This window comes from Cognatishimia sp. WU-CL00825, assembly GCF_040364665.1.
Lineage (GTDB): Bacteria > Pseudomonadota > Alphaproteobacteria > Rhodobacterales > Rhodobacteraceae > Cognatishimia.
On sequence record NZ_BAABWX010000002.1, the window covers coordinates 219,622 to 276,936 of the forward strand.

A 57,315-nucleotide genomic window follows, 5' to 3' on the forward strand; every position below is an offset into this window, starting at 1 on the left:
TGATTGCTGGGATATTCCGCACGTTTTTTTTCCAACCGTTTTGGATCCCGTCAGGGTCGATGAAAGACACACTTTTGATTGGTGACTTTCTGTTTGTGAACAAAATGGCCTATGGGTTTTCCTATGCGTCTTGTCCCTCGATCCGCCCCCTGGGCATTGATGCGGGTAAGCTCTGTGGCGTGCTGGATGGTGATAACACCCGAATTTGGGGCGGCGAACCCAAGCAGGGGGATGTTGTTGTATTCCGTCATCCGGTGACCGGCGATGATTTCATCAAACGCTTGGTGGGTCTGCCGGGCGATACTGTGCAAATGAAGAATGGTGTGCTGCATTTGAATGGCACAGCAGTAAAACTGGAACACGGCGGCTTGTTTGAAGAGATTTCTGCACCTCAGGGTCCTGCGGGCAACTTGCCACGTTGTGAAAACGGGCCGGTCGGCAATGGTGGAAAATGTGTCAAAACGCGTTTGATCGAGACATTGCCAAACGGTGTGAAACATTCGATCCTGAACATTGAAAACGGCTATGTCGACAATACCGGCGTGTTCACGGTGCCAAGCGGGCATTACTTCTTTATGGGGGATAACCGCGATAACTCGACTGACAGCCGCGTGGCCCAGCAAAACCGGGGCGTTGGCTTTGTGCCTTATGAAAACCTGATTGGTCGGGCGGACCGCATAATGTTTTCTTCGGCAGGCCGGTCAATGTTTGCCTTTTGGACCTGGCGCAGTGATCGCTTCTTTAAGGGGATCGAGTGAAACTTTCTGCTGAGCTCAAAGCATTAGAACAGCGGCTGGGGCATCAATTTGGTGCCCCTGAACTGTTGGTGCGCGCTGTTACCCATTCATCGATGTCTTCGGCGACGCGGTCCGATAACCAACGGTTGGAGTTTTTGGGCGACCGAGTGCTTGGGCTGGTTATGGCAGAGGCCATTTTGGACCATGATAAGGTTGCAACCGAAGGCCAGTTGGCACCGCGCTTTAATGCGCTGGTGCGCAAAGAGGCCTGTGCGGATGTGGCGCGCGACATCGATTTGGGGGCGGCGCTGAAACTGGGCCGCTCGGAAATGCTGTCAGGTGGGCGCCGCAAGCAGGCCTTGCTGGGCGACGCCATGGAAGCGGTGATTGCCGCAGTCTATCGCGATGCCGGCTTTGACGTGGCCCGCGACCTGATTTTGCGGCTTTGGGGCAAGCGCGTCACCACGGTTGAAGACGATGCGCGCGACCCCAAAACATCCTTACAGGAATGGGCGCAGGCCCGGGGCTTTCAGCCGCCTAAATATGAGCTGGTGAAACGCAGCGGGCCAGATCACGCCCCTGTCTTTACCATTGCAGCTCGCCTGGAAAATGGTGAAGCTGAAGAAGCGACCGCAGGAAGCAAACGGCAGGCGGAACAAGCCGCGGCCAAAACCCTGCTGACCAGATTGGAGAGCGCATGACCCGCGCCGGATTCGTTGCCTTGATTGGCGAGCCTAATGCAGGCAAATCAACCCTGACCAACCGCATGGTGGGCGCCAAAGTATCTATTGTCACCCATAAGGTACAAACCACGCGCACTCGTATTCGTGGCGTTGCCATGCAGGGAGAGGCGCAGATCGTGTTTGTGGACACGCCGGGCCTGTTCAAACCGCGCCGCCGACTGGATCGCGCGATGGTGGCGGCCGCTTGGGGCGGGGCCGCAGATGCGGATGTTGTGGTGTTGATGGTTGAGGCGCATCGCGGCATCACCGAAGGGGTTGAGCGCATTCTTGAGGGTCTCGCAGAGGTTGGCGAGGGGCGTAAAGTGGCGCTGGCGATCAACAAGATCGACAAGGTGGCCACCGAAAAGCTGTTGGGGCTGACCAAGGAGCTGAACGCGCGTTACGGCTTTGTCGAGACCTTTATGATCTCTGCGGAACGCGGCCATGGCACCGATCAATTGCGCAAGTGGTTGGCGGCTGAGCTGCCAGAGGGGCCGTGGCTCTATCCCGAAGATCAAATCGCCGATCTGCCAATGCGCATGATTGCGGCGGAAATGACCCGTGAAAAACTGACGCTGCGCCTGCATCAAGAACTGCCCTATCAGATGACGGTGGAAACTGAAAAATGGGACGAGCGCAAAGACGGCTCCTGTCGCGTGGATCAATTGATCTATGTGATGCGCGATGGGCACAAGGGCATTGTGCTGGGCAAAGGTGGCGAGACCATCAAAGCAGTTGGCAAGGCCGCGCGTGAAGAACTGGAAGAATTTCTGGGCCGCAAGGTGCATCTGTTTTTGCAGGTTAAAGTACGGCCGGGTTGGCTGGAAGAGGCTGAGCGCTATTCTGAAATGGGACTTGATTTCAAAGACGGCAATTGATGGCGCGGCTGACGGCAGAATTCTGGGTGCAGGCCTATCTGGCGCGGCTGCGGTTTCAGGGCATTCCGGCCTTTGTGGTGGCCCATGGCGATGACACGGCGGGGGCTGTTTTGGTCAAGTTAAATACGCTGGATGGCCAGGCCCGCGCGTTTCAGCGCAGCTTTGATCTGATGAGCGGCGCGCGCACCTGGGCGGTGCTGTCTGAAGGCATCGAGGCGGATGTGGATGGTGCAGTGGCCAAACAACGGTCGTTTGATCCAGACCTCTGGGTGATCGAAGTCGAGGATCGCGCCGGGCGCCACCTGCTTGATGAGTCTGGTCTGGCGGATTGAAGACGCAGATTTTGAGTATTTATAGAAAGATGAAGCTTATGGGTTTGTGCTTGATCTAAATACCCATTTGCGCCCTGTCAGCTTTACACCATAGGGTGTTTTTATGGACTGGCGCGACCAAGGCATTGTTGTATCGACACGCAAACACGGCGAAAACTCCGTGATTCTTGAGGTGTTTACCCAGGAACATGGACGCCATGCCGGTGTGGTGCGCGGGGGGACTAGCCGAAAAATGACGCCGATTTTGCAGCCCGGGGCGCAGGTGGATCTGCGCTGGCGCGCGCGGCTTGAGGAGCATATCGGATCCTTTCAGGTGGAACCGCTGCGCAGCCGGGCGGGTGCTTTGGCGGATCGCTTTGCCTTGGCCGGTCTGAATGCGGTCACCAGCTTGTTGGGCTTTTGCCTGCCCGAACGCGTGCCGCATCAGGCGCTGTATCAGCGTACGGTTTTACTGCTGGATTTGCTGGGCCAGAACGAGATTTGGCCCCTAGGGTATCTGCGTTGGGAAATGGCCCTGTTGGAAGACCTGGGGTTTCAGCTGGATCTTTCTGCTTGCGCGGTGACCGGCGCGCGCGACGGCCTGGTCTATGTGTCGCCCAAAACCGGCCGCGCCGTGACAGCGGCGGGGGCGGGTGATTGGGCGGATCGATTGTTGCCTTTGCCGCCGGTGATGCTGGGGCAAGGGGCGGGTGAGGATGCCGAGGTTTATGCCGCGCTGGGCGTGACCGGATATTTTTTGGAAACCAAGCTGGCGCAAAGCCAATCGCTGCGGGCCTTGCCCGAGGCGCGGGCGCGGTTTGTGGATAAGCTTAGCCGTCGTTTGGGGTCATAGATTTGCGAAACACCATGTCTTGGCCGTCCTCATTGCTGAGGATCAGCGTGTCGCCCAAGACTTCGGCAAGGGTCATATCGTTGAGGGCCGCAAAAAATCGCTGCTCTGCTGTCAGGTCGTTGCAGGCGCGTTTGGTAGAGACAATGGCAGACAGGCTAAACCAAGGGTAGGGGGCCGATTGTGTGGCTGAGAACCCATTGCAGGGCGCGTGACCTTTGACCCGGCCGTCTGGCAAAAAGCGGAGCGAGGCCTTGGCCGAGAACGCCGCCCCCTGAAGGCTGGTCAAGTGCCACGTCACATCCGCAGCGCCATAGGCCGTCAGGGTTTCATCCGTTTGGCAGGCCGCACAAAGCGCCAGTAAGGCCGGGCAGAGTTTTTTCATTCGGTTTCATAGAGCGCCAAGATCAAATCGATTAAGGTGCCCATCGCCTCGACATTAGGGGTGGCATCGCGTGTGGTGAGATCTTGCATGCCAATATAAGCCCCGTAAACCAAACGGGATAGGTCGCTGTTGGTTAGGCCGATTTCCGCAAGAATGTCGGCAATATAGCGCATGCGCCGCGCATCCACCCGTTGGATGGCTTGGGCGACGGTACTGTTTTCCCGGGACCAGGCGCGCATGGCGGGCTCGGTGCCATCGCCGCCAAATTCCTTGGGGGTGCCGGCAGCGGCAACATTGCCAAGCGCACGCAGGCGTTTGACTGGGTTGGTCTCGGTCTCTAGCTCTGCTGTGACGTCCTCAAAGGCGCGGGCTTCCCAGAGGGCCAGCATCGCGGCGTGAAAACTCGGCACGTCCGCAAAGTGCCAATAGAACGAGCCTTTGGTGGTGCCAAGGGCCCGCGCAAGGGGTTCGGCCTTGAGCGCTGCGGGGCCATGAGAACTGAGCGCGCGGAAGCCCGCAGCCAGCCAGTCTTCGGAAGAGAGTCGATTCTTTGCCATGCTTATGGCGTAAGGGGCGTTGGGGCACAGAGCAACCTAGGAATTTGCAGTTGCAGCATTCTTGCGCCGAAGTGCGATGTTGCACCACAGGGTGGCTTCGCATTTGGTTACCAGCTGTTGGTCTTAAAAGAGAGGTTGGCCGGCGTGGCGCTGTGTTTGCCTTCTGAAAACTCTGCGACCTTGGCAGCAAAGCTCTTGAAGTAGTCTTGGCTTTGCACGTGTGACAGGGTTTCAGCGCTGTCCCAGCGGCCCCAGTGCAGCCGGGTTTTGCCATCATCAGCGATGGCAACCTGATAGTTGAACTGCTGGGCCTTTGGGTCTGCGTTGAGGGCAGTGATGAATCCCTGGATCGCGGCGCGCCAAGGGGCTTCGTCGCCGTCGTATTCATAGCGAATGGTGATGCTGCGCATGGGGTGCTCCTTTATTTAACGGAATTGTTAAATAATACAGCAGAGCACGTGCATTTCAAGGGGTTTGTGTGAAGCGGGGAGGTGCAAAACCGCAAAAGCCCCGCGTCTGGCGTGCAGGCGCGGGGCTTTGTCGATGGTTTCGGGTCAACCCAACAGGCGTCTTGCGATGACCTGTGCCTGAATTTCCGCGGCGCCTTCAAAGATGTTCAGAATGCGGGCGTCACACAGGATGCGGCTGATTTCATATTCCAGTGCAAAGCCATTTCCTCCGTGGATTTGCAGACCGTTGTCGGCGGCAGACCAGGCCACACGCGCCCCCAAGAGTTTGGCCATGCCAGCCTCGAGGTCACAGCGTTTGTCGCGGTCTTTTTGCGCGGCAGAGAAATAGGTGAGCTGGCGGGTGACCATGATTTCGACGGCCATCATCGCCAGTTTGCCAGAGACACGTGGGAAGTCGATCAGGGATTTTCCAAATTGCTTACGGTCGATGGCGTATTGCATCGACACGTCCAGTGCGGCCTGCGCCACACCCACCGCACGGGCAGCGGTTTGGATACGGGCGCTTTCAAAGGTCTGCATCAGCTGTTTGAAGCCATTGTTTTCCTCGCCACCCAGCAGGTTTTCTTCTTTGACTTTAAAGCCATCAAAGGACAGTTCGTATTCTTTCATGCCGCGATAGCCGAGCACTTCGATTTCGGTGCCGGTCATGCCCTCTGATGGGAAAGGGTTTTCATCGGTGCCCGGTGTTTTTTCCGCGATGAACATCGACAGGCCTTTGTGGTTGTCGGTGCTGGAATCGGTGCGCGCCAAAAGCGTCATGATCTGGGTGCGAGCGGCGTGGGTGATCCAGGTTTTGTTGCCGGTGATTTCATAGCCGTCGTCGGTTTTCACCGCGCGGGTGCGCAGGGAGCCTAGGTCAGAACCGGTGTTGGGTTCTGTAAAGACGGCTGTTGGCAAGACTTCACCGCTGGCGAGCAGGGGAAGCCATTTTTGTTTTTGCTCTTCGGTGCCGCCACACAGGATGAGCTCGGAGGCGATTTCGGGGCGTGTGCCCAGTGAGCCAACGCCGATATAACCGCGCGACAGCTCTTCGGTCACCACAACCATCGAGGCTTTGGAGAGGCCAAAACCGCCGTATTCTTCGGGCAGGGTCAGGCCAAAGACGCCCATTTCCGCCAACTCTTGGATGATTTCAATCGGAATAAGCTGGTCTTTGAGGTGCCATTCATGCGCGTGCGGAATGACCTTTTCCACGGCATAACGGCGGAATTGCTCGCGGATCATTTCCAGCTCGTCATCAAGGCCAGAGGTGCCGACAGTGATATTGGCGGATTGCTCTTGCATCAATTCGACCAGACGGGTGCGGGCCGCTTGGCTGTTGCCTTGATTGCAGAGTGTCATGATGGCGGGTTCCATCAAGCCGCGCTGTTCGTCCTGTGACAGGCCGATGTCTTGCAGACGAATGATTTCGCCCTGGCTCATTGGGATGCCACCATAAATCTGCCAGAGGTATTCGCCAAAGGCGATTTGGTGGATCAGCTGTTCAACTTCGCCGAATTTTCCCTCGGCCTGCATACGCTCGGCCCAGTTTTGCATTTGACGCAGCGCCTGCCCATAGGTGGCCAACCACGAAAGGCCGTGCGCGGCGGTCTGGTTGGCTTCGACCTTGGCACCGGAAATGCGCCCATCCACCAGCATTTCGGCACGCAGTTTGTCGGTGGCAGTCTGTACCAATGCTTCGACCGGAGGAACGGCGGTGGCCGTCAACTGAAGCAAATCAGCGAGGATTACGGGTTGTGTCATTGCAAGCTCCTGTCCGTCATGGGCCATGAATCAAATCCTTATTATGCTGCACTGTGACATAATCACTTTGCAGGTGCAGCGCAACAAAAATACAAAACCGCCGGAAATTTGCTTCAATAATTGCGCGTATAATTTTTCGCGCGCGGGACATAGCGGGTTTTGATGTGTTAAGGATGCAGGATTTGGATCGGACTAGCGTGGGCTGCGGGCGCGTTCCGCGCGAAACAGCAACATCAGCCCCAGCATCAGGAAGAACAAACCCGAAGTGTCGCCGATGAAGAAGGCAAAATAGTCCAGCAATGGACTGCCAAACGCCATGTTGGTCAGAATGCCGCCAATGATGCCTGCGATGATTCCCACGATCATGACACAGGGCCAGCAGGGCGCGATATTTGACCGAAGGCGCGCATCAAAGCCAAGTTTGGCGGCCAGAAAAAACACCGTGGGGGCGGTCAGGACGGAAATTGCGATGCCCGACAAGCGGCTGGCGGTGAAAACACCGTCGCCAGCAAGCAAGTAATAGGTCAGAAACACGCCGGGCAGCAGCGCATAGACTGACCGCCAGCCTAGCAGCCAGGCAGACAGAACGCGCACGCCGTGCGGCAAAAACAACAGGCTGGCGCTGCTTGAGAAATCGGGAAAAAACATAGCCTGCACAGGCATCAAAATCTCGAAAGTCATGAAGAATGCGGCAACATAAACCGCAGAAGCGGTCAATGTTTCCAAAAATACTGACTTTAATTTCAATGGATTGCCTTGCAGAAATAGAGGCCTATGCGCGCAGATTGTTAACCGTATATACGCCACGACGTGACAAAGCGCTTTGCGACAAATAGCCTTTGCTGACCAAAGATTTCAAGGCACGGAAGAAGGTGGGTCTTGAAACATTTTTCATCAATGTATGGGCCAATAGGCCGGTTGTGCGCACGCCAGAGCTTTGCGCGGACAGGTCATTGGCGGCATAATAAATGTCGCGTTCTACCGCAGACAGATCTTCGAGACCCAATGCTTGTTCCATGCCCATCAAGAGCTTTCGCAGTTCCGCTAGTTTTGAAATATCAGTCATAGTTACCTGGCTTTACACGTACATCTGCTGCTTTTTTTGGCACATTTGGTTTCAAAAATATACCTCTAAAGTCTCAAAATTTGTATGAGTGTTTAATAAAATGACACTTTTGTGACGGATTGAGCGGAAATTCGGCCAATTGATTCTTAAATTCCCGGAATTGGCGATTCAGGTCCTGTATGAAGGCTTTGGATGTGTGGCGCAAAGGCAACGGGGAAATGCGCAGCCACCAGTGGATCGTGGCCGGGAATGATCAGCGCTGGGCGGCTGGCAAGCTTTTTAAGGGTCGCGAAGCCATCCAGCATATTCTGCAGATCAACCACAATCGGAAAAGGTTTTTCAGCCAGAAAGTTTTCATAATAATGCGCGGCATCAGAGGCCAGCACCAACCATCCGGTTTGGGTTTTGACCCGCACGCACTGCAGCCCACGTGAGTGACCACCGATGCAATGCACGCTTAGGCCGTCGCGAATTTCAGCAGTGCCGTCATAAAAACAGAGCTTGCCCGCATAAAGCCGTTTGACCGCGTCGCAGATATGGCCCGCGGTGAAGGGCGCGCGCAAAGTGTCGTGGCACATGCAGGGGCCGGTTGCAAAGGCCATCTCGGCGGATTGAAGATGAAGGCGGGCGTTGGGGAACATGTGCAATCCGCCCGCATGGTCATAATGCAGATGGGTGACGATCACATCGGTGACGGCTTCGGGGATGATGCCCAGCGGCTTTAGGGCGTCGCGCGGATCCATCAGGATGGGACGGTTGCGCGCCTTGGCCTCTGTTGTGTCATAGCCGGTATCCACCAGAATGGTTTCAGCCCCGCGCCGCAAGACCCAGATGAAGTAATCCATGTCATGCGGGGCATCGTGGTTGTCATCAAAGATAAAGCTGTCAGCCCGCGTGCGGCTGTTGCGGTCAGCATATTTGACCGAATAAACTTCCCAATCACTCACCGGTGGACCTCGTGGAATAGTTTGATGGTTTTCTCTGCGATCATGGATTGAACCGCAGCGTCGAAGCTTTGAAAGTGGTCGCTTTGCAGATGGGTGTCAAATGCGGCGCGATCTTTGTAGATTTCATATAGGAACACGGTGTTTGGGTCGTTGCCGCGACAAACGTCAAAGACAAGACAGCCGGGTTCTTCGCGCAGTGAGGTTTGGGCGTTTTGCAGCATCAGGGGCATAAAATCCCCTGATGCGCTTGGATGTAAGGTGAAGGTTACTGTTACCACATACATCAGACAAATTTGCCTTTCATCCAGGTAAAGCTGCGCTTGGCGGCGGGGAATTGAGCCAGGATCAGCGCGATATTGAGTGTGAGCAGAATCGCGGCACCGGGGCGCGAGATAAACACCGACATATCGCCGTCTGAAATCAGCAACGAGCGGCGGAAGGTTTCGTCAAACATGCCCCCAAGGATGACGCCGATCACCAGCGGGGCAATCGGATAGCGCATCAGGTTCATGAAAAAGGCCACAAGTCCAACACCCAGCATCAGGTATAGATCGTTGATACCGCCACCCACCGAAAAGCTGCCGATGGTGGTCAGGACCATGACAATCGGCAAAAAGATGGTTTGCGGGATGCGCAGGATCTTGATGAAGATCTTGGCAGTGAACAGCCCCATGATGAACATGGTCAGGCTGGCCAGAACCAGAATGGCAACCACGCGCAGAATGATCGCCGGATCAATGGTAGGGCCGGGGATGATGTTGTTGATCTTGAAAGCGCCCATCAGGGCCGCAGCAGGGGGGGAGCCGGGGATGCCAAGCACCAAAAGCGGGATAAGCGCGCCGCCGATACAGGCATTGTTGGCTGTTTCAGAGCTGAGCAGACCTTCGAGGCTGCCTTTGCCGAATTGATCGCCTTCTTTAGAGACGGTTTTGCCGACTCCGTAGCTGACCCAGCCAGCCACATCTTCGCCCACGCCGGGCAAAGCACCCACGCCGGTGCCGATGACACCCGAGCGGCCGATGGTGGGCAGATAGCGTTTCACGGTTTTCAAATTCGGAACAATGCTGCCTTTGAGTTCAAGCAGTTTGCCCGCCTCGATATGGCGCATGCCTTCGATGATCTGCGGGATCGCAAAGGCCCCCATCAGGACGGGCACAACTTGAAACCCGGACAGCATGTATGACCAGCCAAAAGTGTAACGCGGTTCTGATAACAGCGGGTCAAGTCCAACCATGGCCATGGCAAGGCCAACAAGGCCGGCAATCCAGCCTTTGATGACCAGATCTTCGCTCATCAATGTGCCGGAAAGCAGGATACCAAAGAGGGCAAGTAGGGCTTTTTCCGGGCTGGCGATGTTTTTGGAAACCAGCAGCAGCAACCAGACAAAGATCAGCAGGGCAAAGGTGCCAATAATGGTGCCGATAAAGCTGGCGGTTGTGGTCATGCCAAGCGCTTCGCCGCCACGACCAGCCTTGGCCAGCGGATAGCCATCCATGGCCGTGGCCGCACTGGCGGCGGTGCCGGGAATGTTCAGCAATATAGAGGGGTAAGAGCCACCATAGATCGCGCCAACATAGGCCCCAAGCAGGGCAATCAGCGAGTAATCCAGTGGGATTTTGTTGCTAAAGAAGCCGGTGAGGATCGTGACCGCCAAGGTGGCTGTCAGGCCGGGCAGGGCCCCAAAAGTGATGCCCAGAAAAACAGAGGTGATCAGGTAAATATAAGTGAGCGGGTCGACCACAAGGTCCACCATCGCAACCCCAAAACCGGCCAGCTGTGAAAAGACGAATTCCATGTTACCGGCTCCAGAGCGGTTTGAGGTTTACGTAGTAGTTGTATTCGATCTGGCTAAAGATCAGGCCGGTGCGGTTTGGCACATTTTGACGGAAGCCAAAGGCCATGGCGCAGACCAGAATAAACGGTGCTAACACGCTGAGCAGGGGCACAAGCCGCGCTACCTTGTCGGATTTGGATTTGGCGAGAGACACCAGAACAAGACCGATCCAGAGCAGCAAAACCACCCAATCGTCACCATGGGCTTTCCATTGGGACTGGGGCAGATGCGTGACAAAGGCATAAAGCCCAGCGGCAAAGACAAAGAGAGACGAGGTGACCATGCGGTCCCGGTGCCCGCCGCGATACCCATAGATCAACGCGGTGATCAAAAGCGCGGAGCTGATGATAAAGTCGACCCGTGGCACCAGCCCCACAATATAGCCGGTTAAAATGGCTGCAATTGTGGTAAAGCGCAGCGCTTCGTTCTTGTCCCAGCCAAGCCCAATAGAACTAAGCGCGTGCTGTGCCCCACCGGCTTTGATGGCAATGACAAACAGCACAATGGACAGCACAAGCATGCCGCCAAAAATGCCCAGCGGCACCAGCGCGGCGGAATTGAACCAATCCGCGCTGACGCCTGCTCGGTTTGCGCCAAACAGTGGAATTTGTGATGTTTTCCAAAGAAAAAACAGAGATAGGAAGAAAAGGCCTATCGCTGACCAGAAATCGCGGGCCCGCAGCACCGTGATGTCGTCTGAATTATCCAAAGTGTTCTCCCCAAATAGAAAAGGGCGCCACAGGGGCGCCCTCGTCACTGATTGTGATTAAGGCTTGGCGATGCCAAGAGACATTGGATCAACGGTTGCTGCACCCAGATCTTTCAAAGTGTAGGCAAATGTTGCTTCGAGTGTTTCAAACAATTTCTGTGCTTCTTCACCATATTGTCCACCCACATCATAGTTGTTGGCAGAGGCCCATGTTGCAACGGTGTCAGAGGCGATGGCCATTTCAAACGCTGCGCCAAGCTTGGCTTTGACGGCGTCATCCGCAGAGCTGTGGACTGCAAAACCAATGGCCTGTTTCAGCGGCAGATACTTGTCCAGACCTTCATAGGCTGAGAAGGCAGACGGCACGGTTTTGCCTGCAATTTCAACAGAGTCTGGTGTCAGCATTGCCAGTGGCTTCAGTTGACCACCTTCGATCAAAGCCGCTTGTTCTGCCAGCGAGGTCACAACCAGCGCAACTTCGCCCGCCATGGCGGCTTCTTGGCCAGGTGCAGAGCCTTTATAAGGCACGAATTTGAATTCGGCACCCGCGCCCTGTTGGATGGCCAGCAGGTTCAGGTGGTGAATGGAACCGGCCCCGGATGCGGCCGCAGGAATTGTGCCAGGCGCGGCTTTGGCCGCATCTACCAGTTCCTGGATGGTGTTATAGGGGCTGTTGGCTGGCACTGAGATCAGGTCAGGAGAGCCACCGACGATGAAAGGATACCAGTAATCAAACTTTTGATCCCAGCCGCCTTGGACCGCTGCGGTCACATTGGATTCTGAGAGACCGACCAAAGTGTAGCCGTCGTCGGCCTGATTCTGCACATAAACCATGCCGTTTGACCCGGCGACGCCACCGGTTTGGTTGATCACGTTGATCGAGACCGGCAGGTGTTTTTCCATTTCGGCCATGATCATGCGGTTGATGGTGTCGGTGCCACCGCCTGCGCCCCATACAACAGCCGTTGTAATGTCGCGGTACGGGTATTCTTGGGCTGTGGCAGCGGTGCCGAAACCTGCAACCACTGCGGTCACAGCTGCGATTCTGCTCAGTGTGAATTTCATTTTGTCATTCCTCCCAAAGGTAATGCGTTTTGTGTTGCATTTAATTGCGTATGCGTTAATTAATGCATTGTCAACTTTTGGATCAAAAAATCCACACACAAACCAAAACCAACCGGAAGGAAGTGGTGGCGATATGGGAACTACATTTGAGATCGCGGTATTTGAGGGAGACGGCATTGGCCCAGAAATTACAGGCCCAACGGTCGATATCCTGCGCCGTATGTCAGATGCCTCTGACGCCTATGCGCTGACATTCACCGATGCTCCGGCGGGGGCCGCGCATTACGCGAAAACCGGCGAATCACTGCCAGAGGCATCGATGGACATTGCCCGCCGGTCTGACGCGATTCTGTTGTCGGCCATGGGGTTGCCGGAGGTGCGCTATGCAGATGGGACGGAAATTTCACCACAAATTGACCTGCGCAAAGCGTTGACGCTTTTTGCGGGTGTGCGTCCGGTGACGGTACGGGCGGGGCAAAATACCCCGTTGAATATGCCCGAGGGCAAAGAGATTGATTTTGTCCTGATCCGCGAAAGCACTGAAGGGCTGTTTTATACCCAAGGCAGCGGCGAAGTGACAGAAAACGAAGCGCGCGAAACGCTTTTGATCACGCGGGATATTTCGGAAAAACTGTTCAAGTTTACCTTTGAGCTGGCGCAAAACCGTAAAAACGCCGGGCGTGGAACAGGGCGTGTCACCTGTGTTGACAAGGCCAATGTGTTCCGAGCATTTGCCTTTTTCCGCGAGATGTTTGACGTTGAAGCCAAGAGGCACCCAGAATTGTCGGCTGACCACGCTTATGTGGATGCGACCGCGCTTTGGATGGTGCAGAAACCTTGGGATTTTGATGTTTTGGTCACCGAAAACATGTTTGGCGATATCCTTTCTGACCTTGGCGCTGGGCTGATGGGCGGGCTGGGATTGGCACCGTCTGCAGATATTGGCTTGGAGAATGCGGTATTTCAGCCTTGTCATGGTTCTGCGCCTGACATCGCGGGACAGGGTCTAGCCAATCCACATGCGATGATTTTGTCGGCGGCCATGATGCTGGATTGGTTGGGGATCAAACACGACAACCCAGCCTTATTGGCAGATGGCAAACGTCTGCGCGAGGCGGTCGAGAACGTGGTTGCGGACGGCCGGGTTTTGACGCGTGATCTTGGCGGGTCCGCAGGCACGCAAGACGCGGCTGCGGCGGTCTTGGACAGTTTGTTTGTGGCATGAGTTTTGAACGCAACATCAGAGTAGCCTGTGTGGGTGCGGGCTATTTCAGCCAGTTCCACTATGGCAGCTGGGCCCGTATGGCGCGTGTGGATCTGGTTGGATCCTGCAATCGAGAGATCACGAAGGCACAGGCCACGGGCCTGCCGGCCTATAATGATCTGGAGGTGATGATTGCCGAGCAGAAACCAGATCTGCTGGACATCATCCTGCCCCCGGTGGCCCATGCCGCCACTATACGACAAGCCTTGGCGCAGGGCATCAAATGGATGATCTGTCAAAAGCCGTTCTGTCAGGATCTTGCCGAAGCGAAAGCGATTATTGCCGAAGCAGAGGCGGTCGGGGCCACCATTGTGGTGCATGAAAACTTTCGGTTTCAGCCGTGGTATCGCGCCATCAAAGATCTGTTGGACGGCCAGCGGATCGGCACTTTGCAACAGGCGACCTTTCGGTTGCGTCCGGGCGACGGTCAAGGGCCCGAGGCCTATTTGCAGCGGCAGCCGTATTTTCAGGATATGCCAAAGTTTCTGGTGCATGAAACCGCGGTGCATTGGGTGGATACCTTTCGGTATCTGTTGGGCAACCCCACGGCTGTCTACGCGGATTTGCGCCGGATGAACCCGGTGATTGCCGGTGAAGACGCGGGCTATATCCTGTTTGACCACCCAAATCAGGTGCGCGCCCTATTTGATGGCAACCGCCACCTTGACCATGCGGCGGATAATTTGCGTCGCACAATGGGCGAGGCGATCTTTGAAGGCACCGAGGGGGTGATCGCGCTTTACGGCGACGGCAGTGTGACTTTGCGGCGTTTTGGCAGCACCGATGAAGCACAGATAAAAGCGGCGGATACCTGGGACGGATTTGGCGGTGATTGCGTTCATGCCTTGCAAACCCACGTTATTTCAGGCTTGTTTGGGGAAACGCAGTTGGAAAACCAAGCTTTGGACTATATCAAGGTTATTGAGATTGAAGAGGCGATTTATACCTCTGCACGGATCGAAAAGAAAATCGCTCTGGGGGACACTTGAACCAAGCCGCATCCAAATCTTTGTCAAATTCACAGCGCGCCTTGCGCGAGCTGCGTAAAATGATTTTTTCAGGCGAATTGGCCGGCGGAACGGATCACCTTGAAAGCGAATTGGCCGAACAATTGGGCATGTCGCGTACGCCGGTGCGCGAAGCGGCGCTTACATTGGAAAACCAAGGACTGCTAGAGCTGCGTCCGCGCAAGGGGGTGCGGATATTGCCTCTGTCCCCAAGCGATATGCGCGAGATCTATGAAGTGCTGACAGAGCTGGAAAGCCTGGCGGCTGAGCAAGCGGCCAAACGCGGCTATGACGCCGCGGCGCTAGGTAATCTTGCGCGGGCCATTGAGGATATGGATCTGGCGATCGCCGAACAGGCGCTAGAGGCTTGGGCCGAGGCGGATGACCGTTTTCACGCGGAATTGGTGCGCTTGGGCGGCAACAGCCGGGTGAATACCATATTTCATATGATGAACGATCAGGTGCGGCGCGCGCGTATGACAACATTGTTCATTCGTCCGCTGCCGACAAAGTCAAACGCGGACCATCGTGCGGTTTATGAAGCCATCAAGAATGGCGACGCACAGACGGCACGCACACGGCATCGCGAACATCGTCAGCACGCCAAAGATATATTGATAGAGTTGATCGAGAAGCACCGGTTGAGCCGCCTTTAAGGCGCTGCTGTGGGACCGAGAGGGACGTTTTGCAGAGTGATCTAAGTGTTTTCCCCATCGCATAGGCCGGGTTTGACCAAGTGAAGTCACGTGTCGAACGTTAGTGGCTTGTCAACAATTTGCGGCTCTATTAAGCATCGTTTCGAGACGTGCAACAATTTGCCTCACTAATTTTGGGAGAATTTTTAGCAACAACTCCCCCTCTTTTTTTGAACTCTTTGAAATTAAACATAATTCACGTTTTGCCTTGCTCAGCAGGGGCCTGCCCATTGAAATTCGAATCCTTCACGGAATTCTGCGAACGTGTTAGGACAAACCCATATTATTGAAGTGCCTGGAAGGACCGATCATGCACAAGAAAGTCACAAAAGCTATTTTTCCAGTTGCTGGCCTCGGCACACGTTTTTTACCAGCGACAAAATCTGTTCCAAAAGAAATCATGACATTGGTTGATCGTCCGTTGATCCAATATGCGATCGACGAAGCACGGGCCGCCGGAATTACCGAATTTATTTTTGTGACCTCGCGCGGCAAAGGCGCCTTGGAAGACTATTTTGATCATTCGCCAACTTTGGAAGCAGAGCTTGAGCGCAAAGGCAAAACAGACCTAATGGAAGTCTTGCAAGATACTTATATGGATTCTGGTGCGGTGGCCTATGTGCGCCAGCACAAGGCGATGGGTCTGGGTCACGCCGTGTGGTGTGCGCGTCGCCTGATTGGCAACGAGCCAGTAGCTGTATTGTTGCCCGATGACGTGATTGCGTCAGATACACCTTGTCTTAAGCAGATGGTCGAAGCTTATGAGCAAACTGGTGGCAACGTTGTGGCAGCGATGGAAGTGCCTTCTGAGCGCACTTCGTCCTATGGCGTGTTGGACGTCAAAGAAGACATGGGCAATATGGTGTCGGTGAAAGGCATGGTTGAAAAACCAGAAGCCGGTACAGCGCCATCGAATTTGGCTGTGATTGGCCGCTATATCCTGACGCCAGATGTGCTGGGTCATCTTGACACAATGGAAGAGGGTGCAGGTGGCGAGATCCAGTTGACCGATGCCATTGCCAAAGAAATTCAGGCCTCTGACAATGTATATGGCTTCCGTTTCCGCGGACAGCGTTTCGATTGCGGCTCTAAAGCAGGCTTCTTGCAAGCGACGGTGGCATTTGGCCTGGCGCGCGAAGAGTTGAAAGACGAGCTGCAAGGGTATTTGAATGAACTGGCGGCGGTGAAACAAGCCGCAGAATAACACTTAGGACAAAGCAAACGATGAACAAGAATGTTCTGGTAACAGGCGGCGCGGGCTATATTGGCTCGCACGCCTGTAAAGCGTTGCGAGAGGCGGGTTTTGTGCCCGTAACTTTCGACAATTGCTCGACTGGATGGGCAGAAGCCGTCAAATTCGGACCCCTAGAGCGTGGTGATCTTTTGGATCGCGCGCGTCTCGACGAGGTCTTTGCGCAGTATCAGCCAATTGCTGTGATGCATTTTGCCGCCCTCAGTCAGGTGGGCGAAAGCATGCAGGAACCGGGCCGATATTGGCGGGATAACGTCACTGGAGCCTTGAACCTTGCCGAGGCCGCGGTGGCTGCTGGCTGTCTTGACTTTGTCTTTTCTTCAACCTGTGCAACTTATGGCGATCAAGACAATGTGGTGCTGGATGAAAACAGCCAACAATTGCCGATCAATGCCTATGGGGCCTCAAAGCGGGCCATCGAAGACATCCTAAGTGATTTCGAGGCCGCCTATGGGCTGCGCAGCGTGATTTTTCGCTATTTCAACGTGGCAGGGGCGGACCCTGATGCCGAGGTGGGCGAATTTCACCAGCCGGAAACGCATTTGATCCCGCTGATGCTGGATGCGATTGATGGAAAGCGTGATGCGCTGACGATTTTTGGCACAGATTATGACACGCCTGACGGAACCTGTATTCGCGACTATGTGCATGTCTGCGATCTGGTCGACGCGCATGTTCTGGGCTTGAAATGGCTGAAAGATGGCAAAGACAGCCGGGTGTTTAATCTGGGTACAGGCGACGGGTTTTCGGTACGTCAGGTGATTTCACACAGCCATGCGGTGACCAATCGGGATGTTCCCTATGTCGAAGGCGCGCGGCGTGCCGGTGATTGCACGAAACTTGTATCTGGCTCGACCCGCGCAGTTGCGGAACTGGGATGGGAACCGAAACGCTCTAATTTGCAGGCCATGATCAAAGATGCCTGGCGCTGGCACCAAAAAACTGAAGCGCATTACAAAGCTTAGGCTTGTGACTGCAAATCTGGTTTCAATGTCGCCCCTCCTGTTCTGGATGGGCGATTTTTTTTCCTAAACGAACGGTTTGGGCGGACGGGCGCAAAAAACGACGATTTTCAAGCCGGAATTGACGCAAATTCAGCTGTTTTGCCCAATGGCTTCTACTAGGGCTGGTTCAAAGGCAATTCTCATTAGCGAAGAAGAGACCATGACCAGATATGTATTGACCGTCGAATGCCAGTCCCAGCGCGGTCTGGTTGCAGCTATTTCCGGCTTTTTGGCCGAGACGGATTGCAATATTTTGGATTCAGCACAGTTTGATGACCAAAAAACCGGTAAATTTTTTATTCGCCTGACGTTTGAGGCCCCAGAGGCCACAACGCTAGAGGTCTTGGAGACCCAATTTGCTCCGATCAGCGACAAGTTCGAGATGGCCACGACCTTTTATGCCGATGGTGCCAAAATGAAGGTTTTGATCATGGTGTCGCGTTTTGGCCATTGTCTGAACGATCTGCTGTATCGGTCGCGGATTGGGGCCTTGCCGGTCGAGATTGTCGGCGTGATTTCCAATCATATGGATTATCAAAAATCGGTGGTGAATGCCGATATCCCGTTTCACTACATTAAGGTGACAAAAGACACCAAAGCAGAGGCCGAAGCGCGGCAGATGCAGGTGATCGAAGAAACCGGGGCAGAACTCGTTGTATTGGCGCGCTATATGCAGGTGTTGTCTGATGAGATGTGCACCAAAATGTCGGGCCGGATCATCAATATTCACCACTCATTCCTGCCATCTTTCAAAGGTGCCAACCCTTACAAGCAAGCCTTTGAGCGGGGCGTGAAATTGATTGGCGCGACCTCACATTATGTGACCGCGGATCTGGATGAAGGCCCTATCATCGAGCAGGATATTGTGCGCGTAACCCATGCGCAATCTGCCGCAGATTATGTGTCTCTGGGCCGGGATGTCGAAAGCCAGGTTCTGGCGCGGGCGATCCACGCTCATGCGCGGCACCGGGCCTTTATCAACGGCAATAAAACCGTTGTGTTTCCTGCAAGCCCCGGCAGCTTTGCCTCTGAGCGTATGGGCTGAGTTCAGTCCGCCCAGTTGCTGTTTGCAAACGCGTCCCTCTTGGGGCGCGTTTTGTCTTTGGGGTCTAAGCGTCTTCTAGGAAACAGGCCTTTTCGCGCCCTGCTGCGCGATAGAAATCCGGTCGGGATTTTGCACAGCGATCCTGTCGCATAGGGCAGCGCGACTGAAACAGGCAGCCTCGGGGCAAGGCCATGGGGCTTGGCAGATCCCCGTCCAGGATCTGCGGTGTCAGTTTTTGATTTGGGTCAGGCACCGGAACCGCAGACAAAAGCGCCTTGGTATAAGGATGACGCGGGTCCATGACCAACTCTGCGGCGGGCGCGCGTTCCATCATGCCCCCCAGATACATCACCAGAATTTCGTCTGATATGTGTCGCACAACCCCCAAATCATGGGCGACAAACACCAACGTCAGCCCCATATCCTTTTGCAGCTCTTGCAAAATATTCACCACCTGGGCCTGAATAGAGACATCAAGGGCGGACACCGGTTCGTCGCAAAGCAAGATCTTGGGTGACGCAGCTAGGGCCCGAGCAATGCCGATGCGCTGACACTGACCGCCGGAAAACTCATGCGGATAACGGTTTTCATTGCGCCGCGCGATGCCAACACGATCTAGCATTTCACGCGCTTTGGCTTTGCGTTTCGCCCGGTCCATCTCTGGAAAGAACGCTGAAAAGGGTTCTGCTACAATCTCTAGAATGGTCATGCGCGGATTCAGCGAAGCAACCGGATCTTGGAAGATCATTTGCACTTTGCGGCGCAGCGCCATGACCGCTTTGCGCGAGCTATAGTCAATGTCTTGGCCATCCACCCGAACCCGGCCGGATTGCGGCGTTACCAGCCCGCTGATGGCGCGCACCAAAGTGGATTTTCCGCAGCCGCTTTCGCCGACCACGCCCAAAGTTTTACCTTGCTCTAGTGTAAAGCTGACGCCGTTGACGGCCTTGACAACACTGGGGTCTGACCAGGGCCATTTCTTGGATTGATTGACCTTAAATTCAACCGCGAGGTTTTCGACGGATAACATTTCTTGGGTCATGTCAGTTCCTCGATTGGGCGAAGACAGGCCCGCATAGGTTGGCTCGCGGTGAGTTGCGGCAATGTGCTGGTACAGGCGGCAATGGCATCCTCGCAGCGTTCGGCAAAGGGGCAGCCGGTCAGCTCTGACAGCTGGTTTGGCGGCTGACCCGGAATGCTTTGCAGGGTTTCGGTTGGGGCGTGAATGTTGGGCACCGCCCGCATTAGGCCACGGGTATAGGGATGGCTGGGTTGGGCGAAAATTGCTTTGGTATCCGCGCGTTCCATGATGCGCCCGCCATAGAGCACCAGAGTTTCCTCGCAAAAACCAGCCACCACACCAAGGTCATGGGTGATCAACATAATTGAGGTGCCAAAGTCAGATTGGATCTGATCCAAAAGCCGCATGATCTGGGCCTGCACCGTGACGTCCAGTGCGGTTGTTGGTTCATCTGCCAATATCAGCTTGGGGCTGCAAAGCAGCGCCATTGCAATGACGATCCGTTGGCGCATCCCGCCAGAGAACTCATGCGGATAGCTTTTGAGCCGGTTTTTGGCATCCGGGATTTGAACCGCATCCATGGCTTGCAACACACGGCTGCGCGCGGCTTTGCCCCGCAGGCCTTCGTGCAGCTCAAGCACCTCGTTTAGTTGGCGCTCGATGGTCATGTAAGGGTTCAAAGAACTCATCGGGTCCTGAAAAATGATCGCGATGTCTTTGGTGCGGATTTTGTTAAGCTGTGCGCTGGGCAATTGCAGTAAGTTTTGCCCGTTGTAGTTGATGGTGCCGCTGATTTCGGCATTTTTGGCCTGCAGGCCAAGGATCGCCAGGGCGATTTGCGATTTGCCAGAGCCGCTTTCGCCGACGATGGCCAGTTTTTGGGCGGCATCAATGTCAAAGCTGACATCATTGACCGCATGCACGTAGCCATCGTTGGTGCGAAATCGAATGCTGAGGTTTTGAACGGAAAGCATGGTCATGAGCGGTCCTTTGGGTCAAGCGCATCCCGAAGGCCGTCACCGATGTAGTAAAGAGAGACCTGAGCGATCACAAAAAAGGCAGCGGGGTAAGCCAATTGCCACAGCGTGCCAAAGGTCATGGTTTTTGCCCCTTCGGAAATCAACGCGCCCCAGCTTGTGTTGGGTTCCTGAATGCCGACGCCCAAAAAGGACACAAGGCTTTCATACATGATCATTTCGGGAATAGAGATCGACATATAGATGACGATCACCCACAGCATATTGGGCAGGATATGTTTGAAGATGATCTTGGCGTCAGACATGCCTAACATGCGCGCCGCATCTACGAATTCTTTGTTCTTAAGGGTCTGCACCTGGCCGCGTACAATCAATAGGCCAGCGGTCCAATTGATGATCACCATCACCAGGATCATTTGCATCAAAGACCGGCCAAAAAACGCCTGCCAGACCACAAAGAAGATGATGTAGGGGATCGACAGCGTGATGTTGAGGGCGGCCACGATGATCTGATCGGTGCGCCCGCCATAATACCCGGCGATGGCCCCCATCGTCGACCCGACACAAACCGCAATAATGGCCGCGACAAATCCGACCAACAAAGACACCCGGCTGCCCTGAACCACGCGCGCATAAAGATCACGCCCCAGTTCATCAACACCAAAATAGTGGCCGTTTTCAACGTTCGGCCCGCCGCTTTCTTTGATTTTACCGAGCAGGGACCAGTCGATTTCTTCATAGCTCCATTTGGCAAAGGCATGGCCAAAGGTGGCAAACAATACCAGACCAAACAGCATGGTCACCGAAATCACCGCCATGCGGTTTTTGAGAAAGCGCAGACGCGCGTCAGCCCAAAACGAGCGACTGGTGAGCATTTCTTCGGCCGCGGCCTGAACATACTCGGGGCTGTTCATTATTTTCTTGGCTCTCATGACATGTCGCTCCGGACTTTGGGGTCAATCCACGCGTAAATCAGGTCGACCAGCAACAAGAGCACAAAGGTCAGCACGGAATAGAGAATGGCGAGGCCGAGGATCACGGCATAATCGCGGGTATAGGCCGCATCGATAAAGTTTTGCCCGATACCACCGGTTGAAAAGAATATGTCGATAAAGACGGATCCGGTGATCATATAGACAAAGACCGGCCCCATATAAGAGATCACCGGCAAGAGGGCGGGTTTGAGCGCGTGGCGTATCAGAACGGTGTGCTCGGGCAGGCCCTTGGCGCGGGCGGTGCGGATATAAGGCGCACTGAGCGTTTCCAGCAACGAGCCGCGGGTCAGCCGGGCGACCGAGGCCATGTAAGAGGTGCCAAGCGCCACGGCGGGCATAATTACATAGGGCCATTGGCCGCCGTTCCAGCCACCGCCGGGCAGCAAGCCCCAGGACAGGGTGAACAGCAACACCATAATTGGCGCGAGTACAAAGTTTGGGAAAATTTGTGAGAAGATCGCCAGACCCGTCATCACATAGTCCCAAAAGGAATTGTGGCGCAGCGCGGCAACGACGCCCAGAGGGATGCCAATTGCCAGAACAAATATTGCAGAAAAGAAACCATAGGTCAGCGTGACCGGGAAACCCTGGGCGATCAGATCGTTAACCGAACGATCCTTTTGGGCAAAGCTTGGCCCGAAATCAAAATGCAAAACGATGTTTTTCAAATAGGTCCAAAGCTGCACGTAAAGCGGCTCGTCCAGCCCATAGCGTTCAAGCACGTTTTTCATAACGGCGGGCGGCAGGGGGCGCTCTGAGGTGAAGGGTCCGCCGGGCGCGAGACGCATCAGGAAAAAGCAGGCCACAATCAGAATCAGAATTGTGGGGATCACCGCCATTAGGCGGCGCAGGGTGTAATTAAGCATGAAATCCTCGCGGTGCCCCGCCGCCAACAGCGGCGGGACTAAGTGAAACATTCAAAAGCGACGGCTTATTTGGCCACTTTGAAGAGGTCTTTTGAGTAGGTCTGTTGCTGTACGTTTTTCACAGGCCAGCCCATGACGTTGTCTTTCAGCATCATGTTTGCAGAGTAGTGATAGACCGGGATCACCGGCATCTCTTGGGACAAGATCTGCTCGACTTCGGTGTACAGCGGCCCGGCGTCCTGCGAGGATTTTGCCATGGCCATCAGCTCGTCGACACGTGCGTTGCTGAATTTGGCGTCGTTGTAGCCAGAAGACGACACCAGCAGGTCAAGGAAGGTAGAAGCTTCGTTATAATCACCACACCATGCGCCACGGGCCATTTCAAAGTTTTGGTTGCCACGGTTTTCCAGAAAGACTTTCCATTCCTGATTTTCCAAGGTGACTTCGATGCCAAGCTTTTGTTTCCACATCTGCGTGGCCACAATCGCAACAGACTGGTGCGCTTCGGAGGTGTTATAAAGATATTTGAACGCCAAAGGCTTGCCGCCCTTGCCATAGCCCGCCTCTGCCAGCAATTCGACCGCCATGGCGTCGCGCTCTGCTTGGCTGAGACCCGCATAGTCGATCTCTGGCACATCAAAGCCCGCGGTTGCCGAGGGGGTAAAATTATAGGCTGGGAATTGGCCGCCTTGCAGAACCTGATCGACAATCACGTTACGATCCAAGGCCAAGGCCAGCGCCTTGCGCACGCGCACATCTTGGAAGGCTTCCGGGCCGCTCGCCAGGTTATAGGAGAAATAGTAATTGCACAGACGTGGAACCGCGATGGCTTCAGCCGGGAATTCGTCTTTCAGCGCAGGATACTGGCCGGCTGGAATGTCGGTCTTGTCCAATTCGCCCGCGCGATAGCGGGTCAAACCCTGGGCGTCATCGCCAATCACCAGCGCAACAACGGTGTCTAGAACCGTGTTTTCGTTGTCCCAGTAGTTCGGGTTGCGCACGCGAGTCGAGCGCTCTTTGAGCACGTGCTCTGTCAAAGTGTAGGCACCGTTGCCAACCATGTTGCCCGGACGGATCCAAGAATCGCCATGGGCTTCGACCGCCCATTTTGGCGCTGGGAATGTGGTCGTATGGGTGACCATTTCAGCGAAATACGGCAGGGGCTGCGTGAGGTTGACCACAAAGGTGTAATCATCGGTGGCTGACACGCCGAGGTCGTCAGGGGTTTTTTCACCGGAAATAATTTCGGCACCGTTTTTGACAGACATCAATTCCATGTACCATGCATAAGGCGATGCAAGCGCCGGATCGACGGCGCGTTTCCAGCCATACACGAAATCATGGGCGGTCACCGGCTTGCCGTCAGACCATTTTGCGTCTTGGCGCAGGTGGAATGTATAGGTCATGTTATCTGCGCTGACATCATGGTGGGTGGCCACGCCCGGCACGTTGTTGCCTTCGGAGTCCTGATTGTAGAGGCCTTCGAAAAGGTCACGCAATACAACGGACCCTGCGACGCCTTCGTTCAGCTGTGGGTCCAGCGAAGCAAATTCATCTAAAATACGATAGGTATAGGTCTGGTCAGCGGCCAGTTTTGTACCAGTGGGCACATCTGCAGCAAAGGCCGTGGACGACAGGGCCGTGGTGAACGTGAGCGCAAGGGCAAAAGTGGTTTTTTTCATTTTAGTAGCTCCCAATTTTCTTTCTTATGAGGGCTGCTTGCTCTGATGCGAGGCTTGGGGGATTTGCGATATGCAGATCCTCTTAACCATTGCGCAGCGATCAGACCGGCAGCTCGTGAACACAAGCTTTAAGCGCGACGGAAATAACCATGAAATATGGGTCGGCACGCAGGGCTTCGTCATGCCCAAATTATTTGGAGACAGGCCCTGCAAGGCAAATGCCGGTTTTGCATAGCCTCATGTTCCACCGACATAAGACCGATGCAAGCCACCAAGCGCCCGCAGATTTGAAAACGCTTTTGTGTGTCTATCTTCTTGTTTAGTAACGGTTAAGTTTATGAAGATCTTGCGGGTTTGATCAAAGAAACGCGCAAACGAACACAAAGCCCAATCACAGCGCGGGCGGTTTGACGCAGTGAAAAATCTGTCGGGCACGGGTTTTGTGATTGGGTTGGTAAGATGATCTGCGGCGCAGGTGGCCTGAAATTGCACAGAATCGAATGTGCGGGATGGCCGGGAAAAACGTCGTAAATGATCATGACAATAATTGTGAAACTGCCCATAGTGGGTTCAGCAATTTTGGAATGAAAGTCGCGCGGCATTGCTGCGGACCAGAGCGAGATGAAGGATAGATCTATGATGAGAACACGTGCTGCTGTTGCGGTTGAAGCGGGCAAACCGTTGGAAATCATGGACGTGAACTTGGAGGGCCCTCGGGCTGGAGAAGTTCTGGTTGAGATCAAGGCCACCGGGCTGTGTCACACGGATGAATTCACCCGCTCTGGGGATGATCCCGAAGGTATTTTTCCGGCCATTTTGGGCCATGAAGGCGCTGGGGTTGTCATCGAGATCGGCGAAGGTGTGACCTCGTTAGAAGTGGGGGACCATGTGATCCCGCTCTACACGCCAGAGTGCCGCGAATGCGAATATTGTTTGAACCCAAAAACCAACCTGTGCCAAAAAGTGCGGTCCACGCAGGGTCAGGGTCTGTTGCCGGATGGGTCCACCCGGTTTTCCATGTTGGATGGCACGCCGATCCATCACTATATGGGCTGTTCTACCTTTGCCAATCACACCGTGGTGCCTGAAATCGCCCTAGCAAAGGTGCGTAAAGACGCGCCGTTTGACAAGATTTGTTATATTGGCTGTGGGGTCACCACCGGCATTGGCGCGGTGATCAACACAGCCAAGGTCGAGATTGGTTCCCGGGCGATTGTCTTTGGTCTGGGGGGCATTGGGTTGAATGTCATTCAGGGTCTGCGTTTGGCAGGGGCGGATCAAATTGTCGGCGTCGATCTGAATGCCTCAAAGGTTGAAATGGGTGAAAAGTTTGGCATGACCGACTTTGTAAACCCAGCCGAAGTTGACGGCGATCTTGTGGCGCATCTGGTAGAGCTGACCAAGGGCGGCGCGGATTATACTTTTGACGCGACTGGCAATGTGAATGTGATGCGGACCGCCCTTGAGGCGGCGCATAAGGGCTGGGGGGAATCGATCATTATTGGCGTTGCACCAGCCGGGGCTGAAATCTCGACCCGTCCGTTTCAATTGGTCACCGGGCGCGTGTGGCGCGGCACGGCCTTTGGCGGCGCAAAGGGCCGCACAGATGTGCCAAAAATTGTCGATTGGTACATGGACGGTAAGATCGAAATTGATCCGATGATCACCCACAAACTGAGCCTTGATCAAATCAACGAAGGTTTTGAACTGATGCACGCAGGCAAATCTATCCGTGCTGTGGTGGAGTTCTAATTGATCTGCTCTGGCATCGCCAAGTGACGATGCCGGCTGATCGCTGACCCCTGACGATTGCTTCGTTTTTAGCCCGGCCTGCGCTTAATCGCGTGGGCCGTTTTGATGTTGGGGGACCATTTGCCGGTTACGGCGCAAGCCCCCCCCCCGCAGCTGATCGCGTTGATTTTTGAATTGGAGGTGAGAATCAGTTGACAATTGGAACGTTCCAAAATACGAATATGGAACGTTCCAAATTAGGAGGCTGAAAATGCATTGGGGTTTGATAGGCGCGAGCACAATTGCCGCAGAGCATGTTGTTGGTGCAATCCGCAGTCAGGACGGCCACAGCGTCAATTCTGTTTTCAGCACCAGCCAGGCGCGGGGTGAAAAATACGCCGCCGATCATGGCATTGATCAGGCTGTGACCTCTCTGGATGCGATCTTGTCGGATGCCTCCATTCAGGCTGTCTATATTTCGACCACCAATGAAAAGCACATGCCACAGGCTTTGGCTGCCATTGCGGCAGGCAAACATGTCATGTGCGAAAAGCCACTGGCGATGACCGCTGCGGACGCGATCACCATGGTGAACGCTGCAAAAGAGGCGGGTGTTGTCTTGGCGACGAACCATCATCTGCGCAATGCGGGCAGCCATTTGGCCATCAAAGATCTGATCGTCAAAGGTGTGCTCGGGGACATTTTGAGCATCCGCATCAACCATGCGGTTCTATTGCCAGAGCACCTGCGCGGTTGGCGTTTGAATGACGCGGATGCCGGCGGCGGTGTAATCCCTGATATTGTAGTGCATGACGCAGACACGGTGCGTTTTCATCTTGATGAAGACCCGATCGAGGTTGTGGCGATGGAGTCCCACGGCGCACTGTCACGGGGCGTCGAAGACAGCGCGATGTCGATCTGGCGCATGCCGTCCGGTGTGCAGGTCCTGACACATGAAAGCTTTACCCATCCATTTTCGCCGTCGGGATTCGAGGTGCATGGCACCAAGGGGTCAGCGATTGCGCGCAACGTCATGACGCAACAGCCGGTTGGCGAAATCATGTTGCACAACGGTGAGGGCGTGCAGACCGTGCCCTATGCGGATCACAACCTTTATGCGCGCTCTTTTGGACTGTTTGCCGCCGCCGTGCGTGGCGAAGGGCAACCTGCGGCTTCGGGTATTGATGGCGTAAAATCCTTGGCGGTGGCAGAGGCGGTCAAGCAAGCCGCTGTGTCAGGCCGCGTCACCTCTGTTGATTATCGCGGAGTGTAATATGTCAAAGGTTGTCTCAGCAGAGCATGCGGTCCAACAGATCTTGGATGATCAGGTGGTCACAATTTCGTCCTCCTCGGGATTGGGCTGCCCTGACTTGGTGCTCAAGGCGCTGGGCGCGCGGTTTGACAAAACAGGCTCTCCCAAAGGGCTTACGACGCTTAATCCCATCGCAGCCGGTGATATGTATGGCATCAAAGGTATTGATCATATCGCAAAAGATGGCCTGTTAAGCCGCATTCTTGCGGGCAGTTATCCGTCGGGTCCGTCGTCAAAAGAGATGCCTGAGATATGGAAGATGATCGTCGAGGACCGCGTTGCGGCCTATAATGTTCCCTCGGGCATTATGTTTGACATGCATCGCGATGTGGCGGCCAAACGGCCAGGCGTTTTGACCCGTGTGGGGCTTGATACCTTTGCTGATCCGATCCGCGAGGGCTGTGCGATGAACGCGCTGGCGGCGGAATCGCCGATTGTGTCGCGCACGGAATTTGCGGGCGAAACCTGGCTGCATTTTCCCAATGTCATTCCCAATGTGGCAATCTTGCGGGCCACCACTGCGGATGAACATGGCAATCTGACATACGAACACGAAGGGGCCTATCTGGGTGGACTAGAGCAGGCAATCGCAGTTCGAAACCACGGCGGCATCGTGATTGCGCAGGTCAAACGCGTGACAACGCGCGGCAGCCTGAACCCGCATGCTGTACGCGTGCCGGGGCATCTGGTTGATTTTGTTGTGGTCGACCCAGAGCAGAAGCAAACCACAGAAACATTGTATGATCCGGCCATCTCCGGAGAGATCAACCGGCCCCTTGATGGATTTGCGATCCCGGAATTATCGGTTGAAAAAGTTCTGGCGCGCCGCGCGGCGATGGAGTTGAAGGCAGGCCAAACCGCCAACCTTGGCTTTGGCATTTCCGCCCAAGTTCCGCGTATTTTGCTAGAGGAAAACCAAGCGCAAGCTGTGACCTGGGCGATTGAGCAAGGCGCTGTTGGCGGTGTGCCTTTGACAGGGTTTGCCTTTGGCTGCGCCTCAAATGCGGATGGGTTTTTGCCATCTCCTCAGCAGTTCACCTATTTCCAGGGTGGCGGGTTTGACGTGTCGTTCTTGTCTTTCCTAGAGGTCGATCGTCAAGGCAATGTGAATGTCTCGAAGCTTGGTAAAAAACCCTATTTAACAGCGGGTTGTGGCGGTTTTGTTGATATTGTGGCCAATGCCAAAAAGATCGTGTTTTCTGGCTATTTCGAAGCCGGAGCGCAGATCGAGATTACGCCGGAGGGGCTGACAATCGCCAAACCAGGGAAGTTTACCAAGATGGTAGAGGCTGTCGAACATGTGACCTTTTCGGGCAAGCGCGCCTTGGTCTTGGGACAAGAGATTATCTATATCACCGAGCGCTGTGTGATGCGGTTGACGGATCAGGGGCTTGAGGCTGTCGAGATCATGCCCGGCATTGATCCGGAACGTGATATTGTTGCAGCCTCTGGTGGGCGTGTGCGGATCGCCGAAAACGCAACGCTTGCCTCTTTGGCCTTGCTGCAAGCGCGGCCCATGGGGCTGAAGCTATGAGCGCGGTGCACCTGAAAATTACCGGCCCGATTGCGGTTCTGACGCTGGACAATGCGCCAAAGCTGAATGCGCTGACACCTGACATGTTGTGCGCGCTTGAAAGCCATTGCGACGCCTTGGATCAAAACGCCGATGTGCGGGTGATCTTGCTGACCGCTGATCATCCCAAAGCCTTTTGTGTGGGCGCTGATATCACCGCTTGGGCGGATTTGCCGGCTGCGCAGTTTGCGCGCTCTTGGGTGCGTGGCGGACACAGAATCTTTGATCGGCTGGCGCGCTTATGCAAGCCAACCATAGCGGTGCTCAATGGCCATGCGTTTGGCGGTGGTCTGGAATTGGCGGCGGCCTGTGATTTGCGCGTGATGGCCCCCAATGCACGGATTGCTTTGCCAGAGGCCAGCGTTGGCATTGTGCCGGGCTGGTCAGGCACGCAGCGGTTACACCGGCTTTTGCCCGAACCGGTGCTGAAAGAGATGGTGCTGTTTGGCCGCCAACTTGGGGCAGACCGGGCGCAACAGTTGGGCTTTGTGGCCGAAGTGTCAGAAGACCCGATGGCCGTGGCGCTGACAATTGCTGAAAGCACGGCGCAACTGTCCCCACGGGCCACCGAAATCAGCAAATACATGATCCATGCCGGGGCAGGTGAAGACAGTGCCGCCTTGATTGAAACAATGGGCGGCGGCTTGATCGCTGACACTGATGACAAGGCCGAGGGCGTTGCCGCCTTTGTCGCCAAACGTAAACCAGATTTTTCGGGACAATCCTAATGACAGTGCACGATCTTACACTCATTCCTGCCAAGAGCCAGCCAGAGGATGCGCTGCACAATGCACAGCATCTGATCGATGGCGCTTGGGTCGACAGCGCTGATGGGGCGGTTTTTGAGCGGCGCTCGCCCGCGCATGGCACACTGGTATCGCGCATTGCCAAAGGCGGTGCGTCTGACGCGGAAGCCGCGATTTTGGCCGCGCGGCGCGCGTTTGATGCAGGGGACTGGGCGCAAATGTCGGGCAAGGACCGGGCCGCCCTTTTGCTAAAAACGGCGGATCTGATTGATGAAAACCGCGCGCGCATTGCCCGTTTGGAAGTGTTAGAAAGCGGCAAGCCAATTTCGCAGGCCGAGGCCGAGATCGAAGGCGCGGCAGATCTGTGGCGCTTTGCAGCCTCTTTGGCACGCACGTTGCACGGTGACAGCCACAATAGTCTTGGCAAAGACATGTTGGCCATGGTGCTTAAGGAACCGATTGGCGTTGTATCGTTGATCACGCCGTGGAATTTCCCATTTCTTATTGTTAGTCAAAAGCTGCCCTTTGCTTTGGCAGCTGGTTGTACCTGTGTCGTGAAACCATCAGAACTGACTCCCTCGACCACGGGTATTCTGGGTGAATTGCTGATGCAGGCGGGCCTGCCGGCTGGCGTGGTCAACATTGTTCAGGGTTTTGGGGACCCAGTTGGCAGCATCCTAACCTCGCATCCGGCGGTGGATATGGTCAGCTTTACCGGCTCGACCCAGGTTGGCAAAGCCATCGAAAAAGCTGCAGCTGACACATTGAAAAAGGTTGCGTCTGAACTGGGCGGGAAAAATCCACAGGTGTTGTTTGCCGATGCGGATATCGACAGCGCCGTCGATGCGATTGTGTTTGGCATCTATTTCAACGCTGGGGAATGCTGCAACTCCGGGTCGCGCATCATTGTTCACGAAGATATCGCCCAAGAGGTGACGCGTCGCGTGGTTGCGCTAAGCCGCAAAGTGCCTTTTGGCGATCCGCTGCATCCAGACACCAAAGTTGGGGCCATCATCCACCAAGGCCATCAGGACAAGATCAACTCTTATGTCCAAGAGGCAGTCGCTGCGGGTGCCAAAGTTGAAATTGGTGGCGCCCCCATTCAGGTCGACGGATTGGAGGGTGCGTTTTTTGCCCCCACCGTGGTGTCAAGCCTGACAGCGGACATGCCGATTGCCCGCGAAGAAGTGTTTGGCCCGGTTTTGGCGGTGCTGACCTTTCGCACAATGGACGAGGCCATCGCCCTGGCGAATGGTGCCAACTATGGGCTGTCAGCAGGGGTATGGAGTGAAAATATCCATACTTGTCTGGAGTTTAGCCGCCGTGTGCAGGCGGGCACCGTTTGGACAAATACCTGGATGGATGGCTTTTCCGAACTGCCTTTTGGCGGGGTCAAGGAAAGCGGCCAGGGGCGCGAACTTGGGCGCTATGGGCTTGAAGAATTTATGGAACTTAAGACCGTGCAAATGCGGATTGGCCGCTCGCGCACACATTGGATTTGATCTGCAACGACAGGTCAATGCTCACGCATAATGGGAGGATACCATGCGTAAACAATTTTTGAAAACCACAACAGCCCTGATGATCGGTGCCTTTTCAGCCAACATGGCTGCAGCACAAGACGTCGAAGTTCTGCACTGGTGGACATCCGGTGGCGAAGCCGCCGCTTTGAATGTGCTTAAACAAGATCTTGAAGGCCAAGGCATTGGCTGGAACGACATGCCGGTTGCGGGCGGTGGTGGCGAAAGCGCCATGACAGTTTTGCGCGCACGTGTAACAGCGGGCAACCCGCCAACCGCCGTGCAAATGCTGGGCTTTGATATTCTTGATTGGGCCGGCGAAGGCGCGCTTGCGGATCTGAATGCCGTTGCTGTGGCCGAAGGCTGGGACGATGTGGTGCCAGAGGCTCTGCAAGCCTTTGCAAAGCACGATGGCAAATGGGTTTCTGCGCCAGTCAACGTGCATTCCACCAACTGGGTTTGGGCCAACAAGGCGGTACTGGACGCCAATGGCATTGCTGTGCCAACAACTTGGGAAGAATTTGAGGCGGCATTGGCGACATTGTCAGCCGCAGGTGTGACGCCGATTGCCCATGGTGGGCAAGCCTGGCAGGAAGCGACCGTGTTTGATGCGGTTGCCATGTCAACTGGTGGCCCAGAGTTCTATAAGTCAGCGTTTGTTGATCTAGACGAGGCGGCACTTGGGTCCGATACAATGGTCGAAGCCTTCCGTCGCATGGGCGTAATTCGCGCCAATGTCGACGACAACTTCTCGGGTCGTGACTGGAACCTTGCCACCGCGATGGTGATCAATGGCGAAGCCGCGTTCCAGTTGATGGGTGATTGGGCCAAGGGCGAGTTCATCAATGCAGGCAAAGTGCCGGGCGAAGACTTTTTGTGCTTCCGCTTCCCCGGAACCGCAGATCAGGTGACATTCAACGCGGACCAATTTGCCTTGTTTGATCAAGGGGGCGACGTGTCTTCTGCTCAGGCCGCTTTGGCAACAGCCATCCTGTCAACTTCGTTCCAATCAGCCTTTAACGTCGTAAAAGGCTCAGCTCCGGCGCGTACAGACGTCAGCAACGAAGCCTTTGATGCTTGTGGCAAGAAAGCCATGGCGGATTTGGCCGCGGCGGCAGAGTCAGGCAACTTGTTTGGCTCGATGGCCCATGGTCATGCGGCACCGGCCAGCGTGAAAAACGCGGTGTATGACGTTGTGACCGCGCATTTCAATGGCGAGTTTGATGCGCAAACAGCAGCGGACGAATTGGTCGATGCAGTAGAAATCGCAAAATAGAAAACGAAAAATGCGCTGGGGCCGGAACCGGTCCCAGCGCACAAATGCCATAAAAGGGGGGAACGCAATGACGATGCAGTTCACCGATACAACGGCCCGAAGTACGGCGCTCAACAAGCCCGACTTTCGGACACGGCTCCAGAATTGGATCCCAAAGTTAGTGCTTTCACCTTCGATCGCGTTGATATTATTCTTTGTGTACGGGTTTATCATTTTTTCGGTATATCTGAGTTTTACCGACAGCCGTATTTTGCCCAGCTACGGGTGGGTAGGCTTTGAAAACTATGAAAAACTATTCAAGCTGCGCCATTGGGACATCGCGGTTGATAACCTGATTGTTTTTGCCGGGCTATATATTGTCTTGTGCACGGTCATCGGGCTGGTTCTGGCGATTTTTCTGGATCAAAAGATCCGGGGCGAAAGCGTCTTACGGCCAATCTTTCTCTATCCAATGGCACTAAGCTTTATCGTGACAGGCACGGCTTGGAAGTGGTTTTTGGATCCGGGCATTGGTCTGGAACATACCATGCATCTTTGGGGCTGGGAAAGCTTCAGCTTTGATTGGATCAAGGACCGCAACTTTGCAATCTATACCGTTGTGCTTGCGGCGGTCTGGCAATCAAGCGGCTTTGTGATGGCCATGTTTCTTGCGGGTCTGCGCGGCATCGACAATGAAATGCTCAAGGCTGCGCAAATGGATGGGGCCAGCAACTTTGCGCTTTATCGCAGGATCATCATACCTCAACTGCGCCCGGCGTTCCTGTCGGCCTTTGTGATCCTCAGCCATCTGGCGATCAAGTCCTATGACCTTGTTGTTGCCTTGACCGGCGGCGGGCCAGGTCGCGCCACCGAAGTGCCTGCAACTTTTATGTATTCTTATACGTTTACACGAAACCAGATGGGCATTGGCGCGAGTTCTGCCGTGATCATGCTGCTGACCATTGTCGCGATCATGGTGCCTTATCTTTATTCTGAACTGCGGGAGAAGAAATAATGTCTGTTGCAAGCTCTGATACGGCCATTCGCACCGGGCGCATCACCCGCACTTTCCTATACCTCGTGCTGCTGTTGTTTGCCTTGTTCTACCTACTGCCCTTTGGGGTGATGGTGGTGAATTCGGTCAAACCCCTATCTGAAATCACCGGCGGCAACATGATGGCCTTGCCGAAAGTCTGGACGTTTGAGCCGTGGTATGAAGCCTGGGCAACCGCACAGATCGGGGTCGAGCCAACCGGGTTGAAACCTTACTTCTGGAACTCGATCAAAATGGTTGTTCCTGCGGTGACCATATCGACCCTACTGGGGGCGTTGAACGGCTATGTGCTGACCAAATGGCGGTTCAAATATGACACGCTGGTGTTCGGATTTATGCTGTTTGCCTGCTTTATTCCGTTCCAGATCGTTTTGATCCCAATGGCACGGGTGCTGGGTTTCACTGGCATGGCTGGTTCCACACCGGGTTTGGTTTTTGTACATGTGATCTTTGGCCTTGGCTTTACCACGCTGTATTTCAAAAACTACTATCAGGTTTTTCCAACCGAGTTGATCCGCGCGGCGCAGATCGACGGTGCAGGGTTCTTTCGCATCTTTCAGCGGATCCTGCTGCCTAGCTCTGGACCCATCATCGTTGTGAGCGTGATTTGGCAGTTTACCAATATTTGGAATGACTTTCTGTTTGGGGCTTCTTTTGCGGATCTGGACAGCCAGCCGATGACCGTGGCGCTTAACAACCTGGTGAACTCTTCGCATGGGGTCAAACAGTACAACGTGCATTTTGCCGGAGCGATACTCGCGGCTTTGCCAACCCTGATCGTCTACATCGTGGCGGGTCGCTACTTTGTGCGCGGTCTGATGGCCGGATCGGTCAAAGGGTAACCAAACAAACCTACGTTCCGACGCGCCTTGTGTCGGACTCCTCTAGTTATAATCAGGAGAAACCCCATGGGCTTTCTTGACATCAAAAACGCGACAAAATCCTATGGGGCCGTAGAGGTTCTGCATAAGGTCGACATCAATGTCGAAGAAGGTGAATTTCTGGTTCTGGTTGGCCCTTCGGGCTGCGGGAAATCCACCCTACTGAATATGATTGCCGGTTTGGAAGAAATCACCTCTGGTGAAATCGCCATCAAGGGCAATGCCATGAACGGGGTCCACCCGTCAAAACGCAATATCGCCATGGTGTTTCAATCCTATGCGCTTTATCCGAACATGTCGGTTGGGCAAAACATCACCTTTGGTTTGGAAATGCACGGCACGCCCAAACCAGAGCGCGAAAAAGCCATGCAGGATGTCGCAAAGCTGTTGCAGATAGAGCAACTGCTGGACCGTAAGCCGGGTAACCTGTCAGGCGGTCAACGTCAGCGGGTCGCTATGGGGCGCGCCCTTGTGCGTGATCCCGATGTGTTCTTGTTTGACGAACCTTTGTCAAATCTGGACGCCAAGCTGCGCGTGGACATGCGCACCGAGATCAAAAAGCTGCACCAAAAGCTGGGCACAACCATTGTCTATGTGACCCATGATCAGATCGAAGCGATGACGCTGTCGACCCGGATCGCGGTGATGAACGGCGGATATGTGCAGCAACTTGGCACGCCAAAAGAGATCTATGACACGCCCAACAACTTGTTTGTGGCAACCTTTATGGGCTCGCCGTCGATGAATTTGGTGCCGGTGAAGATCATCGCCCATGGGGACGGCATTGCCGCCGAAACCGCTAATGCGCTGGGCGAGACCATCGTGTTGCCTTTCATGGAGCCTTCAGCGCAATTGCAAAGCTATGTTGGCAAGACGGTCACCTTGGGCATTCGCCCCGAGGCTTTGACCGACCCGGGCGGCGCAGATCGCGATGCTGCCAATATCGTTGAACTGGAAAGCCAAGTTGTGGTGACTGAACCCGCTGGATCAGACACATTTGTCATGACTATTCTGGGCGGCGAAGAATGCAATGCCCGCATGCGCGCAGATGTGCATGTTGGCCCCGGAGACAACACCCAATTTGCCATCAATATGGACAAGGCCGTTGTCTTTGATCCGCAAACCGAAATGCGTATCAGCTGATGAGCCAGGCTGCGGATATCGTGATTGTCGGCTCGGGCATGGGCGGGGCCACTATGGCTGCTGCTCTGGCCCCGTCTGGCCGGCAGATTGTCATACTGGAACGGGGGCATGCGCTGCATGATTCCCCAGCCGCTCGCGATGACAACGCAATCTTTCGCGATGGGGTGTTTCGGCCACAAGAGACTTGGCTAGACGGGCAGGGCACCGCGTTTAATCCGGGAAACTACTATAATGTTGGCGGAAACTCAAAATTCTATGGCGCGGTCTTGTTGCGGTATCGTGCCGAAGATTTTGAAGCGATGCAGCATCTGGAAGGCGTGTCGCCAGCTTGGCCGATATCTTATGCGGAAATGGAACCCTGGTATCAGGCCGCAGAGGATATGTTTGGCGTTGCGGGCGACCATTTGCAGGACCCAACGGAACCTTGGCATTCGGGCGGCTATCCAAACCGTCCCATTGCAGATGAACCGTCGATTGCGGCGATGCGCAACGGGCTAAGGCGGGCGGGCGTGACCCCAGCAGCCCTGCCACTGGCCATCGACATCGACGCTTGGTTGGCCCGCGCAAAAACCCCCTGGGATGCTTTCCCAGATACAACGGGTGCCAAAAAAGACGCGCAAACCGTGCCGTTGGAACAGGCGCTGGCGTTTGACAATGTGACGCTCGAAACCGACTGCGAGGTCGCCCAGTTGCACCCCGCCGCAAATGGGGAAATTACCTCAATTTCCTACCGTCAAAACGGTGCATCAAAGACAATAACGCCCAAAACCGTGGTGCTTGCGGCAGGGGCGGTGAATTCGGCGGCCTTGCTGTTGCGGTCTGCCACTGACGCCTATCCCACCGGCCTGGCAAACCGATCAGATATGGTCGGGCGCAATTTTATGAACCACAATTGCACCGCCGTAGTGGCGATGCACCCTTTGCGCAAAAACACCTCGGTCTATCAAAAGACCCTGCAATTTAACGACTTTTACCTGTCAGGCGGGCCAAACGATATGCCCCTTGGCAACGTGCAATTGCTTGGCAAGATCTCTGGCAACATATTGGCGGCGCAAAGCCATCTGCCAAAATGGGCGGCCAAGCTTGTCGCGCAGCGCACCGTTGATTGGTATGTCATGAGCGAGGACTTGCCCAATCCGGAAAGCCGCGTGACCGTCAAAAATGGCCAAATTTGTTTGGATTGGAAACGCTCTAACTGGCGCGCGCATTTGGCGCTGGTCAAACGAGCCAAGCAGGTTTTCCGCAAGGCGGGCTATCCCTTGGTGTTGTCGCGCGCGTTTGACCGGCAAACACCGTCACACCAATGTGGCACCGCGCGTTTTGGGCAAGACCCAAACAACACGGTGCTTGATCTGCATTGCCAAGCCCATGACCATCCCAATCTTTACGTGGTGGACGCCAGCTTTTTGCCAACCTCAGCAGCGGTAAACCCTGCTTTGACAATTGCGGCCCAAGCTTTGCGGGTTGGCGGCTATTTGCGCGAAAAACTTGGTGCCGCATGACCGGTGTTGCGTTGATCACAGGCGGGCAGAAAGGCATCGGTCTGGGCGTTGCACAGGCTCTGGTCTCTGCGGGCTGGCATGTTGCATTGGCGGCCTCGTCTGATGCAAACAGTGACGGCGCACAAACCGCGTTGGAAACCCTTGGCCCACAAGCGCGGTATTATCAGCATGATATGCGTCACATTGATGGCATTTCAGCCTTGCTGGATCAAATTGAAACGGCGCAAGGCCCGGTGCGGTCCTTGATCAGCAACGCAGGTGTTTCTGTGCGAAAGCGCGGTGACTTGCTGGATGTGGCACCAGCTGACTATGACCATACGGTTGATATCAATTTGCGCGGTGGGTTTTTTCTGGCGCAGGCCGTCGCCCGTCGCATGTTGGCGCAGCCAAGTCAAAGCTATCGCAGCTTGGTCTTTGTCACCTCGGTCAGCGCGCAGATGGTTTCAATCGAGCGGGCGGAATATTGTATTTCCAAAGCCGGGGCCAGCATGATGGCACAGTTATTTGCTGCGCGTTTGGCTGCCGAGGATATCGGCGTGTTCGAAGTGCGACCGGGCTTGACGGAAACCGCGATGACAGCAGGGTCCAAAGACGCCTTTAGCAAACGGATTGACGCGGGTTTGGTGCCCGCCGCGCGCTGGGGCCAGCCAAGCGATATTGCCAACTGTGTGCTGCCTTTGGTGTCAGGACAAATGAAATTTGCCAACGGGGCAGTGATCCCGGCGGATGGCGGCCTGTCCATCAACAGGCTTTAAGGGATAAGAGAATGTCCAAAGAATTTGATTTTATCATCGTGGGTGGCGGATCGGCAGGCTGTGTATTGGCCGCGCGTCTCAGTGAAAACCCGGCAGTGCGCGTGTTGTTGCTCGAAGCAGGGGGCCGCGATTGGCATCCGTTTTACAAAATGCCTGCGGGCTTTGCGAAAATGACCAAGGGCATCGGATCATGGGGCTATCATACGGTGCCCCAGAAACACATGCAGAACATGGTTATTCGCTTCACTCAGGCCAAAGTTCTGGGGGGTGGATCAACAGTTAACGCGCAAATCTACACCCGTGGCAATCGCTTGGATTATGACGAATGGCGTCAGCTGGGCTGCGAGGGCTGGAGCTATGAGGATGTGTTGCCGTATTTTCGCAAATCCGAAGACAATGACACCTATGACAATATCTATCACGGCCAAGGCGGACCACTTGGGGTCAGCCAACCCAGCGCGCCATTGCCGATTTGTAACGCCTATTTCAAAGCCGCAGGCGAGCTGGGCATCCCGCATAATCAAGATGTGAATGGCGAGGCGCAGGACGGCGTCGGCTTTTATCAACTCACCCAGCGCAACGCGCGCAGATCGTCGGCTTCGGTGGCCTTTTTGAAACCCGCGATGGAGCGGCCAAATCTGACGGTGCGCACGGGGGTGCAGGTCAATCGCATCGTGATCGAAGGCGGGCGTGCGGTCGGTGTTGAAATCGCTGGGCGGCAAGAGGCAGAATTTATTGCGGCCACACGCGAAGTCTTGTGCAGTTCCGGGGCGATCGGCTCGCCCAAGCTTTTGATGTTGTCGGGCATTGGGCCTGCGGATCATTTGCGCGATCACGGGGTAGATCTGGTGCTGGACCAGCCCGAAGTTGGGTCCAATTTTCAGGATCACCTTGATCTGTTTTCGATTGTCGAATGCACCGGGGATCATTCCTATGACAAGTTTACCAAACCCCATTGGTCCGCGGTGGCTGGGTTGCAATATTTGCTCAACCGCTCGGGGCCTGTGGCGTCAAGCCTGTTTGAAACCGGCGGTTTTTGGTATGTCGAGGAAGGCGCGCGCTCGCCGGATGTGCAATTTCACCTTGGATTGGGATCTGGCATCGAGGCTGGTGTCAACAAGATGACAAACCCCGGCGTGACGCTGAATTCTGCCTATTTGCGCCCAAGATCGCGCGGCACCATAAGGCTTGCCAGCAATGATCCGACTGATGCGCCGTTGATTGACCCCAACTATTGGGCAGATCCGCATGACAAAGAGATGTCCATTCGCGGCTTGAAACTTGCACAGGACATCCTGCGGCAAGATGCGCTGAAACCCTTGGTGCAACGCGAGGTTCTGCCGGGGCCTGATGTGCAAACCGATGAGGATTATTTCAACTTTGCCTGTGCCCATGCCAAAACAGATCACCACCCCGCTGGCACCTGCCGCATGGGGGCAGATGACGCCTCGGTGCTAGATCCACAACTGCGCCTGCGCGGCATCGATGGGCTGCGGGTGGTAGACGCCTCGATCATGCCTCGGCTGATCTCTTCAAACACCAATGCGCCGACAATGATGATCGCAGAAAAGGCGGCAGACATGATCAAATCAGCCCATGGCCTATAGGAAATGAAACAAAAACATGTGCAGAAATTTGAAGGTGTCACACCAATGGTAGATTGCATCCAGCATGACTGCACGGCTGGGTTGATGCAGTGGGGGCCGCAGGGTCTGGACCGCAGGCATTTCTTGCTTCGGCGGCGGGGTATTTGGTAAGAGCGCACATGATCAAACGCCCAACAATCATCGACGTTGCCAAATTGGCCGGAGTGTCAAAATCTACGGTTTCACTGGTTTTGCAAAACAGCCCGTCTGTAAAGCGCGAAACCCGCGAAAAAGTGCAGAAAGCGATGCGCGAAACGGGCTATGTTTACAATCGTGGTGCCGCCAACTTACGCGGGGCAAACGCCGGATTGATTGGGCTTGTGATAAATAACCTGCGCAATCCTTATTACACAGAATTGGGCGTTAGCGCGCAGATGGCTTTATCTCAGCGTGGCTATGCCGCGGTTGTCGGCAATTCCAACGAAGACCCGCAAATCCAGGCCAACGTGATCGAGTCGATGCTCGAGCACGGGGTGGATGCGCTATTGATTGCGCCCAGTTATGGCGGTGACGGTTCCGATTTCGAGGCGGTGCTCAAGGCGGGCCTTCCGGCGATGCAAGTCTTGCGACAGTCTGAAACCCATGGTGACAGTATTCCGTTTTGTTCAATGGACTATCGCGGCGGCAGTCTAGAGGCGGCACAGTATTTGGCAGCCAACAACGCTCGAGAGCTTGCTTTTGTCGGCGGAATTAAAGATGCCAGCATCACCATAGAACGGTGCAGCGGTTTGGTGACGGTGGCGGCGCAACAGGGGCTGCCCCTGCACAACTTCTATGGGGATACCAGCCGCCGGTTTGGCTATGAAACTGCACTAAAATTAGCGCGGGAATATCCAAATGTGAATGCCGCAGTGGCGTTTAATGATCTGGTGGCCATAGGCATGATTGCTGGCTTTGCCGAAGCAGGGGTCACGCTTGGCAGCGATTTTCGTCTGATCGGGTTTGATGACATCGAAGAGGCCGCACAAAGCTTTCCGCGCCTTTCGACAGTGCGCTGCGACGTCAATGCCTTTGGCAAATGGACGGCAGGTCTGTTGCTTGATTGGTTGGAAAAAGGTGTGCATCCGGGCACACCCGAGCGCAAACCCGTAGAGCTTATCTTACGGGCGACCGCCTAATTACCTCCGTCGATATCTGACCGGGTTAAGCCCATGTCATGCGCAGGAATTTTGCAACTATTCCAATGGCCAATTGCAGCCATTGCCCCACTAAAGGAACAAGCTACATGAGCCTGGTTGGACGCACAGATAAAGAGCTGATCAAAGACATTCAAAATCAGGAGGATAGCTTGGTCTTTGGCGAATTTGGGTCAGCGATTGCCCTAAAGATCGGCTTGGATCTAGCGGCGCGGGCGCAAAAAGCCCAGTTGCCAATTGCGATTGATGTCACGCTGTCGGGGCAGTGTTTGTTTCACACCGCGATGCCAGGGGCGACGCCAGACAATGCGCAATGGATATTGCGCAAAAACCGCGTTGTAGAGCGGTTTCACCACAGTTCCTTGTACATGGGCGCTTTGTGCCGTGATGCTGGCACCACTTTGGAACAGAAATACATGCTGCCGCCAAACACCTTTGCCGCATTTGGGGGGGCATTTCCCATTGTCCTCAAGAGTGTTGGTGTTGTTGGGACGATAACGGTCTCTGGTTTGCCGCAGGTGCAAGACCATGATTTGGTGGTTCAATCCATCGCGGCCTATTTGAACAGCGCCTCGGAACACTCATAGGTTTCAGCGCGTTTGAGGCGGTGGGGCTAGTTTGTTAACCCCTTTCCAGATCAAAGATCCCACCGGTCAACCAGGCCGGCCAATCCCGTTCAAAAAACGAGGTTGCCGCCTCGTCGAACAGGCGGTTTGGGCGGGTGGATATCTGCAACTTGCCATCGACCATTTGTACAATAATCTGGTGATCAAGATCTGTTTGTCGCTCGCTGCGAAACCGCAGCTCTTGCAAGGGGCCAGATTTTGCCTGCGGTAGGGCGTCGCCGGCATCATCGCAAATGGCGCGCGCGCCACGGCTGCCCCCACCCTGCGAAATGTAATGATCCAACGCTGCCAATACGGCTTCTGAAGCCAGCGAGATTTGCTGCCATTGCACTGCTCTGGTGAGATCATTTGGCTTTTGGCATCGCAGGCCGGTTGCTTGAATTTTCTGGTTTAAGTCTTGGCTCTCGCCAAGCGCCTTTTTAACGGCGTCAGCGGTACAGACGATACCGGCGTTGTCGCTCATACGCGCCTGAACCTGATGGCGCACGTCGCTGGCATGCAGCGGGCTTTCTGTATTTAGAATATTGATCAACTCTGACACAGCCGCCGACTGATCTGCATTCTTTGTTGCAGGCTGGGAAGACCGGGCCGCTTGATGGGCGGCGATATGTTCCGCCACCCGCGTTCCAAACACCTGACCAGCATTCAGCGCCGCACCACCCGGCCGCGTCACGCCATGGGTGCCTGCCGCTTCGCCAATGGCATAGGTGCCCGTCAGATTGGTGCGGCCCCAGGTGTCCACAGCAATGCCACCGTTCATATGCTGGTTGTTGACTGCAAATTCCAGCGGGGTTTGGGTGATGTCGACTTTGTAGCGACGATAAAGCTCGATCGCGAGGGGGTTCATATGATGCAACCGTGCAAGTGGCTGTGCTTGTTGGGCACCCGCAGTTGTCAAATAGGCACTGACATCTTCGTCTAGCCGCTTAATATCAAAGGGTGCATCTCCGTCCACCGGCAATGGGTTGCGGTTGAAGTCCATAAAGACCCGGCGGCCAAGCGCGGATTCGCGGTAAATTGCAATGTCGATCAAGCTGGACCCAAAGTCTAACATGCGGGTAGCGTGAAACGGCCACTGATAGCCTTTTCGAAAGATATTAGAGGCCAGCTCTTGGGTGGTTCGGTAATATTGCGCCAAAAAATGGTGCTCTGCACCGGTGTCATCGACAGAATAGATATGCGGCATGGCTTGCACATAGGTGCCAGACAAATTCCACGGAAACCCTTCGCGACGGGTTCCGATGCCAAATTGGCTCTCGGTCAGATTTACCAGTTCCAGGCCAGCTTCGAGCGCCAATCCCAAAGAGCCAAAGCAACCGTTTGGAAACACGCTGTCGCGATATAACTCGCCCGGACCACCTGCTGCCAAAACCAATGTGTTGGCGCGAAACAGGACCAAGCCCAAAGGATTGCGAGGCGATTGCGCCTTGGTGCGCGCGGCAAGCACCCCCGTTACGCGGCGGTTTGGGCCTTTGCCCTCGGTCAATATTTTTAGCGCGCTTGTTTGGTTAAACAGCGGAATGCCAAGGCGGATCATTTCCTGTGCAAGCACCTGCACCATCAAACGCGACGTGCGCGGCCCGCAACTTGTGGCGCGGCCAACCTCGTCGTGATCAGTTTTATAGCGCAACGTGCCGCCAAGCGGATCCTGCGGCAGAGGTAGCCCCAGATATTGCAAAGAGGCCATGGCCCGAGGTGAGCCAACTGCTTCGACATAGGCGGTGTCTTGGTCCATCGCGCCACCCGCGCGAATGGCGCGGGCCATGGCTTTGAAATTGTCACCCGTGTCTGCGCTATTTGCGGTGTGCAACGTTTGTTTGTCCGATCCCGAACAAGCCGACGTGCCGCCCCAGGCGCTTTGGCTTATGATGCTGACATTGCTGGACCGGCGTTTCAGCTCGACCGCGGCGCGCAGCCCGGCTGCACCGCTTCCGACAATCAAACAGTCTGATGCGTGCACCGGAATACGATGGCCCGCAACCTCGATGGGCGCGCCAAAGTCTGGTTCGGGTGCCAGACGCGGCATTTTAACATCGGTCAATGCGTCAAGGATATGCTGAGGGATTTTGGCAGACACGGGATGGTTCCATCGCTTAGGGAAAATTTTAATTGAATTGGAAGGCCACGCGGCTAGATTTCGATATCCAGCACCAGCACCCCGTCCAATCCACCCTGAGCATTTTCAACAATACGCCCGCCAAGCACTTTGTGCTGAGCATTATCAGAATAGGCCTGCAGGTGGTCCCAACTTTCAAAGTCGATGCTAAACCCATGCATATATCCGCGTTCGATTTGCTCGGGGCTTTGCGATTTCCCGCCGCCAAAGTTCGAGGCCCCCGGCAGAGCGCGCGTCAGGTCACCCAGCCCTGCATAAATCTCTGTTATGGTGCTCTCTGGGGTTTGGGATTGAAATTTGGTCAAAACGATATGTCGGATCATGGGTCAGCCTTTGCGTCTTCGCAATCAAAGTACAGTTTGCGTTCTGTTAAAGATGTTTTGCCCCAATCAACACTATTAATTGGAACGTTCCAATTTCTTCTAGAGAATTTGCCGGCAGACGTCAATATCTGACAAGACGGGCAGACCGAGGACGCGGGTCAGGTTCACATTCTAGGTTTGGTTTTCCACAACCCCAAAGTGTTTCGCGATCGGAAATAGCACCGCTTCGCCCAATGCTTTGCTGTGCTGTGTGCCCCAACCTTCGATCTTGTCCAATCGCTCAGCGTTGTCCTTGAAGGGCATTTCAATGGTCATAGAAAAACAGCCAAAACGATGGCCAATTTGGTTACAGGCAATCGAAAGATCGGCGGTGCCGGGCGCGTCAGCCGGGTACCCATTTTTAAGAGAGAAATCAGGGTTTTCTTGGCGAAAATGCCTGCGAAACGCGCCATCAGATGCGGCCATTTCTGCATCAAAATTTGGTATGCCTTCACAGCCTGCCGCAAATACAAATCGAAATTCTTCATCCCCGTGAATGTCTAGAAACATATCTGCGCCAAGCCGGTCCATCAAAGACATCACCCCAGACACCTCCGGGCTTCTGACGCGTGAGGGTGAGTCCCATGCCCGGTTCAAATCGACACCCGCCGCATTTGTGCGCAGATTGCCAGCGATACTGCCATCCGGGTTCATATTTGGCACAAGATAAAATCGCAGATTTTGCCGCAAAGCTTGTGCCAAAGGGTCCTGGTGGCAAAGCAGTTGGTCGATGAGCCCTTCCATAAACCACTCTGCCATGGGTTCACCGGGGTGTTGCCGGGCGATGATCCAGACAGCCGGTGCCTCAGGCCGCGCACTGCCAAATTTCAAAATCTCGACAGATCGGTTTTCTACGGTCGCCACACAGTCCTGAAGCTGGCAAAGATCCGACGCCAAAGCGCGACAGATCAGGTTTTGATGACGCGCATAAGAATAGGGCGGGCTGAGGGCCACATATAAGACATCTGATGGATTTGAATAGCAAAAGCCAAGACGCCCGTCGTGGTAGGTGGTGGGCACGCGGAACCAGTCTTGCTGATTGTGGGACATCACAACGGACCCATCTGGCCAGGCCTCGGGATAAGAGGCCTCTTTTGCGTTGGTAATGGAAAAACGGCAATCTTTGCCACCAGCGCCTAAGACGCGAAAGTAAAACCACTGGGCGTGCGCTGCACAGCTGTCCTGTCGAATATGCAGCGTGATATTACCGGCGTCTTCACATGAAATGACGTCGATGTTGCCCCCGTCAAACCCTGAATCAATACGCATTTGTTGCCCCCAGTGCATGTGTGTTTGACCGCCCCACGCGACACGATAAAGCCGCATAACGCGTGCCTGCATGTGCTTGCTGACGGGATCTGACCTCAGGTAACGGATTTAAAAACAGCGATACAGATCAGAGAAGTTATGTTTGCATCAGCTCTAGCGATGCAGCGCGCTATTCTGGGGTGCTTGACTGCAATGCGTTCCAGAAATGAAGCTCTACATCAGACGGGGACCCAGATTGCAGTCGCACCGCATGAATTTGGGAAGTGACCTCATAACGATCAGGCGCAACCGGCACGAGTTGCCCGCTGGACACCCAGCGTTGTGCATAATGCAACGGGATAAGCCCGACATGAGTGCCCGCCAAAGTCAAATAGGTGGTCGATTCCATATTGCCCTGGGAAATCTCTGCGTCTTCCTCGTGCAAGTGAATTTCCAAGCCTTTTTCGATTGGGTTATTGATAAAACTATGGGCCGAAATTTTACTTTCACGCAGCAACTTTACCTGTTCGGAGGTTTCATTGGTCAGGCCACAGGGGTGGGCGGGTGTGCAAAATAACGCGCTTTTTTCCGCATATAAATGCGCGCTGACCAAGTCCTCGGGCACTTCCGACAGCCAGGTTGCGCCAACAATAACAATATCAAGCCGACCGGCGCGCAGCTCTGTCAGACAATCCAGAAAATCATAAACCCCGATCTGTATGCGCAACTGCTTAAAGGCGGCGTTGGTCTCTTGGATGGCCCTTGTCACTGGATTGGCGTCGTCAGATACCAGACAATCAACCAGACCGATGCGAATAAATTGGGTGGCACGACCGCCGATTTCATTCAGGCGCGCCGCATAGGAATCCAGATGGCTCAGCATCCGGTTGGTCTCTGTCAAAACGTCCTGCCCGGCCTTTGTCAGCGAAAAACCTTGGCGGCCGCGATTGCACAGGCGCACGTTCAGTCGCTGTTCTAGATTGGCAATATGAGCACTGATGGCCGGCTGACTGATTCCAAGCTGCCCCTGGGCTTTGACAAAGCCGCCCGCCTCGGCCACGGCCTTGAAAACACGCAAAAGACGTAAGTCTATGTCAGAAAGACGCATAATCATTCCTACCCGAAGTCGGTGATATCTAACCTAAATACGTTATGCATGCAGGCCGAGTTATACATACATCATCCAAACGATATGGTTCAAATAACGTGGGCACTCTATCCAAGTTGATATGAAATAATCCTGTAAGGGCAAGCCATATCTTAGCGCTTACACATTAAACACAGGGAGTGAAAACATGGGCAATGCAAAAACATATGCGCTTGCCGCCGGCCTGATGGTCGCATCGGCGGGTGCGCTTGCGGCAGAAAATATCACCGTGAGTGCCTGGGGTGGTTTCTTTGAAGAAACATTGAAGTCCGAAATTTATCCTGGTTTCACAGCAGAAACGGGCATCACCGTCCGTTCGATCGCCCAGCCAGCTGATCAGGCATGGCTGACCCAGTTGACCAATGCAGCCCGCGCAAAGAAGGCCCCCGCCGATTTGTCGCTGGTAGCAGACGAGGTTTTTCTGCGCGGTCAGTCGATTGGTCTTTGGGCCAATTTGAACGCCGCCGACATTCCCAACACCGCCACGCTTTTGGATGGGTTCACCAAAGTTGGCGACAGTGGAACCTTGAACGCAGTTGGGGCACTGACCTGGTTCACAACCTTTGTGACCAATACCAATGCCGCCCCGGATGCGCCCGCCTCTTGGGCCGATTTATGGACACAAGATTGGGGGGGCAAGTTGGGCCTGACGTCAAATTCTAACAGTGGGTTGATCGAAGCCACCGCGCTGACGTTCTTTGACGGGTATGAAACCATGCAAACCCGCGAAGGTCTTGAAAAAATCATCGCCAAGATTGCAGAACTGAAACCGCAGGTGCAATTGTGGTACCGCGATGAGGGGCAATTTCAACAAGGCCTCGAAGCTGGTGAGCTGGCAGGCGGCCTGTATTACCACGACGTCACAATGCTGTCTGCGGGCGACGGGCTCCCAGTGGCATCAACCTTTCCCAAAGAAGGCGGCATTCTCGGAGACGCCTATTGGATTGTGCCACGTGACTCAAAAAACATCGATGCCGCCGCGCAATTCATCAACTATATGATCCGCCCGGATATTCAGGCTAAGCTGGCGCGCATTCTGGGTGTGGCCCCTGTTGCCAAACGTGAGACCATGGATTTGACGGATGCAGAATTCGCCTCGGTCAGCTCTTCTGGCACTGCAATCAGAAACCAAACCGACGTGCATTTGCGCGAAGGTGACTGGCTGTCTGACAAATACCTCGAGATGATCTCGCAATAGATCAGCCGAATTCTAACACATGATTCCAGACGGGTTGGCAGAGCAATATTCCCGGTTGCCGACCCGTCAAAATGAAAGTTGCGCTTATGACCGCCTTGACCCTCTCCAATATTGAAAAGTCGTTTGGCACATTCACTGCGCTGCGCGACGTGAACCTTGAAATCAATTCCGGCGAATTCATCTGCCTTCTGGGCGGGTCTGGCTGCGGCAAAACCACTTTGTTGCGCATCATTGCTGGACTAGAGGCCAAAAGTTCTGGTGAACTGCTGCTAGACGGGTCTGACCTCTCCTTGACCGAATGCCACAAGCGCAACGTTGGCATGGTCTTCCAAAGCCTTGCTTTGTTTCCGCATCTGAATGTTGGCGACAACATAGCCTATGGGCTGGAGGTGCGGGGGATCGCCAAGGCCAAGCGAAAAGAAAAAGCCAAGAAACTCTTAGAGGTCGTGGGTCTTACTGGTCTGTATGATCGAAAAATCTCGGCCCTCTCGGGCGGGCAGCGTCAACGCGTGGCCATTGCGCGGGCGCTGGCAATCGAACCAAAACTCTTTCTGATGGATGAACCTTTCAGCGCCCTTGATGCGGGCCTGCGCGAGCACCTGCAAATCGAGGTTAAAAAACTTCAGCGTAAACTGGGTGTGACCACGATCTTTGTGACACATGACCAAAACGAAGCCATGTCTATCGCCGACCGGATCGTCATTTTAAACGAGGGTCGCGTCGAACAAGCCGGCACGCCTACAGAGGTTTATGCGCAGCCCCAAACCCGTTTTGTCGCCAGCTTTATGGGAACAAATAATATATTCAGCCCCATATTCTCTCCCGGACAAGAGCCTGACCTCGAAGGGGCCAAGCTGGGCATCCCATCAGGTGACATGGCCAATATGCAAGGCAAACACACCATTGCCGTGCGCCCAGAATATCTGCGTTTGCGACCAGCAGACCAAGACAGTCAGGGACTGGTCGGGACCGTCGATTTTGTGCGGCTTTTGGGGGCGTCTATTGAAACCGAACTGAGCGTCGGAGACCGCTCATTTGTGCATACGATGGTGTCAGACCGGGCACCACAGTTTGCCGTTGGTGATCGTGTCGAGATTGACTTTGATCTCGACCATGCCTGGGTGATCCCGTCATGAGGGGTCGCATCGTTCCGCATATGATCGGGCTTTTTCCGCTTTTCATGATGAGCCTCTTCTTCTTGGCACCACTCGCCTTTATGGTGCTGGTCAGCTTTTACGAGCGCGATCCGCTGGGCTTTTATAATCCTGCTTTTGTTTGGGATAACTACGCCAAGTTCTTTTCCAGCTTTTACTATACCATCTCGATGCGGTCGATTTCCTCGGCGTCGCTTGGGGCTCTGTTTGTGGTGCTTCTGGCGTTTCCCGCGATGTATATCATCGTCGACATGCCGCGCCGCTGGCAACTTTTCTGGGTGATTTTGCTTTTGTCCTTGATGTGCCTAAGCGAGGTGATCATCGGTTTTGCCTGGCTGATATTGTTTTCTGAAAACTCTGGAATTCCCAAGTTTCTCGGTTGGATTGGCCTTTGGCAAGATCCCCGTTCGCTGTCGCCCAGTTTCGGGGCTATGATGGTTGGATTTGTGACGCTTGGCTTTTCGCTGGTGGCGCTGATGTTTTTGCCGCAATTGGCCCGTCGCGACCGCAGCATCGAAGAGGCCGCTTTGACCCTGGGCACGCCGCCGATTTGGGTGTTTGCCAAAGTCATCTTGCCGAACTTCAAACAGGGTATCCTCTCGGCGCTTGTGACAATGTTTGTCTATTTCCTGGGAGTCTTTGTCATGCCGACCATGTTGGGCAGGCCACAAGACTGGAACATGACAGTGATCATCACCGACAAAGCCGTAGGCGACGCAAACATGCCCCTTGGGGCCGCGCTATCGGTCATCATGTTGGTGTTCACTTTGCTGATTATTACCGGGCTGATGTTTGCCGCACGCGACAAAAGCGCAGGAGAAAAATCATGACACGTGTTTTGAAACGTCTCTTTATTTGTGCCATCGCCACCGGGTTGATCTTGCCGTTCCTGATTGTGGCGGGGGTCTCGGTTAACGCAGCAAGCAACATTTCCTTTCCACCACAAGAGCTGTCGTTGCAATGGTATACCCAGCTTTTGACAGAACCTGACTGGTTGTTGCCCATCCGCAATTCACTGGTCATCGCGGTGCTTGCCGGTTTGATCGCCGTGACAATCGCTTTGGCGGCAAACTATGTGTTGTGGCGATTGAAATCAGGCTTTGGGCGGTTGGTCTTTGGGCTTGGGCTTGGTCCCTTTATGTTGCCGCCAATTATCATTGCCATGGGGGCCAGCGTGTTCTGGGCCGAAATGGGGTGGTATGGCCGGGCCGAAGCCACAGTGATCTCTCACGGCGTATTTTTTGTGACCCTACCGCTTGTCATCATCGCCCGCGGATTTGCCGCCTTGTCTGATGATGTGATCGAGGCATCGCGTACCATGGGAGCCACGCCCTGGCAGACCTTTGCCAAGGTGATATTCCCACTTGTTCTGCCTTACGCCATCACGGGCTATGCGCTGGTCGCAATCATTTCGGTCAACGAATACCTGATCTCCTACATGGTTTCCGGCTTTGCGGTTGAAACGCTGCCCATCCGTATCTTTAACAACGTGCGCTACGGCTACACCCCGGTGGTTGCCTCTGCGGCAATGGGTTTTGCGATACTGACCATCGGAACATTGCTGGTGCTCTCTACCTTCACCGATCTTCTTAAACTCCTGGGTGCCTCTCGCGACTAAACGCACCCTCTTATTCGGATCCAATGACATGCAAACACTGTCTCGACAGAATCTAGAAGATATCCTCCATGGCGCAGCTATTCTTGGCACCGGTGGAGGCGGCGAACTTTCAGACGGTCTCGCTTTGATCGACGATGCGCTTGCCAAAGGTAAAAGCTTTAAGATGGTCAGCTTGGACGAGGCACCGCAGGACGCTCTGGTGTGCACCCCTTATATGCTTGGTGCGATCTCTCCTTTGCCGGAAGAGGAAGAACAGAAATACGCCCGCCTGCCACGCCAGACAGAACCCTCAATACTCGCCGCATATCGTCGGTTCCAAGATTATCTGGGGCGCAGGTTTTATGGCACGATCTCCTGCGAACTTGGAGGTTCAAATACGGCCACCGCATTCTATGCGGCCGCCATGTCTGACGCCTATATCATCGATGCGGACCCCGCTGGGCGCGCGGTGCCAGAAATCACTCATTCGACTTATTATATACACGGTCTACCGGCAGCGCCGATTGTTGTTGCGAATGCGTTCGGTGAATCCATCATCTGTGAAAACGTGATAGATGATGAACGCGCCGAGCATATCGTGCGGGCGCTGTCTGTGGTCAGCAGAAACGATGTTGCTGCCATCGATCATGCCCTGGAAATCCGCGAAATCCGCCACGCGGTCATTCCCGGTGCCATTTCCATGGCAATGCGTATGGGCGAAGCCTGGCGGCTTGCCAGGGTAACCGGAGAAGACGTCGCAAGTGTCGTCGCAAAAGAAGGCAATGGGCTTGTCGTTTTCCGTGGTGTCGTAGGTGAAAACAATTGGAAAACCGAAACGGGTTTCACCATCGGGGAAATCTCTATTCAAGGGCAGGGTGAACAGGCAGGCAGCACCTATGATATCTGGTTGAAAAATGAAAATATGATTGGCCGCCTCAATCAGGTCATTCATGCCACGATTCCAGATTTGATCTGCCTGATTGACACCGATACCGGCGCTCCGGTGACAAACCCAAATTACTATAAAGGGCAAAATGTGGCCGTCGTGATCCTGCCAGCTCCGGACCCGTTTACAACACCAAAAGGGCTGTCTGCATTTGGGCCGTCTTATCTTGGGCTTGACCAACCCTATAGGCCTGCGATTACGTAGGCCGACAAAGCGCAAGCGCGCGGCAAACCCAAGCAGCCCAAGGTTGCCGCGCGGTCAATCGACCAATCATCGCACCTCCAGCGACCCTAACCGGTCAACAGCGATCCTCCGCCAAAGCGCCACAATGATCAGTGTGGCCCCAATCTGTGCCACCGCAAAAACGCTTAGGGCGGCCAACAGGCCAAGCCGATCTGCCAATGCGCCACTGGCAATCACCGGCAGCGAAAAGCCAAGATAGGCATAGACAAACAAACCCGCCGTGGCCCGCGCCCGTTCGCCAGGTGCACGCGCCGAAATTTCAGCCAACGACGCCAGATAGGTGAAACCATAGCTTGCGGCACTGGTGATGCATGTGCCCATCAATACGCAAATCAAAATCTTCAGCCACACCCCGACCAACAGCATCAAAAACCCAAGCGGGATCAGCACAAACCCCAGTCCAAGCGCCGCTGCGTTAGACATGCGACGGGCCAGGGGCTGGCACAAAAATCCGACAAAAATCGCCAGAAAAATCACCAGGCCAGTCCAGCCACCCAGCGCGTTTGCCGCCAGTTCAAGCGGTACAACGGCAATGGTCATACCGGTTGTTGACCACGCCAGCGCCATGGCCGCGCCAAACACCCAAGTGCCCGCTGGAAAAACCGGCAGGCGCAGCGGGGAAACCCGGCGGCGCACACCCAAGCGAGGCAGCCAAAAGACAATAGCGGCAAGCACCGGGGCGGCGACAAACAGCAGGAAATAGCTGGCAGGCCATAAAGTTGGCCCTTGCACACCTAGGCTGATTCCGGTGGCCAACGCCCCGCCTCCAAACCCCAAAGACGTCGCCGAAGTGACGATCAGCGCCGCAGTTTTGGCGCGCTGGGTCCCCAAGATTTCGGTCATATAGGCCGTGCCAGCAGGCGTTGCGAGCCCGGTTCCAATGCCCAGCAAAACCCGCGCAGCCACCAGAGTTGTCCAGTTTGGGACAAGGGCCAGCAGGGCCGTGGCCATGGCACCAAGCATCAAGGCCAGCGCAATGGGCACCCGGCGACCGATGCGGTCAGAAAGACCGCCCAGTAACAAAAGCGTGGGCATCAGCCCCCCAACATAGGCGGCAAAAGCCAGGGTGACTGCCGTGGCACCGACCTCACTTTGCGCCGCGTAAACATCATACAGCGGTGCTTGCAGGTTGACCGCAAATGTCACCGTGAACAGCGCAAGCGCTAGCCCGGTAGCGGCGGATAACTTGGACATGGCACTGACCTCAAACATTGACTTTAGGTCGAAATGCCATGACCAATTCACTATGACAATTTTTCTATTGTACTAGGTACAGCGCAAACATGACCAAAGCCCGTTACTTACGACTTGCGGATATGCTTGCGGGGGCGATCAAGGATGGCAAACTGGCCCCGGGTCAGAAATTGCCAACCCATCGCGCCTTTGCAGAGCAATGCCATGTGGCATTGGCAACGGCGACGCGCGTCTACCAAGAGCTTGCGCGCCGTGGTTTGATAACGGGCGAAGCGGGCCGGGGCACTTTTGTGCGGGACCTTGGAGTGCCGCTCACACTTGGGGTGCATCAAACGGCCAGTGATGGCTTGATTGACCTTGTCTTTAACATGCCCGGCGAGGCTGCGGATGCCGAGATGCTGCGCAAGGGGCTGCGACGGCTTTCGGCAGCGGGCGATCTGGACGCTATGCTGCGCTATCAACCTCATGCCGGGCGTTTGCACGAACGCCGCATCATCGCAGACAGCCTTGCGCCACGGCTTGGCCCCGTCGATCCAGAACAGCTCTTGGTCACCTCTGGCGGCCAGCACGGGCTGGCGCTGTTGGCTCTCGGACTTTTTCAGCGCGGCGATGCCATTGCAACTGACGCCTTAACCTATCCCGGCTTCAAATCCGTCGCGGCGCTACAGGGGCTTGGCCTTGTTCCTGTACAAGGGCCGCGCGGGATGATGGACGCGGATGATCTAGAAAAACAATGCCGCGCGCACAAGCTCAGCGCGGTCTATCTGATGCCCACCGTTCACAATCCGTTAGGCGGGGTCATCGATTTGCCGACCCGCCGGCGTATTGTCGAAATCGCGCGCAAATTTGACCTGCAGATAATCGAAGACGCGGCTTATGCCTTTCTGGAACCCAACCCGCCCCCCAGCTTTGTGACGCTGGCACCCGAGCGCACGATTTATGTGGGCAGCTATTCCAAATGCCTCGCAACAGGCCTGCGTTTGGGCTTTCTGATCGCCCCCAAACCTTGCCAGATTAGACTGCAAGAGGCCATCCGGGCCACAACTTGGAATGCACCAGCGCTGATATCTGGTCTGGTCACCGGTTGGATCCAAGACGGGACATTGCAAAACCGCGAACAGGCGCGCAGGCAGGACGGCGCAGCGCGTCAGCACCTTTGCCAGCAGATATTGGGTCCAGCGTCGGTTGTGTCACATCCCAATGCGGGCTTTGCTTGGGTGCCGCTGCATAAAGGCAGCCGAGCCGACCCCCTCATTGCGCGCCTCAAAGAACAGGGCATCTCGGTGTCTGGTGCCGCAGCATTTGCCACCACCGTTGCCATCCCGCAGGCCCTGCGTCTGGCCTTTGGTGGCGTGCCCAGCGATGCGCTAGAACAGGTTTTTCAAACGGTTTATGACACAATTGGCAATGCGCGCGTCGCATGAGGGGCAGGGCAGTCCCCACTCTGATGCGCATCACAGTTCTTTCCCAGCCCAGGCAATACCTATTTGCATTAGCAGTTGACGCAGAAAGGTCTGAGGCGTGAAATGATGCCTATGAAACGCAAAGTTGTCTCCGCCGCTGAAGCTGCCGCCCTAATCCGGGATGGTGACACCCTCACCACTTCTGGTTTCGTTGGTATTGGGGTTCCAGACGCGCTGTTATCGGCGATCGAGACCCGGTTTCTGGACAGCGGCCACCCGGCAGATCTGTCGCTGGTGTTTGCCGCGGGGCAAGGTGATGGCAAAGACCGCGGTCTCAATCATCTTGGACACGAGGGGCTGCTAAAGCGCGTGATCGGCGGGCATTGGGGATTGATCCCCAAGGTGGCCAAACTGGCCATCGAGGGCAAAATCGAGGGCTGGAACCTGCCGCAGGGCTGCATCAGTCAGCTCTACCGGGATATCGCGGCGGGCAAACCTGGAATGGTAAGCAAGGTCGGCCTTGAAACCTTTGTTGATCCACGGCTCGGGGGCGGCGCAATCAATGACATCAGCACCGAACCCATGGTTGAACTGATCAAGATAGGCGGCGAAGATTACCTGTTTTACCCGGCCCAAAACATCACCGTTGCGTTGTTGCGGGGCACCACGGCAGACGAAGCGGGCAATATCTCGATGGAACGCGAGGCGCTGTTGATCGACAATTTGGCTCAGGCCATGGCAGTTAAAAACGCCGGTGGCGTGGTGATTGTGCAGGTCGAAAGGATCGCAGAGGCCCACAGTCTGCCCGCCCGCGAGGTCCATATTCCGGGCATTCTTGTCGATGCCGTAGTGGTGGCAGATCCAAAACAACATGTGCAGACCTATGGCACGGATTATAGCCATGGTTTCACCAACCGTATTCGCGCGCCGCAGGGCGAAATTCCCCCGATGCCATTGGACATGCGTAAGATAATCGCCCGGCGCTGCGCTTTTGAATTGCCTGTGAATGGGGTGATTAACCTTGGGATCGGCATGCCCGAAGGGGTCGCTGCAGTTGCCGCCGAAGAGGGCTTGCTAAGCCACCTGACCCTGACCGCAGAGCCCGGCGTGATTGGCGGTCAGCCCGCCTCGGGGCTGGATTTTGGGGCGGCGATCAACACCGATGCGGTGATCCCGCAGAACAACCAGTTTGATTTCTACGATGGTGGTGGGTTGGATATGGCCTGTTTGGGGCTGGCGCAGGCTGATATGGCGGGCAACGTGAATGTCTCAAGGTTCGGACCAAGGCTGGCCGGTGCTGGTGGCTTTATCAACATTAGTCAAAACGCCCGACGCGTTGTGTTTGCCGGCACCTTCACCACCGCAGGGCTCGACGTTCAGGTGCATGATGGCCACATAAACATCCGCAAGGAAGGCGCTGTCCGAAAGCTTATTCAAGCGGTCGAGCAAATTACCTTTTCAGGCCCCCGCGCCGCGCGCATCGGCCAGCCCGTGTTGTTTGTCACAGAGCGCTGTGTTTTTGAACTGTCACCCCAGGGGCTCAAACTGGTGGAAATCGCCCCCGGCGTTGATATGGAACGCGACATTCTGGGGCAAATGGACGTCGCGCCGATTGTTGCCGAAGTGCGCCAGATGGATGCGCGCATTTTTCAAGAGGCCGAGATGGGGCTGCGCAATGATTTGCTGCATCTTGATCTGCCCAGCCGGATCGCCGTGGATATAGAAACCGGTCAATTGTTCCTGAATTTCGAAAAAATGCGTGTGCGCTCGGCCGAGGATATCAGCCGTGTGCGCCAGATCGTGACCAAAACCTGCGAGGGGCTGTCCGGGCGGGTGGATGTGATTGCCAATTATGATGGCTTTCAGATTGATGAAATGCTCGAAGCGGATTGGGCGCGCATGGTAGAGGACATGACCCAGCGCTATTACAGCAATGTCAGCCGGTATTCTGGCTCTGCGTTTATGCGTATGAAATTGCACAGGGTGTTTCCAGACGCGCGCACCCATATTTTTGAAAACAAAGCCCAAGCCAGCCGCTTTATCGGGGCGTCCGCTGCAAACAAGACCCCTGCGACGGCCCCCAACAGCAGCAGGAAACCCTAAGTTCGGTTACGGAAATTCTGCCCGATCTGCCCCTTGATTGGCTTGAACCGATCCCGTCGTCCGGTCTAAATACGGGTCAAAACGCGTCGCCTCGCGGTCTATCGCTCAGGAGGGCACATCGTGAAATTTTCCGCTAACTTGGGTTTCCTTTGGAACGATATGCCGTTGCCAAACGCCATTATGGCTGCAAAGACCGCGGGCTTTGATGCGGTTGAATGTCATTGGCCTTATGAGCATGCAACAGCAGATGTGCAGGCCGCGTTGCACGCCACCGGGTTAACGATGCTTGGCCTGAACACGGCGCGCGGTGACATCAACAAAGGTGAATTTGGGCTGTCTGCCCTGCCGGGGCGCAGCAAAGAAGCGCGGGCCGCCATAGATCAAGCCATCGCTTATGCCACGGCCATTCAGGCCCCCAACATTCATGTTATGGCCGGGATCGCCACAGGTGACGCCGCCGCGCAGACCTTTGCGGACAACCTGGGTTATGCCTGTGAAAAAGCCGCAGACTGCGGCAAAACCATCTTGATTGAACCGATCAACAGCCATGACATTCCGGGCTATTTTCTGACAACAACCGATCAGGCCCTGACGTTCATCAACGCGCTGGGGGCGGCAAATCTAAAACTGATGTTTGACTGTTACCATGTGCAACGCATGGGGGGTGATGTGTTTCAGCAGCTCACTGATTTGCAGCCGTGGATCGGCCACATACAGATCGCCGCAGTGCCGGATCGTGGTGCGCCCGATCACGGGGAACTTGACTATAACAAGGTGTTTTCGCTCTTAAAAACCTTGGGCCACAGCGCGGCGATTGGGGCTGAATATAAACCGCAAGGCGACACGGAACAGTCATTGGGCTGGCTCAAGGCGCAAAAGGCACACTGCGGCTAACCCCATTCACGCAACCATGGCTGTGTGTTTCAACACCCAAGCCCTTAACTATGCATTGGCGCGGCATGTCCGGATCGAGCCCAATGTGTAAAAAGCTGCGCGACGCACGATCGGCAGCTTTCGGCATAGGCATAGCGAGTGCGTGAATTAACGGGCTAGCTGCGACACTCACAATCGACGGTTCGCCCTGCTCTCAAATAAAGGTCATGGGCGGTATTAGAACCCCGTTCAACCCAACTAACATTGTAATCAAAGCGCTAAAATGTTATATGAAGGATACAAAGTTGTGGTTTACTTCGGCAGAGGCGTATCGCCTGCCAGAGCGGACGACGATCTTCTATCATAAAAATTCAACTGTCACGTGCCGCATCAGGGCAATGACATTGGGAAGGGTGCCGATGTTATCGCGCACGACCGCAACGTCCTTGCCGTAGGTACAGGCAACTTTGACGGCTGCTCTAGCCCCTGAACTGGGGTCAGACAAGAACAGCGCGGTGCCGACCATCGGCACAACGTAGATACGCCTCTGATACCATATCGTGTCAGCGTAAAAATAGTGAGGCGGCGCTTTCTCCGTCAAAGGATCAACAAATGACTTTTCCTGAATGGACGAAACCCGGCCTTTACGGTGCGTTGGGTGGTGCGGTTGCGATTTCTATCCTTGGCTTTACGTGGGGTGGTTGGACGACAAGCGGCAGTGCCCAGACTATGGCTCAGGACTTGGCGATTGAAGAAGTGACTTTGGCGA

At 55.0% G+C, this 57,315-nt stretch carries 55 protein-coding genes (2 of these 55 cut by a window edge); 34 read left to right on the plus strand and 21 right to left on the minus strand.

Translation table 11 applies throughout. The annotated features are described in order from the left end of the window. The 5 genes from lepB to recO all read left to right on the plus strand — a co-directional run. Window positions 1–758, plus strand: partial view of a signal peptidase I gene (lepB, locus tag ABXG94_RS11835; protein WP_353534403.1) — the 3' portion only. 70 nt of this gene lie to the left of the window's left edge; only the last 758 of its 828 coding nucleotides appear in the window; its start codon lies beyond the left edge, outside the window; it ends in the stop codon at window positions 756–758. Continuing rightward, complete coding sequence (rnc, locus tag ABXG94_RS11840; protein ID WP_353534405.1) at window positions 755–1,438, plus strand: ribonuclease III; 684 nt, start codon at window positions 755–757, stop codon at window positions 1,436–1,438. The genes lepB and rnc overlap by 4 nt, the downstream gene beginning before the upstream one ends. Next, window positions 1,435–2,337, plus strand: a complete 903-nt coding sequence (gene era / locus ABXG94_RS11845) for a GTPase Era (protein WP_353534406.1) — start codon at window positions 1,435–1,437, stop codon at window positions 2,335–2,337. Before rnc ends, era begins: the two co-directional genes overlap by 4 nt. Next, window positions 2,337–2,669, plus strand: a complete 333-nt coding sequence (locus tag ABXG94_RS11850) for a DUF1491 family protein (protein WP_353534407.1) — start codon at window positions 2,337–2,339, stop codon at window positions 2,667–2,669. Before era ends, ABXG94_RS11850 begins: the two co-directional genes overlap by 1 nt. A 103-nt stretch (window positions 2,670–2,772) precedes the next feature. Next, a complete protein-coding gene (recO, locus tag ABXG94_RS11855) occupies window positions 2,773–3,501 on the plus strand; it encodes a DNA repair protein RecO (protein ID WP_353534409.1) in 729 nt (242 codons plus the stop codon). Here recO and ABXG94_RS11860 read toward each other — a convergent pair. From ABXG94_RS11860 to ABXG94_RS11910, 11 genes are all read right to left on the minus strand, one after another. Then, entirely contained in the window at window positions 3,479–3,883 is a 405-nt protein-coding gene (locus tag ABXG94_RS11860) for an META domain-containing protein (protein WP_353534411.1), read from the minus strand. The genes recO and ABXG94_RS11860 overlap by 23 nt on opposite strands. Beyond that, entirely contained in the window at window positions 3,880–4,440 is a 561-nt protein-coding gene (locus ABXG94_RS11865) for a TetR/AcrR family transcriptional regulator (RefSeq protein WP_353534412.1), read from the minus strand. The genes ABXG94_RS11860 and ABXG94_RS11865 overlap by 4 nt, the downstream gene beginning before the upstream one ends. Before the next feature lie 107 nt (window positions 4,441–4,547). Further along, entirely contained in the window at window positions 4,548–4,850 is a 303-nt protein-coding gene (locus ABXG94_RS11870; RefSeq protein ID WP_353534414.1) for a hypothetical protein, read from the minus strand. Window positions 4,851–4,994: 144 nt separating this feature from the next. Continuing rightward, entirely contained in the window at window positions 4,995–6,680 is a 1,686-nt protein-coding gene (locus ABXG94_RS11875; RefSeq protein ID WP_353534416.1) for an acyl-CoA dehydrogenase family protein, read from the minus strand. 165 nt (window positions 6,681–6,845) lie between these two features. Next, window positions 6,846–7,400 (minus strand): hypothetical protein, encoded by a 555-nt coding sequence (locus ABXG94_RS11880; RefSeq protein ID WP_353534418.1) that lies wholly within the window; start codon window positions 7,398–7,400, stop codon window positions 6,846–6,848. A 25-nt stretch (window positions 7,401–7,425) separates the two neighbouring features. Beyond that, complete coding sequence (locus ABXG94_RS11885) at window positions 7,426–7,719, minus strand: hypothetical protein (protein WP_353534419.1); 294 nt, start codon at window positions 7,717–7,719, stop codon at window positions 7,426–7,428. A gap of 146 nt (window positions 7,720–7,865) precedes the next feature. Continuing rightward, window positions 7,866–8,666: an N-acyl homoserine lactonase family protein gene (locus ABXG94_RS11890; RefSeq protein ID WP_353534421.1), complete on the minus strand. Its 801-nt coding sequence runs from the start codon at window positions 8,664–8,666 to the stop codon at window positions 7,866–7,868. Next, window positions 8,663–8,950 carry a putative quinol monooxygenase gene (locus ABXG94_RS11895; RefSeq protein ID WP_353534423.1) on the minus strand — a complete coding sequence of 96 codons (288 nt, stop codon included), beginning with the start codon at window positions 8,948–8,950 and terminating at the stop codon, window positions 8,663–8,665. Before ABXG94_RS11895 ends, ABXG94_RS11890 begins: the two co-directional genes overlap by 4 nt. Beyond that, complete coding sequence (locus ABXG94_RS11900) at window positions 8,950–10,461, minus strand: tripartite tricarboxylate transporter permease (protein ID WP_353534425.1); 1,512 nt, start codon at window positions 10,459–10,461, stop codon at window positions 8,950–8,952. The genes ABXG94_RS11895 and ABXG94_RS11900 overlap by 1 nt, the downstream gene beginning before the upstream one ends. 1 nt (window position 10,462) lies before the next feature. Beyond that, window positions 10,463–11,209, minus strand: coding sequence for a hypothetical protein (locus ABXG94_RS11905; protein WP_353534427.1), 747 nt, complete (start codon window positions 11,207–11,209; stop codon window positions 10,463–10,465). Between the two features lie 57 nt (window positions 11,210–11,266). Beyond that, a complete protein-coding gene (locus ABXG94_RS11910) occupies window positions 11,267–12,274 on the minus strand; it encodes a Bug family tripartite tricarboxylate transporter substrate binding protein (protein WP_353534429.1) in 1,008 nt (335 codons plus the stop codon). Window positions 12,275–12,407: 133 nt separating this feature from the next. Between ABXG94_RS11910 and ABXG94_RS11915 the strand changes: the two genes are divergently transcribed. The 6 genes from ABXG94_RS11915 to purU all read left to right on the plus strand — a co-directional run bounded on the left by ABXG94_RS11915 (window position 12,408) and on the right by purU (window position 18,541). Continuing rightward, on the plus strand, window positions 12,408–13,499 hold the full coding sequence (locus ABXG94_RS11915; protein WP_353534431.1) for an isocitrate/isopropylmalate dehydrogenase family protein: 1,092 nt from the start codon (window positions 12,408–12,410) through the stop codon (window positions 13,497–13,499). Then, window positions 13,496–14,527 carry a Gfo/Idh/MocA family protein gene (locus ABXG94_RS11920; RefSeq protein ID WP_353534432.1) on the plus strand — a complete coding sequence of 344 codons (1,032 nt, stop codon included), beginning with the start codon at window positions 13,496–13,498 and terminating at the stop codon, window positions 14,525–14,527. The genes ABXG94_RS11915 and ABXG94_RS11920 overlap by 4 nt, the downstream gene beginning before the upstream one ends. After that, window positions 14,524–15,201, plus strand: coding sequence for a GntR family transcriptional regulator (locus ABXG94_RS11925; RefSeq protein ID WP_353534433.1), 678 nt, complete (start codon window positions 14,524–14,526; stop codon window positions 15,199–15,201). Before ABXG94_RS11920 ends, ABXG94_RS11925 begins: the two co-directional genes overlap by 4 nt. 349 nt (window positions 15,202–15,550) lie before the next feature. Continuing rightward, window positions 15,551–16,444, plus strand: coding sequence for a UTP--glucose-1-phosphate uridylyltransferase GalU (gene galU, locus ABXG94_RS11930; RefSeq protein WP_353534435.1), 894 nt, complete (start codon window positions 15,551–15,553; stop codon window positions 16,442–16,444). Between the two features lie 20 nt (window positions 16,445–16,464). After that, entirely contained in the window at window positions 16,465–17,457 is a 993-nt protein-coding gene (gene galE / locus ABXG94_RS11935) for a UDP-glucose 4-epimerase GalE (protein ID WP_353534437.1), read from the plus strand. 199 nt (window positions 17,458–17,656) lie between these two features. Beyond that, window positions 17,657–18,541: a formyltetrahydrofolate deformylase gene (gene purU / locus ABXG94_RS11940; protein ID WP_353534439.1), complete on the plus strand. Its 885-nt coding sequence runs from the start codon at window positions 17,657–17,659 to the stop codon at window positions 18,539–18,541. Between the two features lie 64 nt (window positions 18,542–18,605). On the opposite strand, the gene ABXG94_RS11945 is transcribed toward purU, so the two are convergent. The 5 genes from ABXG94_RS11945 to ABXG94_RS11965 form a co-directional block, all read right to left on the minus strand. After that, window positions 18,606–19,583, minus strand: coding sequence for an ABC transporter ATP-binding protein (locus tag ABXG94_RS11945; RefSeq protein WP_353534441.1), 978 nt, complete (start codon window positions 19,581–19,583; stop codon window positions 18,606–18,608). Next, a complete protein-coding gene (locus ABXG94_RS11950) occupies window positions 19,580–20,542 on the minus strand; it encodes an ABC transporter ATP-binding protein (protein ID WP_353534443.1) in 963 nt (320 codons plus the stop codon). The genes ABXG94_RS11945 and ABXG94_RS11950 overlap by 4 nt, the downstream gene beginning before the upstream one ends. Next, window positions 20,539–21,453, minus strand: a complete 915-nt coding sequence (locus ABXG94_RS11955; protein ID WP_353534445.1) for an ABC transporter permease — start codon at window positions 21,451–21,453, stop codon at window positions 20,539–20,541. Before ABXG94_RS11955 ends, ABXG94_RS11950 begins: the two co-directional genes overlap by 4 nt. Before the next feature lie 14 nt (window positions 21,454–21,467). After that, complete coding sequence (locus ABXG94_RS11960; RefSeq protein ID WP_353534447.1) at window positions 21,468–22,400, minus strand: ABC transporter permease subunit; 933 nt, start codon at window positions 22,398–22,400, stop codon at window positions 21,468–21,470. Window positions 22,401–22,465: 65 nt separating this feature from the next. Beyond that, window positions 22,466–24,082 carry a peptide ABC transporter substrate-binding protein gene (locus ABXG94_RS11965; protein ID WP_353534449.1) on the minus strand — a complete coding sequence of 539 codons (1,617 nt, stop codon included), beginning with the start codon at window positions 24,080–24,082 and terminating at the stop codon, window positions 22,466–22,468. Between the two features lie 639 nt (window positions 24,083–24,721). Here ABXG94_RS11965 and ABXG94_RS11970 point away from each other — a divergent pair. The 14 genes from ABXG94_RS11970 to ABXG94_RS12035 all read left to right on the plus strand — a co-directional run bounded on the left by ABXG94_RS11970 (window position 24,722) and on the right by ABXG94_RS12035 (window position 40,923). Continuing rightward, window positions 24,722–25,834, plus strand: a complete 1,113-nt coding sequence (locus ABXG94_RS11970; protein ID WP_353534538.1) for an S-(hydroxymethyl)glutathione dehydrogenase/class III alcohol dehydrogenase — start codon at window positions 24,722–24,724, stop codon at window positions 25,832–25,834. A gap of 250 nt (window positions 25,835–26,084) precedes the next feature. Continuing rightward, window positions 26,085–27,086, plus strand: coding sequence for a Gfo/Idh/MocA family protein (locus ABXG94_RS11975; protein WP_353534451.1), 1,002 nt, complete (start codon window positions 26,085–26,087; stop codon window positions 27,084–27,086). A 1-nt stretch (window position 27,087) separates the two neighbouring features. Beyond that, window positions 27,088–28,659 carry an acyl CoA:acetate/3-ketoacid CoA transferase gene (locus ABXG94_RS11980; RefSeq protein WP_353534453.1) on the plus strand — a complete coding sequence of 524 codons (1,572 nt, stop codon included), beginning with the start codon at window positions 27,088–27,090 and terminating at the stop codon, window positions 28,657–28,659. After that, window positions 28,656–29,426, plus strand: a complete 771-nt coding sequence (locus tag ABXG94_RS11985) for an enoyl-CoA hydratase/isomerase family protein (protein WP_353534455.1) — start codon at window positions 28,656–28,658, stop codon at window positions 29,424–29,426. Before ABXG94_RS11980 ends, ABXG94_RS11985 begins: the two co-directional genes overlap by 4 nt. Further along, entirely contained in the window at window positions 29,426–30,946 is a 1,521-nt protein-coding gene (locus ABXG94_RS11990; RefSeq protein WP_353534457.1) for an aldehyde dehydrogenase family protein, read from the plus strand. The genes ABXG94_RS11985 and ABXG94_RS11990 overlap by 1 nt, the downstream gene beginning before the upstream one ends. 43 nt (window positions 30,947–30,989) lie before the next feature. Continuing rightward, on the plus strand, window positions 30,990–32,240 hold the full coding sequence (locus ABXG94_RS11995; protein WP_353534459.1) for an ABC transporter substrate-binding protein: 1,251 nt from the start codon (window positions 30,990–30,992) through the stop codon (window positions 32,238–32,240). Between the two features lie 67 nt (window positions 32,241–32,307). Further along, window positions 32,308–33,234 (plus strand): carbohydrate ABC transporter permease, encoded by a 927-nt coding sequence (locus tag ABXG94_RS12000; RefSeq protein ID WP_353534461.1) that lies wholly within the window; start codon window positions 32,308–32,310, stop codon window positions 33,232–33,234. Beyond that, window positions 33,234–34,115 carry a carbohydrate ABC transporter permease gene (locus tag ABXG94_RS12005; protein ID WP_353534463.1) on the plus strand — a complete coding sequence of 294 codons (882 nt, stop codon included), beginning with the start codon at window positions 33,234–33,236 and terminating at the stop codon, window positions 34,113–34,115. The genes ABXG94_RS12000 and ABXG94_RS12005 overlap by 1 nt, the downstream gene beginning before the upstream one ends. A gap of 66 nt (window positions 34,116–34,181) precedes the next feature. Continuing rightward, the gene (locus ABXG94_RS12010) at window positions 34,182–35,297 is read left to right on the plus strand and encodes an ABC transporter ATP-binding protein (RefSeq protein WP_353534465.1); all 1,116 of its coding nucleotides are present in this window, start codon (window positions 34,182–34,184) and stop codon (window positions 35,295–35,297) included. Beyond that, window positions 35,297–36,799, plus strand: a complete 1,503-nt coding sequence (locus ABXG94_RS12015) for a GMC oxidoreductase (RefSeq protein WP_353534467.1) — start codon at window positions 35,297–35,299, stop codon at window positions 36,797–36,799. The genes ABXG94_RS12010 and ABXG94_RS12015 overlap by 1 nt, the downstream gene beginning before the upstream one ends. After that, window positions 36,796–37,554: a 3-ketoacyl-ACP reductase gene (locus ABXG94_RS12020; RefSeq protein ID WP_353534469.1), complete on the plus strand. Its 759-nt coding sequence runs from the start codon at window positions 36,796–36,798 to the stop codon at window positions 37,552–37,554. The genes ABXG94_RS12015 and ABXG94_RS12020 overlap by 4 nt, the downstream gene beginning before the upstream one ends. Before the next feature lie 11 nt (window positions 37,555–37,565). After that, window positions 37,566–39,161 carry a GMC family oxidoreductase gene (locus tag ABXG94_RS12025; RefSeq protein ID WP_353534471.1) on the plus strand — a complete coding sequence of 532 codons (1,596 nt, stop codon included), beginning with the start codon at window positions 37,566–37,568 and terminating at the stop codon, window positions 39,159–39,161. Between the two features lie 158 nt (window positions 39,162–39,319). Continuing rightward, window positions 39,320–40,318, plus strand: coding sequence for a LacI family DNA-binding transcriptional regulator (locus ABXG94_RS12030; protein WP_353534473.1), 999 nt, complete (start codon window positions 39,320–39,322; stop codon window positions 40,316–40,318). A gap of 107 nt (window positions 40,319–40,425) precedes the next feature. Beyond that, window positions 40,426–40,923 (plus strand): heme-degrading domain-containing protein, encoded by a 498-nt coding sequence (locus ABXG94_RS12035; RefSeq protein ID WP_353534475.1) that lies wholly within the window; start codon window positions 40,426–40,428, stop codon window positions 40,921–40,923. A 34-nt stretch (window positions 40,924–40,957) separates the two neighbouring features. Here ABXG94_RS12035 and ABXG94_RS12040 read toward each other — a convergent pair whose 3' ends face one another. The 4 genes from ABXG94_RS12040 to ABXG94_RS12055 all read right to left on the minus strand — a co-directional run bounded on the left by ABXG94_RS12040 (window position 40,958) and on the right by ABXG94_RS12055 (window position 45,796). Continuing rightward, window positions 40,958–43,039 carry an FAD-binding protein gene (locus ABXG94_RS12040; RefSeq protein WP_353534477.1) on the minus strand — a complete coding sequence of 694 codons (2,082 nt, stop codon included), beginning with the start codon at window positions 43,037–43,039 and terminating at the stop codon, window positions 40,958–40,960. 53 nt (window positions 43,040–43,092) lie between these two features. Continuing rightward, window positions 43,093–43,401, minus strand: a complete 309-nt coding sequence (locus tag ABXG94_RS12045) for a Dabb family protein (RefSeq protein ID WP_353534478.1) — start codon at window positions 43,399–43,401, stop codon at window positions 43,093–43,095. A gap of 171 nt (window positions 43,402–43,572) precedes the next feature. Beyond that, window positions 43,573–44,709 carry a M14 family metallopeptidase gene (locus ABXG94_RS12050; RefSeq protein ID WP_353534480.1) on the minus strand — a complete coding sequence of 379 codons (1,137 nt, stop codon included), beginning with the start codon at window positions 44,707–44,709 and terminating at the stop codon, window positions 43,573–43,575. Between the two features lie 169 nt (window positions 44,710–44,878). Then, the gene (locus ABXG94_RS12055; RefSeq protein WP_353534482.1) at window positions 44,879–45,796 is read right to left on the minus strand and encodes a LysR family transcriptional regulator; all 918 of its coding nucleotides are present in this window, start codon (window positions 45,794–45,796) and stop codon (window positions 44,879–44,881) included. Window positions 45,797–45,983: 187 nt separating this feature from the next. On the opposite strand from ABXG94_RS12055, the gene ABXG94_RS12060 reads away from it, so the two are divergent. The 5 genes from ABXG94_RS12060 to ABXG94_RS12080 all read left to right on the plus strand — a co-directional run bounded on the left by ABXG94_RS12060 (window position 45,984) and on the right by ABXG94_RS12080 (window position 50,934). Continuing rightward, window positions 45,984–47,033 carry an ABC transporter substrate-binding protein gene (locus ABXG94_RS12060; RefSeq protein WP_353534484.1) on the plus strand — a complete coding sequence of 350 codons (1,050 nt, stop codon included), beginning with the start codon at window positions 45,984–45,986 and terminating at the stop codon, window positions 47,031–47,033. Window positions 47,034–47,119: 86 nt separating this feature from the next. Then, window positions 47,120–48,169 (plus strand): ABC transporter ATP-binding protein, encoded by a 1,050-nt coding sequence (locus tag ABXG94_RS12065; RefSeq protein WP_353534486.1) that lies wholly within the window; start codon window positions 47,120–47,122, stop codon window positions 48,167–48,169. After that, window positions 48,166–49,017: an ABC transporter permease gene (locus ABXG94_RS12070; protein WP_353534488.1), complete on the plus strand. Its 852-nt coding sequence runs from the start codon at window positions 48,166–48,168 to the stop codon at window positions 49,015–49,017. The genes ABXG94_RS12065 and ABXG94_RS12070 overlap by 4 nt, the downstream gene beginning before the upstream one ends. Continuing rightward, the gene (locus tag ABXG94_RS12075; RefSeq protein WP_353534490.1) at window positions 49,014–49,805 is read left to right on the plus strand and encodes an ABC transporter permease; all 792 of its coding nucleotides are present in this window, start codon (window positions 49,014–49,016) and stop codon (window positions 49,803–49,805) included. The genes ABXG94_RS12070 and ABXG94_RS12075 overlap by 4 nt, the downstream gene beginning before the upstream one ends. A 28-nt stretch (window positions 49,806–49,833) precedes the next feature. Beyond that, entirely contained in the window at window positions 49,834–50,934 is a 1,101-nt protein-coding gene (locus ABXG94_RS12080; RefSeq protein ID WP_353534492.1) for an S-methyl thiohydantoin desulfurase family protein, read from the plus strand. Between the two features lie 66 nt (window positions 50,935–51,000). On the opposite strand, the gene ABXG94_RS12085 is transcribed toward ABXG94_RS12080, so the two are convergent. Next, window positions 51,001–52,167, minus strand: a complete 1,167-nt coding sequence (locus ABXG94_RS12085) for an MFS transporter (protein WP_353534494.1) — start codon at window positions 52,165–52,167, stop codon at window positions 51,001–51,003. 89 nt (window positions 52,168–52,256) lie between these two features. Here ABXG94_RS12085 and ABXG94_RS12090 point away from each other — a divergent pair, with 89 nt between their 5' ends. From ABXG94_RS12090 to ABXG94_RS12105, 4 genes are all read left to right on the plus strand, one after another. Continuing rightward, window positions 52,257–53,591 (plus strand): aminotransferase-like domain-containing protein, encoded by a 1,335-nt coding sequence (locus tag ABXG94_RS12090; protein WP_353534495.1) that lies wholly within the window; start codon window positions 52,257–52,259, stop codon window positions 53,589–53,591. A 102-nt stretch (window positions 53,592–53,693) separates the two neighbouring features. Beyond that, on the plus strand, window positions 53,694–55,673 hold the full coding sequence (locus tag ABXG94_RS12095; protein WP_353534496.1) for an acyl CoA:acetate/3-ketoacid CoA transferase: 1,980 nt from the start codon (window positions 53,694–53,696) through the stop codon (window positions 55,671–55,673). 120 nt (window positions 55,674–55,793) lie between these two features. Beyond that, complete coding sequence (locus ABXG94_RS12100) at window positions 55,794–56,567, plus strand: hydroxypyruvate isomerase family protein (RefSeq protein ID WP_353534498.1); 774 nt, start codon at window positions 55,794–55,796, stop codon at window positions 56,565–56,567. A 591-nt stretch (window positions 56,568–57,158) separates the two neighbouring features. Further along, a protein-coding gene (locus tag ABXG94_RS12105) for a hypothetical protein (protein WP_353534499.1) crosses the window boundary here: on the plus strand, window positions 57,159–57,315 show its start. The gene runs 197 nt beyond the window's last position; the window shows 157 of its 354 coding nt (coding positions 1–157); its start codon is at window positions 57,159–57,161; its stop codon lies beyond the right edge, outside the window.

Coding starts and splice junctions, on each gene's coding strand:
- era (WP_353534406.1), top strand. CDS start 1,435: ATGACCCGCGCCGGATTCGTTGCCTTGATTGGCGAGCCTAATGCAGGC.
- ABXG94_RS11850 (WP_353534407.1), top strand. CDS start 2,337: ATGGCGCGGCTGACGGCAGAATTCTGGGTGCAGGCCTATCTGGCGCGG.
- recO (WP_353534409.1), top strand. CDS start 2,773: ATGGACTGGCGCGACCAAGGCATTGTTGTATCGACACGCAAACACGGC.
- ABXG94_RS11860 (WP_353534411.1), bottom strand. CDS start 3,883: ATGAAAAAACTCTGCCCGGCCTTACTGGCGCTTTGTGCGGCCTGCCAA.
- ABXG94_RS11865 (WP_353534412.1), bottom strand. CDS start 4,440: ATGGCAAAGAATCGACTCTCTTCCGAAGACTGGCTGGCTGCGGGCTTC.
- ABXG94_RS11870 (WP_353534414.1), bottom strand. CDS start 4,850: ATGCGCAGCATCACCATTCGCTATGAATACGACGGCGACGAAGCCCCT.
- ABXG94_RS11875 (WP_353534416.1), bottom strand. CDS start 6,680: ATGGCCCATGACGGACAGGAGCTTGCAATGACACAACCCGTAATCCTC.
- ABXG94_RS11885 (WP_353534419.1), bottom strand. CDS start 7,719: ATGACTGATATTTCAAAACTAGCGGAACTGCGAAAGCTCTTGATGGGC.
- ABXG94_RS11895 (WP_353534423.1), bottom strand. CDS start 8,950: ATGTATGTGGTAACAGTAACCTTCACCTTACATCCAAGCGCATCAGGG.
- ABXG94_RS11900 (WP_353534425.1), bottom strand. CDS start 10,461: ATGGAATTCGTCTTTTCACAGCTGGCCGGTTTTGGGGTTGCGATGGTG.
- ABXG94_RS11910 (WP_353534429.1), bottom strand. CDS start 12,274: ATGAAATTCACACTGAGCAGAATCGCAGCTGTGACCGCAGTGGTTGCA.
- ABXG94_RS11915 (WP_353534431.1), top strand. CDS start 12,408: ATGGGAACTACATTTGAGATCGCGGTATTTGAGGGAGACGGCATTGGC.
- ABXG94_RS11920 (WP_353534432.1), top strand. CDS start 13,496: ATGAGTTTTGAACGCAACATCAGAGTAGCCTGTGTGGGTGCGGGCTAT.
- galU (WP_353534435.1), top strand. CDS start 15,551: ATGCACAAGAAAGTCACAAAAGCTATTTTTCCAGTTGCTGGCCTCGGC.
- galE (WP_353534437.1), top strand. CDS start 16,465: ATGAACAAGAATGTTCTGGTAACAGGCGGCGCGGGCTATATTGGCTCG.
- purU (WP_353534439.1), top strand. CDS start 17,657: ATGACCAGATATGTATTGACCGTCGAATGCCAGTCCCAGCGCGGTCTG.
- ABXG94_RS11945 (WP_353534441.1), bottom strand. CDS start 19,583: ATGACCCAAGAAATGTTATCCGTCGAAAACCTCGCGGTTGAATTTAAG.
- ABXG94_RS11950 (WP_353534443.1), bottom strand. CDS start 20,542: ATGACCATGCTTTCCGTTCAAAACCTCAGCATTCGATTTCGCACCAAC.
- ABXG94_RS11955 (WP_353534445.1), bottom strand. CDS start 21,453: ATGAACAGCCCCGAGTATGTTCAGGCCGCGGCCGAAGAAATGCTCACC.
- ABXG94_RS11960 (WP_353534447.1), bottom strand. CDS start 22,400: ATGCTTAATTACACCCTGCGCCGCCTAATGGCGGTGATCCCCACAATT.
- ABXG94_RS11965 (WP_353534449.1), bottom strand. CDS start 24,082: ATGAAAAAAACCACTTTTGCCCTTGCGCTCACGTTCACCACGGCCCTG.
- ABXG94_RS11970 (WP_353534538.1), top strand. CDS start 24,722: ATGAGAACACGTGCTGCTGTTGCGGTTGAAGCGGGCAAACCGTTGGAA.
- ABXG94_RS11975 (WP_353534451.1), top strand. CDS start 26,085: ATGCATTGGGGTTTGATAGGCGCGAGCACAATTGCCGCAGAGCATGTT.
- ABXG94_RS11980 (WP_353534453.1), top strand. CDS start 27,088: ATGTCAAAGGTTGTCTCAGCAGAGCATGCGGTCCAACAGATCTTGGAT.
- ABXG94_RS11985 (WP_353534455.1), top strand. CDS start 28,656: ATGAGCGCGGTGCACCTGAAAATTACCGGCCCGATTGCGGTTCTGACG.
- ABXG94_RS11990 (WP_353534457.1), top strand. CDS start 29,426: ATGACAGTGCACGATCTTACACTCATTCCTGCCAAGAGCCAGCCAGAG.
- ABXG94_RS11995 (WP_353534459.1), top strand. CDS start 30,990: ATGCGTAAACAATTTTTGAAAACCACAACAGCCCTGATGATCGGTGCC.
- ABXG94_RS12000 (WP_353534461.1), top strand. CDS start 32,308: ATGACGATGCAGTTCACCGATACAACGGCCCGAAGTACGGCGCTCAAC.
- ABXG94_RS12005 (WP_353534463.1), top strand. CDS start 33,234: ATGTCTGTTGCAAGCTCTGATACGGCCATTCGCACCGGGCGCATCACC.
- ABXG94_RS12010 (WP_353534465.1), top strand. CDS start 34,182: ATGGGCTTTCTTGACATCAAAAACGCGACAAAATCCTATGGGGCCGTA.
- ABXG94_RS12015 (WP_353534467.1), top strand. CDS start 35,297: ATGAGCCAGGCTGCGGATATCGTGATTGTCGGCTCGGGCATGGGCGGG.
- ABXG94_RS12020 (WP_353534469.1), top strand. CDS start 36,796: ATGACCGGTGTTGCGTTGATCACAGGCGGGCAGAAAGGCATCGGTCTG.
- ABXG94_RS12025 (WP_353534471.1), top strand. CDS start 37,566: ATGTCCAAAGAATTTGATTTTATCATCGTGGGTGGCGGATCGGCAGGC.
- ABXG94_RS12030 (WP_353534473.1), top strand. CDS start 39,320: ATGATCAAACGCCCAACAATCATCGACGTTGCCAAATTGGCCGGAGTG.
- ABXG94_RS12035 (WP_353534475.1), top strand. CDS start 40,426: ATGAGCCTGGTTGGACGCACAGATAAAGAGCTGATCAAAGACATTCAA.
- ABXG94_RS12045 (WP_353534478.1), bottom strand. CDS start 43,401: ATGATCCGACATATCGTTTTGACCAAATTTCAATCCCAAACCCCAGAG.
- ABXG94_RS12050 (WP_353534480.1), bottom strand. CDS start 44,709: ATGCGTATTGATTCAGGGTTTGACGGGGGCAACATCGACGTCATTTCA.
- ABXG94_RS12055 (WP_353534482.1), bottom strand. CDS start 45,796: ATGCGTCTTTCTGACATAGACTTACGTCTTTTGCGTGTTTTCAAGGCC.
- ABXG94_RS12060 (WP_353534484.1), top strand. CDS start 45,984: ATGGGCAATGCAAAAACATATGCGCTTGCCGCCGGCCTGATGGTCGCA.
- ABXG94_RS12065 (WP_353534486.1), top strand. CDS start 47,120: ATGACCGCCTTGACCCTCTCCAATATTGAAAAGTCGTTTGGCACATTC.
- ABXG94_RS12070 (WP_353534488.1), top strand. CDS start 48,166: ATGAGGGGTCGCATCGTTCCGCATATGATCGGGCTTTTTCCGCTTTTC.
- ABXG94_RS12075 (WP_353534490.1), top strand. CDS start 49,014: ATGACACGTGTTTTGAAACGTCTCTTTATTTGTGCCATCGCCACCGGG.
- ABXG94_RS12080 (WP_353534492.1), top strand. CDS start 49,834: ATGCAAACACTGTCTCGACAGAATCTAGAAGATATCCTCCATGGCGCA.
- ABXG94_RS12085 (WP_353534494.1), bottom strand. CDS start 52,167: ATGTCCAAGTTATCCGCCGCTACCGGGCTAGCGCTTGCGCTGTTCACG.
- ABXG94_RS12090 (WP_353534495.1), top strand. CDS start 52,257: ATGACCAAAGCCCGTTACTTACGACTTGCGGATATGCTTGCGGGGGCG.
- ABXG94_RS12095 (WP_353534496.1), top strand. CDS start 53,694: ATGATGCCTATGAAACGCAAAGTTGTCTCCGCCGCTGAAGCTGCCGCC.